The organism is Pseudomonas sp. TWP3-2 (assembly GCF_049897765.1).
GTDB lineage: Bacteria > Pseudomonadota > Gammaproteobacteria > Pseudomonadales > Pseudomonadaceae > Aquipseudomonas.
The window spans coordinates 1-57,281 of record NZ_JAFCWW010000013.1 but is presented as its reverse complement, the minus strand read 5'-3'; the positions used below and the strand labels follow the sequence as shown (position 1 = coordinate 57,281).

Below are 57,281 nucleotides of genomic sequence, written 5' to 3'. Positions count from 1 at the left end.
GATTCCCATCGTTAATCGAGACTCCCCATGACCACCCTTCTGCACATTGAATGCTCGCCGCGCAAACAGCGCTCCGCGTCACTGGAAATCGCCCATAGTTTCATCAGCCGCTTTAAACAAAATAATCCAGACACCCAGCTGGAAACCCTCGACCTGTGGGACTGCCAACTTCCGGAGTTAGATGACGAGGTGTTGAACGCCAAGTACGCGGGGATCAACGGCACGCCCCTGACTGCGGCGCAACAATCGGCCTGGGACGCTTTTGCAGCACTCGCCGCCCCTCTGCACCGCGCAGATTTCATAGTGCTGTCGGTGCCGCTGTGGAATTTCAGCATTCCTTACAAGCTCAAGCATTTCATCGATCTGGTATCCCAGAATGGCATTCTGTTCAGCTTCGATCCAGAGCACGGCTTGCAAGGTCTGCTCAAGGGCAAAACAGCTGTGGTCGCTTATGCGCGTGGAATGGATTTCTCGGCGCAATCGATTACTCCGGCCGTACGTTTCGACTTTCAAAAGCCTTACGTCGAAGCATGGCTGGCGTTCATCGGGGTGAGCGATGTGCACGCGCTGATTGTTGAGAAAACCCTGCTTGGCGCGGACGTCGATCTATCTTCGCGGGATACAGCCAATCAACAAGCCAAGGCGTTGGCGGATGCACTGAGTGCCTGACCGGGGTTGCCTGATGACCGGTCTTACGCTCTAAACTGGCATTCCCTACATCAGGCCAGCCCGATAAACATGCGAACGATAAAAAATACAATGTTGCTCGGCACACTCCTGTCGCTGAGTTTTGCGGCTCATGCAGAGGAGAAACTTTCCCACCTCGACGCCGTTCAGCAAAAAGGCGAACTTCGCGTCTGCACCACCGGCGACTACAAGCCTTACACTTTCAAACGCACCGACGGTGCATACGAAGGCATCGACATCGCCATGGCGCAATCGCTGGCGGACAGTCTCGGGGTGAAGGTCGAATGGGTGCAAACCACCTGGAAAAACCTGATGCCCGATATGCAGGCCGGCAAGTGCGACATCGGCGTCGGCGGGATTTCGGTGACGCTGGAGCGGCAGAAAAAAGCCTTCTTCAGCAACACCCTCGACGTCGACGGCAAGATCCCGCTGGTGCGCTGCGCCGAGCAGGCCAAGTACCAGAGCATCGAGCAGATCAATCAGGCGAATGTGCGTCTGGTCGAGCCGGCCGGAGGCACCAACGAAGCTTTCGTTCACGCCTTCCTGCCCAAGGCGCAACTGGCGCTGCACGACAACGTGACGATCTTCGAGCAACTGCTCGACAACAAGGCCGACGTGATGATCACCGACGCGTCCGAAGCGCTGTACCAGCAGAAGCTCAAGCCGGGATTGTGTGCGGTCAACCCGAGCCAGTTCATGCAATACGGTGAAAAGGCGTATTTGCTGCCGCGCGATGACATCAGCTGGAAACTGTATGTCGATCAGTGGCTACATTTAAGCAAGGTCACCGGCAAATATCAGAAAGTGCTGAGTGAATGGATTGCCGTGCCGGTGGCAGAATAATCTTCAGCCTCATGCATCATCGACAGTGCCGGTTCAGCTTCGAACCGGCGCGACACAAGGAATCTCCATGCAGTTCATCCCTCTGACCGACGCCAGCCCCACGATCCAGGCGCATGTACGCACCCTTCGCAATCAGGAAGATGTGCGCAAATACATGTACACCTCGCACGAAATTTCCGAGCAGGAACATGCGAATTGGCTGTCGTCCCTGAAGGGTAATGCTCGTCAGCAGGTGTTTGTGGTGCTCAAGGACGATCTGGGGGTTGGCGTGGTTGCGCTTAATGCAATCAACGCTCAGCATAAAAGCGCGGACTGGGCGTTTTATCTCGACGTGAATTTGCAGGGGAAAGGGCTGGGCAGTGTTATCGAGTTCTGGATGCTGGATTACGCGTTCGATGTTGTCGGGCTGGAGAAGTTGAATTGTGAAGTGCTGGCGAGCAATTCCGCCGTGGTCAAGATGCACCAGAAGTTCGGCTTTGAGGTTGAGGGTGTGCGACGGCAGAATGTGGTCAAGGATGGCGTTCGGATCGATGTGGTTTTGCTGGGAATAACCAAGTCCGAGTGGCTGGAGAAGCGACCGGCGTTGGTGCGGGCTATCGAGCGGATTAGTGCAGGTTGACGGCCTGCCGTGAGGCAGGCCTCTCATTCAATCCGCCAGCCAGGCACTTCGCCACGCCAACAGATGTTCGCCTTTGAGCATCCAGTTATCGAGCACCACGCTACGCAGCGCAACTCCGGCCTTGGCGCTGGCATCGGGTTCAGCGAGATGTTCGCGAATCGCCGCAATCCAGTCTTGCGCTCTGTTCCTGACCCTCGTCACCGGCAAGTCGCCGCGATAACAGAGGATGTCCGAGCAGATCACGGGGAAGCCGCAGGCGCCGTATTCCAACAACCGTAAATTGCTTTTGCAGGCGTTGAAAAAATTGTCTTTCAGCGGCGCCAGAGCCAGATCGAGGTTCAAGCCGGCCAGTCTTTGTGGGTACTTTTCAATATCCACGCCCCTGTGAAACTCATGGACATAAGGGCGCAGCGCCGGCGGGCACATCCCCATGAACACCCATTCCACCTCCCCTGCCAGTTCACGCACCACTTCGGCAATCACTTGCAGGTCGGCGCTGTGACTCGAACCGCCGGCCCAGCCGACCCGAGGCTTGCTGCCTTGTTGGCGCTGGCCGACCAGACCGCTCCACCAATGGCCGGGCAGGCGGTTTTCCACAACTCTGATGTCGGGGTTGAACCCCTGCAGCGCATCGGCCAGCGGCTGGGTCGAGACTACCAGCCGATCGCACAGCGCCAAGGCCTTCTTCACGCGCTTGGCGATGTCCCTGGGAAGCACATCATGGTGCAAGTTGCCGGCGGGCACGTCGAGGATATAGTCATCCAGCTCGTACACTTTGAAGGCATTGGATAATGTCTTGGTGTTCTGCATGAACTCCAGGTGCGGCGTTGTGTGTTGCCCCTGGAAAATGATCGTGTCCGGCGCCATGCGCTGCAGTTCTGTCGGTTGCAGCCCCTCTTCGCGCACCGCCCCGCCGATCAATTGCGCGGCTTTCAGCGCAGCGAAGGGCTGACGCACTCGATAATGTCCACTGCCGAAAGAGTCGAGCGGGTGGCACAGCACGTGCGGCAACTCACGACTGGCGAACGGGTGCCAGTCCGTGTCGGTGCGATATTTCGAGGAGAAGCCGCCACCCTCCAGCGTCAGGTTGCGGTTGTAGGCCGGATCGTTGGCGATCTGCGCGAGCCAACGCTGGTACATCACCGACTGTTCGCGCTGGAAGCGCTGGCGCTTGGCTTGCTCCTTGTTTTTGTCGACCTTGCTCTGGCTCACGTTGGCTTCGTGAACGACCACTGCATACGGCGTCCAGACAATCAATCGGCCAGCCTGGCCGACTTTCAGGCACAGATCCACGTCGTTAAAGGAAACGACCAGATCGACCTCGTCCATTCCACCCACTTCACGGTACAGCTCGGTGCTGATCATCAGGCAGGCGGCGGTGACCGCGCTGTAGTTCTGATCAAGGTGCAAGCGATGCAGGTAGCCGTTGGACTGCGTCGAGTCGCCGATAAACGGGTGGTCGGCAACGCCACGCAGACCGAGGACCACGCCTGCATGCTGAATAGTCCCGTCGACGAATAACAATTTGGCACCGACGATCCCCACTTCCGGTCGCTGGGCGTGATGGAGCATTGCACCAAGCCAGTCGCCATCAATGATCGCGGTGTCATTGTTGAGCAGCACCAGATATTCGCCACGGGCATGGCTGGCGGCGAAATTGTTGATTGCCGAGTAGTTGAACGGGTGCGGGTAACGCAGGATGCGCACTTTGGCGTCATCCAGCTGCTCCATGCCGCTGAACCAGTCTCGGGCTTCGGCGGTTTCACTGTTGTTGTCAACGATGAGCAGTTCGTAATGGGTATAGCGGGTCTTCTCAATGATACTTTCGATGCAGCGCAGCAGCATCGGCAGGCAGTCCTTGGTGGGAATAAGGATGGACACCAAAGGCTGCTCGGCGTGTTGGTAGATCACACGGTTAGCCATTGGCAAAGGTCCGGCCTGCAGCTCATGAGCCACGCCCAGGCGCAGCAAGTGCGCCTCGAGAATGGCCGCCGAATTGGCGATCACCTGGGGTTCTGCGAGCCACTGGGAGAAGCTGATTGTCTGGTGCACCAACACATCGGCGAAGTGCCCGACCGTGCCGAGCCCATGGGTTTCGATCAGCCGAAAAAGCAGATCATGCGGCGCCAGTTCGCTGAAGGCGGGATCGAAGCCATCAACAGCCAGCGCCGCCTCGCGACTGAAAGCCAATGCTCGGCCGACATACGGATAACTGCGCAACATGTCCAGATTCAGATCCGGCTTGAATACCGGCCCCTGGCAACCGGAAGCGGTCAGCGCGTCTTCATCACTGTAGCAAGCGCTGACACCGGGATTGAGGGCGATGCCTTCGGCGAGTAAAAGCAGCGCGTGGGGATCAAGTTCGTCGCCGCCCCGCAGCAGGTAGATCCAGTCAACGTCGATTTCCTGCAGCAGCTGATTGAGCTGGCTCGGCCAGGATTCAGCCAGCGGTAGCCAGGCAAGATTGTCCGCAGGCGTCACGTCTACCGGTTCGGCATTCGAGAGCACCACAATCGCCGCGGCCTTATACAGCTGGCGGTCGATGCTGTTCAAACTGGAACGCAACAATTCAATGTCACCGGTGGTATCGGTCAACACGATCAACACGTCCGGTTGCCGCGGCCAGCTCGCCAGTCGAGCGGGTAACCCCTCCAACTCGACCGCAGCCAATTGCCGTGTCGCTAGCCAGCGTTGATAAAGGTCGAGGCTCCGCTGCGCTCGGCCAACATTCGCCAGTACGCCAAAAAATCGATCGAAGACGTGTGCCAGCGTGCCGTCAAGCTGGCCGCGTTCAGTTTCAAAATCTTTGCCCGTCAGTTGCATCCGTTCCAGGGGCGCAAACACTTCAGTGCGCGCAATGAACTGGCTGCCGACAAAAAACTCCGCCTCGTTGATTTCTTGCGGATCAATACCAGCACGCTCGGCGAGGGTGACAAGCAACGTGCGGTCGATTTCACTAAGGGATCTGGTGACCGGCCGCAAGTATTGTTGAGTACCAACCATTGGTGCATGCACCGGCTCGGCAAGACGTTCAACCGCTCGGCGCAAGCGTACGGGGTTCAGCAGGTCATCGAGCAGCTCAAGGCCCCCTTCTTGCGCCCCGCCCAAGTTCAACGAACGCGTAGTGTGCAGCTTGACCAGCGTGCGGATGTTATCGGCGCGCAAAAACGGCAGCATGCGCAGGAACGGCAAAACGTCCCCCCCAAGATCGGGTACCCGGTATAGCGAATAACTCAATCCGCTGGCCGCCAGTCGAGCACTTACCGCATCGTCACCTCCCGCCACGAAAGTCACGTAGAGATGCAAGCGCTCGGGCAGTTTGATCAAACGAACCAGAATGTCTTGCAGCACTTCGGGATAGTACGCATGGATAACCACGCCGACCGGCGGCTCGCCGTCTTCGAGAAGTGGCTGCTGCGCAACCAGCACTTCGCACTCCTGGTCAGGCAAGAGTCCAGAAACCAGGTGAGCACCTTGAGCCGACGGTGGAGTTGTCATATTCAAACCAATTTAAATAGGAGGCAAAGATAGAACTCGCTGGATGCGACTGCAAATTCGTCGGCGTGCCCAATGAGCACCGCAGGTTTGATGTCGGCAGTGGCGGAGTTTACTTAAAAAATACTGCGTTCCAAATGACTTCGGCGAGGACGAGGCACGCTGCAGCGTCTCCTGCTTGCGGTCGCAGGTCTGGCTTTCCTGATAAACTCCCCCACCTCCCAGCCACACCGATTTCGTGCCCCCAATGCTCCCAATCACCGCCACACCCGCCCCGCTCTCCCGCCGCTTTAGCGTGGCGCCGATGATGGATTGGGCGTAACCCCTCGTCTGCACCCCGGCTAGCCTGGCCATGCCCTCAAAGACACAATGCTCTGTAGCAGTTTGGCGTACGTTTTGCCCCATTTTTGCCCCATCCCCATCGCTCCCCGCTAGAGTTCAGAACGAATAGAAACAGACACCCGCGCGTCGACGATACTCTCCCTCTCCGCAAGAAATCTGAACATCGGCCCGCCCCATCAGAACAGTCCTCTCAAAGATGAGGGCTTCCAACTCCTGATCGCCCCCCCGCCCGATCCGCGCTGACGATTGCAATCAACCAAAATGCTCCCGCGCAGTTTAGAAATGAACTCGACATCCTTTTCTCTGTCTTTTTCTCTGTCGCTTCGTAGAGGAAACCTTGACAAATATCAGGCTGTTTCCTATATCAATTTTTTTTGCCATTTTGTCAGCGTGCTCTGAGATTCAGGTTGCTCAGGCTCGGTATGGCTTGGGCTTCGTGTTTTGTCTCCTCCCTCAGCTTAAGGATAAGCGTATGTTCGCGCCGGCTAATGCTGCGCACTTCACGTTACTGATCCCATCTGTTCGTAACGATTTTAAGGTGCTGGCCTTTTACGGCACCGAAGCTATCAGCAGCTTGTATTCGATACAGATTGAACTGGTCAGCGAATCCCCTGATTTCGATCTGGAAAGCCTGCTCAGTCAGCCGGCCTTCCTTCAGGTATTCATGGGCGTATCGAAGATGTGTTCGTGGGTGAAGCCGGTAAACGCCTGACCCGTTACCAGCTGACCTTGGTGCCCGCTCTGCACTATTTGCAGTTCAGCCATAACCAGCGGATTTTCCAGCACCTGACGGTGCCGCAGATCGTGGCACAGGTACTCAATGGACATGGCATCCAGGCCGATGCGTATACCTTTCATGTCAGCACCAGTGCAGAGCGCGAATACTGCACTCAATACGGCGAAAACGACTTCGAGTTCATCCAGAGGTTATGCAGTGAGGATGGGATTTCATGGCACCATCAACACAGCCAGGACGGCCATCAGCTAGTATTCACGGACGATCAGACCTATTTCCCCAAGCTGGGGGGCACACCGTACCAGCAAGGTTCAGGCCTGGCAGCTGATCACCCAGTGGTCAGTCAGTTCTCCATGCGCTTTAGCACTCGGACCAGCACAGCCACGCGTCGGGATTATGATTTAAAACGCCCAAGCCTGTTGCTGGAAAGCCAATTCACTGCCGAGTTTACTCCTGCGCTCGAAGACTACCGTTACCCGGCGCTGCACGAAAATGAAAAGCTCGGCAAACAGCTTGCCCGGCAGGCTTTGGAGCGGCACCGAAGCGACTACCAGTTGGCTGAGGGGAAAAGCGATCAGCCAACCCTGCGCAGCGGTCACTTCTTCGACGTGACCGAACACCCGCGTCAGCAGTGCAACGCGTTGTGGTTGTTGCTCAGAGTCAATCACGTTGGAAAACAACCCCAGGCGCTTGAAGAAGCGATCACCAGCGACGTGAGTCCTGAAGACGGCTTTACCCAAGGTTACCGCAACAGCTTCAGCGCGATTCCCTGGGACGTGTTTTTCCGTCCACCGCTGCTCAAGCGAAAATCGATGCTGGTCAGCCAGACAGCACGTGTCACCGGGCCTGCTGGCGAAGAAATATTTTGCGATGAGTATGGGCGCGTAAAGGTCGAGTTCCATTGGGATCGCGCCGAACTTGGAAGCGACAAGAGCAGCTGCTGGCTACGGGTTTTATCCAGCTGGGCCGGGGATAGTTTCGGTGCGGTGACCATCCCGCGTATAGGCATGGAAGTGGTGGTGACCTACTTGGAAGGTAATCCCGACAATCCATTGATTACGGGTTGCGTGCCTAACAAAGTCACGCCGGTGCCGTACCCCCTGCCCGCGAACAAAACCAAAACGGTTCTGCGCAGCCACAGTTCACCCGCCAGTGGCGGGTACAACGAGCTGTCGATTGAAGATCACAGCGGCCAGGAGTTGATCTACCTGCGTGCTCAGCGTGACATGGAGCAAAAGGTCGAACATGACAGTCGGCTGGAAGTGGGTAACGAACGCCGGGAAACCATCAAGGGCAACAGCATCGCTGTACTGGAAGCTGAAGAGCAGCGTACCGTCACTGCTGACCGTAAAGTCGATCTCAAAGCCAATGACTATTTGCAAGTCGCTAGCAGCAGCCATACCCGTGTAGGACAAACAGTGGTGATTGAGGCTGGTCAACAAGTCCACCTCAAGGCCGGCGCCCATCTGATCCTAGACGCAGGGGCCAGCATCACCCTGAAAGGCGGCGGTCAGCACATTGTGATAGGCCCTGGCGGTATTTTCAGCAGTACTGAGATTCAAATTGGTGGTGCGCCTGCTGCGGGAACCGCTGCTGCTCCTGTGTTGCCGGGGATGCTTGAAGGGTTGATGGCGCCAACAGCATTGCCGCTTCCCAGCCTGCCGTTTTACCAACAGCAGGCGGTGGCAGGTGCTCTCCTACCTATTCCTGGTTGTCACCTCGACGCATCAGGTCATTGCCCAATCCACCATCCAGGTAAGACGGCATGATCAAGTCCATCTCCTCGCCCTTTCAGACGCCTGAAGCACTGGGCGTCCTGTGTGTGATTCTGGATGCCAGTTTTGATCCGGATTTACCAGCTTATGTCGATCAGCTCACCGGCTATGGCGTCGAACGTTGTATACCGCTCTTCGACGATACTCCTTATGCCGGCCTGCAAGCTGCCGGGCCTTTCGCGTTACTGTGCCCGACACCTGGCGCTTCCATGGAGCACGCCAGCAGGCTGTTGGAGCGGGCCGATGCCGGATGTGTTGTCTATCTGCAGGATGAGCAATCCTTCGAGAGGGCCGTTGAACATTGGCGCAGCCTGCTGACCATCAGCACTGATGACACGCCGGTCCAACTGATGCGTTTTTTCGACCCGCGCTGGCTGGAGCCGCTACTGAACAGCCTTGATGAAAAGGAGCTGTTGCAGTTCATGGGACCGCTCACCGACATGGTGTGGCGCAATGAGCTGGGCTGGCGCCATTTGGCTCACCCCCGACCTGACCCGGACGCGGAGATTCAGGAGCCTGGCTGGTTACACCTAAGCGTCGAGCGCCAGGCTCAGATGGATGATCACCGTTTGAAAGTGCTGGCAGGACGATTCGCCCTGGATTATCAGACGGTACTGTCGATGCCTGAGCCGGTGGCGTTCGTTTATCGGCAACTACTCGGGGCCCGGCAAACAGGGTATCTGCGGCTGGCCGAGCAAGAGCGTTGGTTGCGTTTGGCGCTACGTCAGGGCGATAGCTTCTGGAGCAATTCCCCAAATACCGAATTATTGGCCCGTGATGACTTGGGCCTTGGCGACAAGCTAATCGAGCTTGAGCGTCTCTGAATCACAAGGACGATGATCCGATGAACAAAACCTACCCGGTAACAAACGGCGATACGTTGGGAGACATTGCCCAGCAAAACGGCACTACAACGGCCGAGATACAAGCGCTTAACCCGATCATTACTGATCCCGACTACATCAAGCCTGGATGGGAGCTGAAGCTGCCCGATACCGCGCCCAAGCCAGCACTGCCACCACCGATGCATGCAGATAACACTAGCTCCACCGCACTTAAGGGGCAAGCCGAGTGCGATGAGGAACTGGTCGATGTGGCGCATATTACCGGTGAGCCCCATTTCTATGTTCTGACTGACAAACAGTCCAAAGCACTGAAGCAGGAAATCAGCGCTGTCCAGAAACTGATGGATGAGCTGCATCAGAATCTCGCGAAAGCGCTGCCTGCCATCCAGTGCAAGAAAATTCAAGAACCCAATGCCAGCTGCGCCTGCTCACGCTGCGTAAAAGATGCTTGGGCAGTCAAAGCCGAAGGCGCCGGGTTGCTGATGCGCAGCACTGAACCCCAGCAAAAAAAAGCCGCACCACTGACCAGCGATAAAGATCTTCAGGGAAAAATGGCCACTTTGCAGAAGGCGCGTGACTGGTATCAGAAATACCGTCCCAGTTCTCTTGGTGCTACGCAATTTGAAGCCAACTGGAAGAATTTGCAAAAAAGTAAAATACGGGAATTAGATCAGGAAATCGGCAAGCTTCGTGCCCAACTTACCGCACAAAAAAAACCCGAATCCGAAGACAGCTCTACCAGCGCCAACAGCGCCGCCCCGGATCTCAAACATGGCAAGGGACGCAGCACTGAACGTCAGCGTGGCAGTCAGACCAAGTCCGGCGTCACCGTGGTGGAAATCATCCTGTTCAGCGACCCGACTCAGCGTCATTACGTCTCGATTCCGTGGCGAAGTACCACCGCATGGAATGTCCGAGTCCCTACCCGCGTCATGGCCGGAAAACCCTTCAACAAGCAACTCGCCGCTGACCTGATCAAGGACATAAAAAACGCGGTCGGTGGAGGACGTAAAGCAGGCCCCTTGGGCATCCTGGAACTCAAGATCAGTACCTGGACCAGTAAACAGGACAATCTGCTCAACGCGTTGCACAAGGAAGTGTCTTGGGCATCTAATGAAAGTGACGCATCGCCCTATGCCATATCTGCCGAAGCTCATGCACTGCGCTTTGCCGCAAGTGCCAGTGCCGGAGTGAATAGCTGGAACCCCAAAGAGGGCAATATCGACGTAGGCGTCAAGGGGAGCGCGGCGTTCTCGATGGCTGAAGCTTCAGCGTCCCTGAATACGTATTTTCCTAGTCAGGGCGGATACGTCGCGAACATGGCCTATCTCAATGCTCTGAAAAAGGAAGTTCTACACCCTATGGGCGTGTTTCGCCTAAGTGGAAAATTGGAATTGTCGTGTTTTGTTGGAGCCAAGTTACAGGGCGAGGCTGGTGTTAAAACGCAATACAAGCCAACGGAAACCCCCGCAGGAGCCACAGCGTTACTCGGTACTCCGACCATGGAACTCGGTCGCAGTGGCAACATCGGTGTCAAGTGCGACGCTTTTGCAGGCGCGCAAACCGGTGGCGCCCTAAGCGGTGCCTTCGAGTGGGTTGAACCGGAAAAACAAGGTACCGGAAAAGCCGTCACCGGTCAGACAAACGCCAATAGCAACTGGGCGAAGTTGGCAGAGATCAAGGCTGAAGGGAATGTCGCCTTGGGGATCGGTGCAGGTGGTGAGTTTGGCTTCAGCATTGCGAAAGATCGGTTGGCATTTAACTGCAAAGGCTCGCTGGTATTCGGTCCTGGTGCCGGTGGTGGGTTTGGTACGGTGGTGGACCTTGAGCAGGTGGGAAAGCTGACGTTGCTGTTTTGTAATGCCTTGGCGGATGTAGATTACAGGCACCTATTGGGGGTGACGAAGGAAGCTTTTAGCTATATGGCATCAGGGCTGTACCAGGTGGCGACCTCGCCGGTGAAAAAGACCATTGAGGGGTTTGAGTTAGGGCGCGAAGAAATGCTTGCTTGGTGGGAAGATCGACAAGCCACGAAGATAGAAGCTGAAGCACTAGCCGATTATCTCATTCATCATAAGACAGATAAGATCATGCGGATTCGGGACCAAGACGTTCCACTGAGCGTGTTGCCGCCTGAAACCATTGGTCCCATGGTCTACCTGCTAACAGAAGGAGTTATCGCCAGAGGGATTGGTAGCTTCAACGAAAAGCAGGAAAAGGCCTTGGTCATTCTTCTGTCGGAAGTTCGTCGCTGGCGGCAATTTATTGAAGTGCTGGAGCATTGTTCACTCGACGCGACAAAGGTCAATGCCATGGAGAGTTTGGAGCGAATTAACGCCTTGCTTAACGGCCATGAACAAGACCAATTCAATGGTTTTATTGATAGCTTGGCGATTAACCAGACGTCCGATACTACAGTCCGATTGGCCTGGAACCCCAGCAATGCTTGGCGTAAGGAGAGTGTGCTGGTGGCCGCACAGCGCAGTGGCCGGTTTGATGGTTTGGCATGATTTTGAACGACAACAAGGGCACTTGAAAGCGCCTTTGTTGTCTGCTGGAGTGCTTTAAAGTGGCTGATTGGATTGGATTGCGCAACGGAAACTTGTACCGGGTAAATGCCGGCTTCTTGTAGGCTCATTAGGGAATCGTCGAACAGTACTGGCCGTGAGCAAAGGATCTTCGCCTGCATTGGTGCCTCGACGGATTCGTTCCGTTCCGGTAGCCGGGCCCTGAGGGTTTTCCAATGGCGAGTGGCGGTAATAGTCTTTATCGTACCAGTCGTTTACCCAGTCGGTAGCGTTGCCTGACATGTTATAGAGTCCTAGCGGATTAGGAACGAAACTGTCTACAGCAAATGTGCGTCCCTTTCCCTGGAGAGGAAAATTGCGTCCGTAATTCAAACTGCCGTTATCTGTAGGGAAGAATACATGCAGTCCGCGACTGCGGGCGGCATACTCCCACTGGGCTTCTGTAGGCAAATCCACAGGGTAACCACTCAGTTTACCTACCCAGCCGCAATAATCCTTGGCTTCTTGCCAGCTTTGAGTAGCAGCTGGTAAGTCAGGTTGATAGCGGAACTGCAAATTCTCTCGCTTACGTAGCTCCGCATCAAACAACGGTTTGCCCTGAGCAATAAAGAACACATCGAAATCGCCCAGGGTTGTTTGGAATTTCGACAGGGAGTAACTGCTCAGTCTAACGGGATGAACGAAGTCGTCATCACCGTCCATGCTGATATGACCCATTTGCTCCGGGTCCACACCGCATGGCCAGTCGCACAATTTTGTAGGGTCATCGTCGTACGGCCAACCAAAATCCCCCATCTGAAACTCGCCACCCTCGACAAACACCATGTTATCCAGTGACTGCACTACGGTATTCAGTAGCTTGCCGCGAACCTCGGTGGAGAGTTTTGGGTATTGCTGCTCAATGGTCGTAGCGATCTTCGCGACTTTATCAGGCGAGAGTTTCTGGCTTTTCGGGAGAGAGGATGATTGAGCTTGGCAGCCTGTCAGCAGCAGCAAAGTACAAATAGGTAATAAAATCAGTCTGACCAATTTAATGTCCTTATAAATAGCTATCAATGTCATCGAGACTATCATTTTTCGATACTCGGCGTGAGCTCAAGGAATGAGCAGCGGGTATCATGCTCCCGGCAGTTTTTAAAGTGGTTGTCGAGTCAACCTTCCAACTATGACACTCCTTTTCTCGACCTGTTGCTCTCTGGATTTAACAGCACGGTGACGATAGGCTCCCAATACGTGTTCGACCTGGCTACGCTCCGGATTTTTCTCTTTGGCTCGTTCGTACATATAAATGCGTGTCTTCCGGTGAGCCCACGTCTTAACGTGGACCGGCTAACTCACTAGATGCCTCATGAAAAACTCAAGTTCAATGCCCGATAACCGTGCTGCACCCGACTACCAAAGATGCCTACCCGCCGAGCTCCACAGCCAAGCGGATGCCTTTGTCCCAATCACTTACGTAGTAACGCCCCAGGCCCAGGTATTCGGCCATTGCACGGGCATAGCTTGCGCAACACCTTCCTGGCATCAAACATGGCCAGCGGATCCACCTCATAGCCCCACGCTGGACGCGCCACAGACAACACCGCCCCCAAGTGCGAAAGGCCATTGCCGACCGTCTGCGCCTGAACGCCGCCGCCCTCTTTACTCATCCGCCAATGTGCGAAATCCACCAGCTTCTGACTGGTCAGCGCCGAGTCTTCGAGATCACCCAACCAGATATCCTTGATCGCGTTGAGTGTTGCGTTCTTCGTCTTACCCAACGGCCGAATCTTTTCGTACTCGTCCAGGTACTACTCGATCATCTTTCTGATCGTCACACCCTTGCGATTCGCTCGTTCGATTGCACCAGGCTCAGACAGCTCAGTCTCACGCCGCTCGATCCAAGCCTGAGCGACCTGCTTGCGGCCGAAGGTTGGGCTTTCCTGATAAACTCTTTTCCCGTCTCGATTGATCCGTAGCTGCGCCGCGCAAGCCGTCGACTTGTCCTAGCGCTCACGTGATGTGATCGTGCCCGTTTTCCAGTTGGTACATGGCCGGGGTCGGTTGGTACATTGTACCAACCGACCCCGAAAATCACGGAATAATGGGTAAAAACCGCCGTATCAAAGATCAGTACCAATGAATTTCGAAAAACCTGAAGCGCCCGTAAACACTAGCCCATCCCGCTCCGAGCCGTCTCGCCGTTTTAGTGTCGCCCCCATGATGGATTGGACTGACCGCCATTGCCGGTTTTTCCTGCGCATCTTGTCGAAAAACGCCCTGCTCTATACCGAGATGGTCACCACTGGTGCGCTGCTTAATGGCGATCACGAACGCTTCCTGCGTCATAGCGATGCCGAGCATCCATTGGCGTTGCAGTTGGGCGGCAGTGTTCCGCTGGACTTGGCCGCGTGCGCACGCATGGCCCAGGAGCATGGCTACGACGAGGTCAATCTCAATGTCGGCTGCCCCAGTGACCGGGTGCAGAACAACATGATTGGCGCCTGCCTGATGGCTCATCCGCGATTAGTGGCTGATTGCGTCAAGGCGATGCGTGATGCGGTGTCGATTCCGGTGACGGTGAAGCATCGGATCGGTATTAATGGGCGCGACAGTTACGAAGAACTGTGTGATTTCGTCGGTACGGTGCGCGACGCCGGGTGCACGAGTTTTACCGTGCATGCGCGGATTGCGATTCTCGAGGGGTTGTCGCCGAAGGAGAACCGCGACATTCCACCTCTGCGTTACGACGTGGCGGCGCGGTTGAAGGCGGATTTTCCGGAACTTGAGATCATCCTTAACGGCGGGATCAAGACGATGGAGGCCTGCCACGAGCATTTGCAGACTTTCGACGGGGTAATGCTGGGCCGTGAGGCGTATCACAATCCCTATGTGATGGCCGAAGTGGATCAGCAGTTGTTTGGCAGTACGGCGCCGGTGATTACTCGGGCCGAGGCGCTGGCGCAGTTACGGCCTTATATCGCGGCGCACATTGCTGCCGGCGGTTCGATGCATCACATCACGCGCCACGTACTTGGCTTGGGCACCGGTTTTCCGGGGGCGCGCAAGTTTCGCCAGTTGTTGTCGGTGGATATTCACAAGGCCAAGGATCCGCTGGCGTTGCTGGATCAGGCTGCCGAGTTATTGGAAGGCCGCTGATTGATCCCTTGAGCTTGTGGGCAACGAATGAACGTTGCCTGCGGCTGAAAATTCTTTTGATCTGCTGACAGGATGTCGTTCGAGTATGCCCGCGTTCAATTTCACTGGTTTCAAGCGCTTCACTTTCCTCGTTTTGTTCAGCGTCACCTCCAACACTTATGCGCACTGCGACGGTTTCTGCATGGGGCAAACCGAAACACCCTGGGAAGTCACGCAGTTCTCCGGGCTTTCCATTGCCGTGCTGCTGCTCACGCCCTTCTCGGCTACCAATAACACCACCGAAAACTTTAAACGTGTTTACTCCGCCGAGGAGCTCGAAGACGCGCGGCTTTATCTGGCAAGTGACGGCACGCTGCAAGCGGCGTATTTCACGTCAGCCCTGCAGCGTTTTCGTCAGGAGTCGCCAGAAGCACAGCTGAGTGATCTGGCCATCGCCGCACTGATCAGCAGTCAGTGATCACCCCGCCGTTGCCGCCGTCCAGTTCACCCAGCCAAACCCCCACGTCGCCAGAATCAGCAAGCCAAACCCGATCCGGTACCAGGCGAACGCGGCGTAACTGTGGTTGGCAATGAATTTGAGCAAGCCACGCACGGCAATCATCGCGAAAACGAACGCGGTGACAAATCCCAGCGCAAACACCGGCAGATCGCTTTGCTGGAACAAGTCACGATACTTGTAACCAGAGTAAACCGCCGCACCGACCATGGTCGGCATTGCCAGAAAGAACGAGAATTCGGTAGCAGCCTTGCGCGACAGGCCAAACAGTAAACCGCCGATGATGGTTGAGCCGGAGCGCGAAGTGCCCGGGATCATCGCCAGGCACTGTACCAAGCCAATCTTCAGCGCATCTGACCAGCGCATGTCGTCGACATGCTCGACGCTCACGACATGCCTGCGCCGCTCGGCCCACAACATCACGATGCCGCCGATCACCAATGCCACGGCAACGGTGATCGGGTTAAACAGGTAGTGATGGATGGTGTCAGCAAACAGCACGCCCAAGACCACGGCTGGCATAAAGGCTATGAGCAAGTTGAGGGTGAAGCGTTGAGCATTACGCTCGGTGGGCAGGCCTTTGACGATTTCGAAGATCTTCGGCCGAAACTCCCAGACCACAGCAAGAATGGCGCCCAATTGAATAATGATATTGAACGCCATGGCGCGCTCGCCGCCGAACTCCAGCAGATCAGCGACAATGATCTGGTGGCCGGTACTTGAGATTGGCAAGAATTCGGTCAGACCTTCCACCGCACCTAAAATCAACACCTGGAAAAAGGTCCAGAAATCCATTAATCCTCCGTCAGAGTGCTCTTGGCGAGCGCCTCGTTTAACCGCACTCAGGAATTGAGTATCTGAAGTAAAACAATCGGATATCGAGATCCATTGCCTGCACAGGCGACGCAGAGTATGTCTTATCAAAACGCACACTCAAGCCATGTTAATAAACGTCCGCCTACGAACTAATCAGGAAAAATTTAAGCAGTTAGTAGATAAAAGTCCGTCGAGCCAATAAAGTGTGATGCATCTCACATTACTTAGAGATGGCCAGACAGTGGCAAAAGGACATGAATAAAGCGGTCGCCATCGATTCAAAATAGTGGCACAATTTCACATTGCCACCATCTAAGCCCTCTACTCCAGCTAGTTCACAGTCTCGAGAAAAGCAACTAAAAGCTTGAAAAGCTTAATTATTGTTAGAAAACTCGCGGGCTACGTCTAAAATCCGTCCAAATGTTACCAATTGTCAGTCACAGATGAGAACCGGTGCTTTAACATCCCGATGTCAGCACTTAATTCGAGTCAATGCATGATGCTCTCAGGGAACTTGGCGACTAGAAGTCCGCGCCCGACAAATAACGAACCCGGTGTACTCACTCTGGGCCGTACCCTCGTTGTGGCTGAGCATTTTAGAGCGCTACTGGCAAAGCACGTGCAGACCGATTTGGCGCTTGAGGTCAGTTCGTACACTAGTTCATATCAGCAGAATGAATACTCCACCTCTTATCGGGCGATCTTTATTGTCATCGACAGCTCTCAAGCACTCGAAGACAATCTCGCGCTGGTGGAAAGCCTGCGTAGTGACAACTTGAAATCCATCATTTGCGCGGTCATCACTGGTCGCGGCGCGTTTAACAAGATCAGGTACTACCTGGCTGGTGCGGACTTTTGTATCAAGCTCAATACCTTGTCCGACGATGACACTGAGTTGCTTGGAGAGTTCTTCAGCAGTGAAGAATGGCAACGCGACATCAGCCTGACGCTCGACCCCACGCGCATATGCCTGCTTAACGCCAACCAGAAACTCGATATCTCGTTTGCCGAAATGAAGATCCTCGAAGCGTTTGCGCACACCAGTAACCACATTCTCAGCCATGATGAAATCGCCAGTATCATGGGGCTCAATACCAATTTCTACGACCCGAGGGCACTGGAGAAATCCATCAGTCGCTTGCGTGGAAAAATCAAGGACATGTATGGTACAAACGCGATTCAGAGCATCCGCGGCCATGGCTATCGCCTGCTGCGGGGCCTGATATCGACTGCCTGATCAAGGGCAGCCACCCTTTTGCATACGTACGAAGGATCGTCTGATGCAACCATATAGCTCTCGTAGTACTTCACATCCGTTGATTTCTCAGCAATTGAATGAGCGCAACAACATAACAATAAACTTAACAACATAGCAGCAGAACGAGTGGAATTTATCGAGGGCCATTTTCCGGCCCAGACCCTGCCTGTGGATTACTTCCAAGGAAGTCATTGCTCGCCTGCCGATTTATCTTTTTCGCCAATTTTGGTGCGTACTTTAGGAGAGAGACATGGAAACTAGTACAACCCTCCCAAGAAAATATTTTGTCGTTGTGACCAATAGCACAACGTCGCAACGCGAACTTGAGAGCATCCTGTCCAGCGAACGCTTCAATTCGTTTGGCACCTCTCAGGCACAAATGTTTATTGAAGGTGCTACTTCGCCCTCTTCCGCTCCCATGCTGATGGAGTTCACTTACCCAAGCGGCACAAGGAAAAATGTCGCACGCAGTATTGAACACGATACCCAGCGAATATTGGCAACCCTCGAGGCAGAATGGTTGGCCGCACAAACTGCAAATCCATTCCAGAGCGTTCGCGCAACAACAGCAGAAGCCGGCGGCGCCACTCAAACTGATCAGTGCGACAACTCCTGCACTGAAGCCTGGCATCTCGATAACGATCAAGGCGTACTGGTCAAAGAAGATATCGAGATCAGCCTGACTGGATTGGAAGCCGCACTGGTCAAGAAGATGCTTCACCATGAAGAGCGTGTTGTCAGTCGCGACGAACTGATCCTCAGCATTGGCCGAGAGCCTGAGCAATATCGCGGACTGGAGATGTGCCTGAGTCGCCTACAAGACAAGTTCAAAGGCGCCAGCAACGGTGAACGATTGTTTCGTGCCGTGAGAAACCGCGGCTATTGCCTGATCCAGGAAGTAGTAGCGTAATAAGCCCTGGCTCCATCTGCAAAACAAACAGACATACAGTGCAACTACAAAAATAAAAAAGCACTCTGTCTGGTTTCATCCTCCTCCTTGATTACACCTCGCTATCCCCGCCCCTCCTACAGTAGCAAATAAACTATTAAATACACCCTCTGTTGCTCGACGTTTTCTAACGCTCGATTATCAGACAAAATTCGATAGTTGCACTTTGCCACCTGTTAGAACTCGTCAGACAGCATCCCTGGCAATAACTTAGTCTATTGACTGACGACAGTTCGGCATATCGACGTTGTTACTCAAGCGCAAACAAAAACAATAAGCCTAATTAACAACTCAGACTTCAACTGTCGAAACCTGAATGGAAGTCTTTTGGGGATATCGCATGGATCTCACATTACGTATCAATCGAAACACTGACCTCAAGGGACTTACCTTTTGGGGGCAATGGGCGCTGGCACAGACCTTTATTGTTGCACTCCTGTTCATCTTGGCTGAGCAGCACACTGGAACCGTCGCGTTCTATTACCGAATGTGCGCAACGCTGGCGGTATTGGCTTCGGTTCCGGCGTACACCTTCACCGGCGTATACCGCAAACGCGACAACTACCTGACGGGGCTGGGGCGTCTGCTCATGGGCTGGTCGATGACCATGGCCGCATTGGCCTTCATCGCGTTCGTGTGCAAGGCCGATGAGCTGTTTTCGCGGCAGGTGATCCTGAGCTGGGCGGTTTACGGCTTCCTCGGCCAGGCGCTGCTGTACGCACCGCTGCATGCCTTTTCGAAGTTCTACCAGCGCTCTCGCACAAGTGCCCAGAAAACCCTGATCGTCGGTACCGGCGAACTGGCACTGGGGCTCGCGAAAAAGTTGAGCCTGATCGAAGACCTGCCTCTGGTCGGTCTGGTCAGCAACGGCGCCCTGCCGGTTCTGGATTCCGATGCTCCACGCGTTGTCGGCGCTCAGGAAGACTTGCTCGAGCTGATCAAAACCCACGACATCCGTCGTTTGTACATCACCCTCGCCCTGTCTGAAGCCGCCAACATCGAAGCCATGTACGTCGATCTGCTCGGGGCCAACGTGGACGTGGTCTGGGTGCCAGACTTGAACAGCCTGACGCTGCTTAACCACTCGGTGAAAGTCGTGGACGGTCTGCCGGCGATTTACTTGAACGAAAGCCCGCTGACCAGTCGCCCGACCGCAGCATTGAGCAAAAGTCTGGTTGAGAAAAGCGTCGCCCTGCTGGCGGTGATCATGTTGAGCCCGGTGCTGCTGGCAATTGCTCTGGCCGTCAAACTCAACTCGCCAGGCCCGGTGTTCTTCAAGCAGGATCGCCATGGCTGGAACGGCAAGGTGATCAAGGTCTGGAAATTCCGCTCGATGCGCATGCACGATGACCTTGAGGTCAAACAGGCCAGCCGCAACGACTCGCGCATCACCGCGGTAGGTCGCTTCATACGCCGCACATCGCTGGACGAACTCCCGCAACTGTTCAACGTGCTGCAAGGGCACATGGCACTGGTCGGCCCGCGTCCACATGCCGTGGCGCACAACAACTACTACTCGGGGAAAATCCTCGCCTACATGGCCCGCCACCGAATCAAACCGGGCATCACAGGTCTGGCACAGGTCAACGGTTGCCGAGGCGAGACCGACACCATCGACAAGATGCAAAAGCGTGTTGAAATCGATCTGAAGTACATCAATAACTGGTCGCTGTGGCTGGACCTGAAAATCCTGGTGAAGACACCGTTCACCCTGCTGTCGAAGGACATCTATTGATGGTTTGACCAAGCACAAGGCAACAGCGCAAGGGGACGAAAGTCCCCTTTTTTGTGGGCGGGATTTGGTTGAGGGTGGCTTTTGGACAGAGTGTCAGGCCAAGATTGATGTCGGCTGATCCGACGCCATCGCTGGCAAGCCAGCTCCCACAGTTTTGATATCCACCCGAAAACCGCACTTCGCTTCTCACCACTCAACACAATGAGCGTTAGCTCGAGTACCGCTCTTGATCTCGAGCGCCCGTCGGCAGGCTGAGTGGAGGGATTGATCCGGGGGTGGGAGCGTAGCGACCGTTTGGCGCAGCCAAACACATCGAGAGGAGGTGCAGCGCAGCAAACCGGAGGCGATGCCCCCGGATCGATTCCGGAGCGAAGGAACCCGAGCCTAAGCGAGGGCCGAACGTCAGGGTAAAGCCTTTTGGGTTACCTTTTCGGCGTTTGGAAAAGGTGACCCGCCGTCAGGGCGGAACCCCAAGAAGCCGTTACCGCAGCAACGGATATGTACTAAGTCAATATCAATGCCCGGCAGTTACTCAGTGATCTTGCCAAAGTTGCGATAAAACATATCGTCCTCACGACTATCAGTCATCGCATGCAACTGGTAGCCGCGGTTAAGCCGCGCACCACCGTCACGAGTCAAAGGCGCCCAAACCAGGTTCGCCCGGCGCATCGTCGACATGCTCATCAATTCGTCGAACGGAATCGACAGATAAATACCTTTATCGAAGCTACCTTCACCATATTCCGCACTGCTCGCTGAAGTTATGGTCGCCCAGGCACCAAAGCGCACACCGTTGGAAAACTCGCGCGAGATATCCAGCGTGCCACCCCAGTCACCCGCCAGATAACGCCCGACGCTCACAGCCGCAAGCGTGTCGTACGGCAAGTCGGTGTAGCCGGTGATATGCCCGGTCACCACCGAGTAATCCCGCAGACCAAAACCCTGATCGAATTCGCGCTGACGCACGTAGTTCAGATCTGCACCCACCGACCAACGCGCGCCGGTCGGACGGAACAACACCTCGCCCCCGACGCCAGCGAACATCGATTCCAGATAACCGCCGTACACCATCCCGTACAAGTCCTTATCCAACTGCTCGGCGTGACTGACCTGAAACAGCGGCATGGTCACTTCGGAAGTGGTCAGGTACTTGCGCACATCGGTGCGCACACGCGGCAGGCCGCTCGGCGCGTCGTACACGAACTTGTCGAAGTTATTGATGATGTTGGCACTGAGCAGACCGCTCCACCAGGTGTTGCGGTTGAAGCGGTACTCGGCATCCGCGTCGGCACTGAATTGATAGAGCAAGCCATCCGGTCCGCCGACGTTTTGCTTGAAGCCCAACCCGACGCCGTAGCTGAATGGCTGCGCGGTCTGGGTGTAGAGGGTTTTCTCGTTGTGCGGCATCGCCGGGTTGACCTCGGTGGTGCGGTGCAGCGACTGCAGCGGTTCCTCGTTGTTGATCACCTCGCGAAAGGTCTGGCGCGGCACACTGGTTTCTTCCAGAGGCAGGTCGTAGCGCTTGTTGACCAAGGTGAACCAGTCGATATCGTCGTTGACGCTGTTATCGAGAATCCGGCTCGCGCGGCCCACTGCTTTCGCCGAATGGAAGTAGCGCTGCTGCTCGCCATACACGAACAACTCCGAGCCGCGCTGGCTGATGCGCTCGACCTTGTAACCGGCATTTTGCTGCAGACGCTGCGACACCTCGGCCCAATTCACCTGATCCATCGGCGTGGTTGGGGCCTTCGCCGGCAGCGGTTCGGCCGGTGGATCGAAGGTCTTGGCCGGGGCTTTACGGGTGGCGAAATTGGTGTGGAACGTCACGCCGAACATCGCCGTGTTGCCGCGCTCCCACGCCGCGCTGACGTCGATCGAATCGCTGACTTTGAACATCGCGCCAAAGTTGATCGGCGAGTCCTGCTCGATCACGTTGTCCTTCGGTTCGTGTTTGTAATCGTTGCCTTCGAATTCGAGCTTGAGGCTGAGGCGATCCCAGGGCGTCTGATAACTCACACCGCCAAAGAAAGAAGGCTTGCCGCGAAAGTACGAGCCGGAGTTGACGTCACCGGTGCCTTCGAGGGCGGGTCGGGTATCGAAGCGATCACTGACATAGCCCAACGGGTTGTCCATGTCGCCGCGATTGCCCAGGTAACCCCAGGCAATGCCCGCGCTGAAATCGAAGTTGTCGTAGCGTTTATTGGCGACGAAATACTCACTGGAGAACAAACCTGTACCGCCGATATCGCGGAAGCCCAGTGCCACGTCGGGCAGCCAATGGCTTTCCTGCCACAGCCGGACCTTGGCATCGACCGCCTTATCCTTATAGCTTTGGCTGCCGCTCAGCGACTCCGGGCCGTAAGGCCGGTTGGTGATCGCGGTGTAGCGAAACGAGCCTTCGAGCCAGTCCAGCGGCTGCAATGAAACGCTGTAGCGGCTGTAGGGATCGGTGCGGTTGGCGTTCACGCTCAACTCGCCGGCGGGTGCCATGCGCGCCGTCGGCGTCTGCAACAGGCCAGCGCCGCCGAAGTCATTCTGAGTAATTCGCGGCTCGGCATGCGCCAGACCACACGGCAATAACAACACAGCTGCAAAACGTAACTTCAACGAACCACCTCGGCCAGCTGCGTGGCAATAAATTCGGCCAACTGCTGATTCAATTCAGGGAGAGGCGGATCAAGATCATCATTTTTCAGCGGCACCAGAATCTTGCTGCCGGCTACCGGAATCTGCCCGCTCTCGCGATTCCAGTGGGCAATGCCGACCCGCCGCACGACGCCGTTGGGCTGGATCAGCCACAGGTAGTCGGCATCTGCGTCTTCGGTCAGCGTCGTGCAGCCTTGCAGGTATTCACGGGCCTCCTGCGTCGGCTGATACGGCAAGTGGCACGGCTCGGCGACCGCGCCGAACACTTCAACTTCATCGACTCGTTTCGGGTAGATCAGGCGATCGCCATCGTCGAGGCGAATGTTGCGCGCGAAGCCGACTTCGATTGCGACCGGATCCAGATCAGCCACCTGACGCCCGGTGACCGGCATCTGCCTGACCTCCTGCGCCACGCGCTCAGCCAGCGCTACCCGGCTCGGCCGGTCGAACAGCGCGGACATGCGCGCCAACACCTCAAGATCGAACAGCACGCCGACCTTGAGTCTGCTCTGCTGCTCAAGCAACGACTGGCGCAGCAACACGCCGGCCAACCAATACGCTTCGGCATTCGGCACGGCCACGCTGATCACATCGGTCAAGCGCCCGCCTGCCGGCAACTCGACCGGACCCGGATTGGCCACATCGCCGCTGACGGTGACCGCCGCATTACTCACGCCAGTGATCAACAGCAGGCAGGCCGATAACGCGCTGAAGCGCTTCATCGAGCGGGCCTGCGATCTGGCGTCAATTGCACAATCCTGACGCGCAGTTGCGCGGTCAGTTGCTGCTCGCTTTGCACGATGAATCCGTCCACCGGATCGACCCAATAACGATTGGTCGCACTCAAGCCGATGGCCGGGGCATCAATCTGCTCATCGACACGTAGCACGCGGTATTCCTTGTTGAGGATTTCCAGGGTTTCCAGAGATTTGCGCGAGAAGCGGCTGTTGAGCTGCACGCCGACTTTTTGGCCCGTGTAGAGATCGATCCAGCGCTGACTGGTGTAGCCATCGGTGACGTGTTGCAGGCCGGTTTTGAACGGCGAATCTGCCGACAGCCGCGTGCCGTCCAGATCGCCCTCAAGCCCGAGGCCGATGCTGCGCACCGCGAGGCCGTCGCGCATCAGCAACACCTGTTTGCCCGAGGCGACCCAGAACTGCAGGTCGTCGCGCTCACGCACCAACGCCAACACCCCGGAGCCGGACGGCGTGGTCAGTTTGATTTGCGCGAATTCAACCTTGGCCACTTCGGCCGCCGACACGTCCAGATCGTCCGGGCCGATCACTGCCGATTTAAGGTTGTTCAGCGACGCGCTCATCAGTGGATTGCAGCCACACAACAGCAGAGCCGCGATCAGGCAGGCGCCAACTTTTAACGTCTTCACAGTCGGGCCTTATTTGCTGTTGTTGGTGAATTCGCTCCAGTTCTTCGCAGCGGAAGCCCCGGTGCCGACAATCGACGCCGACGGCACCAATTGGCTGATGAAGCGGTTCCAGCGCGTGACGTTGGCCGGCCCGACGTAGACCACGTCCTGCGGGCGTACTTCGAAGTGCGTGGCGAGCACCATGGCGGCCGGCGATTCAGCCTCCAGGTGGTAGATTTTCGCCGGTTCCACGTCGAGGTTTTCCACACCGCGAATCACGTACACGGCGTTACCGTTGGAGCTGGTCTGGCTCAAGCCGCCGACCGAACCAAGCACGTCCGAGAGGTTCATCGTGGCAGTCTTGAAGCTCAATGCGCGCGGCTGATTGACCTCGCCCATCACATAAATGCGTTTGTTGTCGTTGTACGGCAGATACAGCTGATCGCCGCCCTTGAGGAAGACGTTTTGCAGCTCGGAATCCTGCTGATTGAGGGTGTCCAGATTCAGCGCAAACGTGCGCCCGTTGCGCGTCAGCAGCAGCCCGGACAAGTCAGCATTGTTGGTATCGATACCGGCCGAACCGAGGGCTTCGACCACACTCAGCGGGTTGGTCGAAATCGCTTGCGGGCCGGCCTTGGTGACCGCGCCGGAGACGACGATTTTCTGACTGGCGAAGCGCAACACGGCGACATCCACTTGCGGCTCGGCGATGAACGCCGACAGTCGTTGTTCGATGTCCGAGCGCAGTTGCTGGATGGTTTTGCCAGCGGCCTGCACTTCTTTGATAAACGGGTAATACAGCGTGCCATCGGAACGCACCAGACGGCCGTTGGCATCGATCTGCTGCTGCGCGCCGGACGGTGCGGTCAGCTCGGGGTGATCCCAGACCGTGATGTACAACACGTCGTTGTTCCCGATGCGGTACTCGGCCGGCGTGGCCAGCAACTCCTGCGGCACCGACTCACGCTTGTGCGTGGCGCGGTTCATCGAGATCAACTTGGGCGTGATCGGAATCAGCTCGACCCGACTGCTTTCACTGGCGCCCTGGCGCGTGATGTCGCGGGTGCTCAGGTATTGGCCGGGGGAAAACATGCAACCTTGTAAAGCGATACTTGCCAACATCAAAAGATAAAAACTACGAGTCATAATGGCACTACGCTATTCAAGGGCGAATCCAAAAACAAAGTCACCCGACTTGCGCCGGGCGACCTTGTACTGCATCTACAGCGTGTTTCTGTTAGTTGTGCGTGCCGGTTGTACCGGTGGTACCCGTCGTACCGGTGGTACCGCCGTTGGCACTGCCACCGCTGTTGGACGCCGCTACTGCACTGGCAACCATTGCAGTACTGGCTGCAGGGGCTTGGGAAGCCGCTACATTACCTGCAACATTGGTCACTGCTGTAAGCGGCGCTTCAGCGGCGGCTGCCCAGTTGCTCAACATCGACAACAGGGCGACTGCCATTACCTTCTTCATATCAACTCCTTTCTAACATCCAGCCTGAACATCGGGCATTCCGTTAGAGATCGTAGAGTTCAAGCGCGCTAAAAATGCGCACAAGATCCGTTGTTCATTCACAGTTTTACCTGACAGCTAAATGTCGAACGGCAGGTTATATCTACGGACTTGCAAAACGCATTGCCAGTGTATTTTCCCGACGATATCTAACAACCTGACTGAAACTAACATTGAGTCAAAATGATGTTACACAGAAGCAAAACGACATCATCCGAGATAACCCTTCGGATGATTCGACTGCCAGCGCCAAGTGTCGGTCATCATTTGCTGCAAGCTGCGCGTGGCTTTCCAGCCTAGCTCTTGCGCAGCTTTCGACGGGTCTGCATAACTTTCAGCAACGTCACCGGAACGGCGCGGCATCATGCGAAACGGCACCGGCTGCCCACAGGCCTCTTCGAAGGCGCGCACCACTTGCAGCACGCTGTAGCCGTCGCCCGTGCCGAGATTCCAGGTGTGCACGCCGCTGCGCGCGGAGATCGACTGCAACGCCTTCAAATGCCCGTCCGCCAGATCAACGACGTGGATGTAATCGCGAATGCCGGTGCCATCGAGCGTGGGGTAATCGTCGCCGAAGATCGACAGCTCTTGCAGGCTGCCGACCGCGACCTGGCTGATATATGGCACCAGATTGTTCGGGATGCCATTCGGGTCTTCGCCCATCTGCCCGCTGTCATGCGCGCCGATCGGGTTGAAGTAGCGCAGCAAAGCGATGCTCCAGCGCGGCTCGGCCAGGCTCAAGTCGCGCAGGACGTTTTCGACAATCAGCTTGGACTGCCCGTACGGATTGGTCGGATTGCCGGTCGGGAAATCCTCGCGAATCGGCATCTGCTCCGGCGCGCCGTAGACCGTGGCCGACGAGCTGAACACCAGCCGATACACGCCGGCCGCGGCCATCGCCTGGCACAGGGTGATGCTGCCGCTGACGTTGGTTTCGTAATATTCGAGCGGCTTGCGCACGCTCTCGCCTACCGCCTTGAGACCGGCGAAATGCAACACAGCGTCGATCGCATGCTCGTGGAAGATCCGGTCGAGCAAGGCTCTGTCGCAGACATCGCCGCGAATCATCAGCGCACTTTTGCCGCAAATCGCTTCGACCGCATGCAGGGCCGCATCGCTGCTGTTGCAAAGATTATCCAGAACAACAACTTCATAGCCCGCTTCAAGTAGCGCGAGTGTGGTGTGCGAGCCGATATAGCCGGCGCCACCGGTTACCAGAATCTTCATAGCGCGGTCCATAGAGGAGAAACTGCCAAGTAGCGTGTCAAGCCTCATCCATGTAATGTGTGTCGTACTTCACACAACAAGGCGACAACAACCGAAAACAAAAACAGTTCAATCACTGGCCATAAATATTTTTTCAGGCCAAACTGTATTGCCTGGTACTTATTAGCACTCCACCGCACTCATCACTATCAACCGATACCGACTAAAAATAACTAACAGCGCTCAAATCGACATCTAATAACATTAGTGCCCTCCACACTAACTGCCAATTGCCAACAACTACCCGACTCGGGTATTAAAGTACACCTTCAATAATCATTGAAACTTGCAATCATTCGTTATTGCACGCACGTCAACTGTGCGCCATGAATGTCCAGGATGCTTTTATGATTCGTAAATGTCTGTTCCCCGCTGCCGGCTATGGCACGCGTTTCTTGCCGGCGACCAAAGCCATGCCCAAGGAAATGCTGCCTATCGTCAACAAGCCGTTGATCGAGTACGCCGTTGAAGAAGCACGCGACGCCGGTCTGCAACACATGGCGCTGGTGACCGGGCGCGGCAAGCGTGCGCTGGAAGACCATTTCGATATCAGCTACGAACTCGAGCATCAGATCCGTGGTACCGAGAAGGAAAAATTCCTCGCCGGTACTCGCGAGCTGATCGACACCTGCACCTTCTCCTACACCCGTCAGGTGGAAATGAAAGGCCTCGGTCACGCAATTCTCAGCGGCCGCCCGCTGATCGGTGACGAACCGTTCGCCGTGGTGCTGGCCGATGACCTGTGCCTGAACCTCGAAGGCGACGGCGTACTCGCGCAAATGATCGAGCTGTACAAAGAGCATCGCTGCTCGATCGTGGCGATTCAGGAAGTCCCGCGCGACCAGACTCACAAGTACGGCGTGATCGCCGGCGAGCAGATCGGCGAAGGCTTGTACCGGGTCAGCCACATGGTGGAAAAACCCAGCCCTGAAGACGCGCCGTCGAACCTGGCGATCATCGGCCGCTACATCCTGACCCCGGATATCTTCGACCTGATCGCCGATACCCAACCGGGCAAGGGTGGCGAGATCCAGATCACCGACGCGCTGATGAAACAGGCTCGGGAAGGTCGCGTGCTGGCCTACAAGTTCAAGGGTCTGCGCTTCGATTGCGGCGACGCTGAGGGTTATTTGCAGGCGAGCAATTTCTGTTACGAAAACGTGTATCTCAAGACCCGCTAAGCGCCCTGCACCCACTCCTCATTCAGGCAGACAACCATGAACATTGCACAACACGCAGCAGACAGCGGACTGGAAGTGGGCAACCTCGGGATGATGAGTTGGTTGTCACGGCATCGGTCGATGCCCAGCGCCAACCAGCCGTGGCTGGGTGCGTCGCTGATGGTGGAACGCATCGGCATGTTCCCCTCGTCCGGGGATATTCGCCATCCGCTGCCCGATCCCTATCCCCTGCTCGCTCACCTAAAAAAGCTCTATGGCGAGCAGGCGCTGGAAGTCGACGATCGCGACGGCCTGAAGATGATTTTCAGCGACTGGCGCTTCCGCGTACGCATCTGCTGCAACGACCCGGCAATCATCATCAACGTGGAAACCCGCTGTGATCTGCAGCTGATGCCACGTAAAACAGCGGAGCTGTTGAACCACCTGGACGTATTCGAAAAGGCCTGAACAAAACCCATGTAGGAGCTGCCGAAGGCTGCGATCTTTTGATCTTGTTTTTTAAGATCAACATCAAAAGATCGCAGCCTTCGGCAGCTCCTACAGGGTTATGTGTTGGTTATCGCGGAGCGGCGTCGCAGGTATCCGCCTCGCTGCCACCCGAGATCATCCGATAGAAGTAATCGGCAATCACCTTGCCACCGGTTTCCGGCAGCGGATGAATCTTGTCCGGCCCGATCATCGCGGCGGCGTAACGTTTCACGTCGGCGCCAAAAGCACATTGCAGATTGGCGAACCCGAGGTGCTCGGCGCGCGCCCACGGTTGCAGAACCTGCGCGTACGCCGACATCGGATAGGCACTCGAGCGCGTGGTGTCCTGACGCATGATCAGGTTGATGCTCGCTGCCGGTTGAATCTCGCGGATCATCCGCACCAGCCCCTGAACGTTCTTCAGATAGGCCTCAGGCTTCACGCCAAAACCCTGATCGTTACCCCCGAGCATGATCAGATAAATGTCCGCCGGGATCTTCGATACCACGGCTTTCCACTGCGCCTGCCAGCGGCCGTCGTCGTGATAGAAATCCCTGGACGCCGCACCCGACGCCGCGAGTTTCGACACGCGCACGCCGTCCTGCTCATTGCTCATCCACAGGCCGAACAGCGTCGGTGCGCCGTGCACCACTTCCAAGCGCAACCGCCAATCTGCCGCTGACGAAGTACCAGGCAACGGCACCTCCTGAACACCCACCCCTGCGAGTTTCAATGGCTGCCAGTTATTCGAAGGCGTCCAGCGATAGCGCAGCTCACTCGATTCGCCGTTGCCGAGATAGAGCAATTTAGCTTGAGTGACGGCGGTGTTGATCGCCGCTGTCGGCTTGGCATCAACTTCCAGCCATGCACCCGGCCGCCCCGTCACGGTACGGCTGTCGGGACTGGCCTGGCCAAGCGCGGATACTTTCCAGTCTCCGCTAAAGTACTTTTCACTGGTACGCGTGTACTTGAAATGCGTGCCGCCAAGTGCCGCGCCGTGGTTGAAACCGACATAGCCGGGACCGGCAAAACCGGTCTCCTTCACCAACCGCTGAACGAATTTATTCAGATAAAAATCCTGCCCGGCGCTGTAGCTGTCGCCAATCACCGAGATCGCCAGAACCTTGCCTGCCTTGCCTTCACGCCACTGAGCAAAACGCTCGCGCGCATCGCCGACTTCGACCACAGATGCAGCGGTGGGGCTCGCATCATCAACCGCGTACATGAGGCACATCCTTGACCGGAACAATCCGTGAGTCTTTAACTGGTTTTTTCGCCGCCGCACGCTCACCGAGAAACAGCACAGAGGTGAAGTTGAAGCGACTGAAAATCATCGACAACACTACCGGCCCAAGCAAGCCACAGGCTACGCCGCCGAACACGAGCAAGCTTTCATCCTTCACGCCCAGACGTCCAAGGATGAAGCGCGAAGTGGCGGCGAACAGCACATGAAACAGGAAGATCGCATAGGAATAGCCGCCAAGCCAGGTCAGCGCCCTGGAACGCATGTCACTCGACAACAGCGCGATGCAGGACACACAACCGACGGTCAAACCGATCAGGCTACGACGATCGACAATCAATTCGCGATCCAGCGCTGCCACGTACAGCAGCGTCAGCGAAATCATTACGAACACCACTGGCCCGATCAGCCTGAAGCGTTGCTTCAAAGCATCGACGTTTTCCTGGCCGATCATCCCCGCTACAAAAAATGGCAACAGATAAATCGCGCCGTTGATGCCAAACGCATCGACCGGAAACGCTGGCAGCAGAAACACCGCCGCAGCAAACGCGAAGAGCAAAAACAGACGCGTCGGCGTGCGCAGTAACCCACGCCACTCCAGCAGCCCGACGAACATGAAAATGATGAACACCGCCTGCAAGAACCAGAAGTGGTTGATCGGCACATAGAACGACAACAGCGCGTCGATCACGCCGACGTCCTTGTTCACGCCCGGCCCTACCGCCTGCAATACCGAAAACGGTACGCCCACGCAAAACAGCGGCACGATCAACCGCCGCACCTTGCCGGTGAAGAACGCGGAAAGGTCATTGCCGCGAATCTTGTAGATCGAATAGATGTAGCCGGAGATAAAGGTGAACAGCGGCATGCGCACGTACACCATCGAATCGGCGAGCACCCGGAACGGCGAGCCGATATCGATCTTCAAGCCGCCGCCCAACGGACCGATGACGTGATACAGCACCAGCAGCAAACACGCCAGGCCGCGCAGGGTTTCGATCTCCAGCGACTTTTTCTTGCTCGACATAATGACCTGCCTCAATTCAGAACTCTTGATTCAACCTGCACCGGTTTGTGCGCCCGCAGCATCAATCCCAACCCGACGAACAACACCGGCACCACCATCGAGAAGTGTCGGGCGAAGGAGCCGAAGTCTGGCTCGAACAAGCCTTGCACCAGCAAAAATGCCAATGGAATCGCGATCAGCTCCTTGGGTTTGGTCTGGATCGGCGCGCCTTTGTAGTCGGTCGAGGTGATGACTTTGAACAGCAACAGCGCGGTCATGATCATCAACGCGACGAAGATCGCCTGACCCGGCCCGGACAACATGATCAGCTCCACCGGGAACGACAGCCGGAAGAAGATGATCATCGAGTCCAGCGCTTGAGAGACGAAATCGCTGCCGCTCAACCACGAGACAATCAACGACTTCGACCCCTCCTCGCCCGCTGTACGCAGTTCATTGTTACTGGCGCGAATCGACGACACCGGGAACCCCAGCGCCAACTGAATCGCCGTGGCGACCGCCAGATAGAACAGGAACAACATCAGGAAAAAGGTCACGCGCGAGACGTACTTCTTCATCACGCACACGCCGACCCACGACAACGAAAACAGAATCCAGTACGGCCGGATCAGTACGCCGTAGATCACTGCCGAGAGGAAAAATCCAACGCGATACTTGCGCGTCAGCGAGCTGAGCAGAATGCTCAAAATCGCCACCGAGACGATGATTTCCTTGGTCAGGTTTTCCAGGAAAAACGAGCGCACGATGCCCCACAGACACAGCGTGCCGAAAATCGTCAGCGGCATACGCCGAAACACCACCACCGGAATCGCCGTGAGGAAAAAATTGCAGAACATCCCGTAGGCCCAGGCATTGGTCAGGTTGATCCCGGTGGGCCGCAGCAGGAACGCCGAACACTCGTAGGACGAGCGATCCGGCGAGAACGGGTTCCAGAAATTGCAGTTGTCAGCCCGCGCGTAAGACGACCACAACGTCATGGCATCCGGGCCAGGAGCGCGCGGAACCAGCAGCGGCATCGCAACTGACAGAAACAACCCGGTGAACAGGATCAGGAACGAAATCGAGGAGTCGAATTTTCTACCGCGAAACTCGATGCACGGCAGCTTCAACCCCATGCCGGCACCTGCTTGGCGCGGGTGACGCGAGTCAACACGGCAATCACGCCGAGCTGCACGATGATCGCGAACACGTTGCCCCACGCCGCGCCATAAATCGAATAGTGCTTGATCAGCACGTAACTGACTGGCAGCGACACCAGCAAGCAAATCGCTGCGCTGGCCAGTGACACGCGGCTGTTGCGCGAGGCAATCAACCCCCCCCAAACGATGTCGCCAATTGCGCGCAAGGCGAAGGAAAAGATCAGCACACCGAGAATCGCATTGTCCGGTCGCGCCACGCTCGTGGCGACGTAATCGAGCACGATGTTGAAGAACAGATAAATCGCCACCGCCACTGCCGCCGACACCAGCAACGAGCGCATTACCCACTTGTTTACGAACAATTCCCTGACCGTGAACGGCTGCTGCTCGGCTTGATGGCGCTTGGCGAGCACCGGGATCGCCACCACCGCCACCACGGCGTAAGACAGCGCCTGCAAGGTGTTCGCCGCCGACCACGCGTAAACGTATTTACCCAGGCTGGCGTAAGGCTCGATGTCGATGATCAGAAAGCGCTCGGCGTATTGGCTCAAGGCGATCAGCCCGGTGCCGAGATAAAACGGCAGTCCGGCTTTCCATACAGTCGCCGTGTTGAGCGAACCCTGCGTCCGCCCGTGATGAAACCTCACCACAATCCAGTAACCGGCAACGATCACCAGAATGTTCGCGATCACCCACAGCCACAACACGCTGGCGATCCCGGACACCCAACCCAGCATCATGCCGCCAACCGCCAGCAGCGCCCACAGGCCGGTCTTGATGAAAAACAGTAGCGCACCTGCCGTAGCTTTCTGCGCGGAAAACACGAAGGAATTGATTTCAAATGACAGGTGTTCGGTGAGCAGCACCAGCGTCACGCAGGCGATCAGCGCCGTGGTCGCCTGCACCTCCTGGAACAGTGAATAAATCAGCACCGTCACGATCGACAACGCCAGCCCGACCGCCAGATACAGCAGCAAAACCTTGTCGACCACCCGCCGCGAACTGCCGCCGACGCTGATCAGCCGATTGATCTCGGAACTGAAGCCGACACTGTAAAACTTCGACGCGATCAACGAAGCCGCCATCACCACGCCGTAAAAGCCCAGCGCTTCGTAGCCCAGATAATGGGTGATGGCGAGTACCAGCAAAAACTTCGCACCTAATGCTCCGCCGCGAAGCAATAGCCGAAATATCATCGAACGACGCCTTTGATGATGTCGTCCATGATCACTGTTTTTGCCTCGATCTCGCGGCAGGTGTCGGTCAGGCGTTTGCCGAAACTCGACAAGGCATTGGGCGCGTAAACCGTGTTGATGATGGTGTCGACATCGATGTCGCCGCCGTTGATCACCCAGTCCTCGACGCCCATGTCCTGATAGGCGCCAAAGCCTTTGCGCTCGTAGCTGATGTGGAACGCCGGAACCCCGGACAACAACGATTCGATAGCACCGTGCAGGCGCACGGAAATCACCAGATCCGGCTGATACTTGGCCAGCGTCGCCTTCAACGGCAGCAAGTCTTCGGTAATCCCCAGTTCGCGATAGAACGCACCGTCATCGTTGCCGCGCACCGCACTTTGCACCGCGCACACCACTTTGCTTTTGTTCTTCAAACGCTGCAGCAGCAACTTCAGATTGGCCACGTAGGCAACTTTCTTCTCCTTGCTCCACGCCGGTGGTTTGCGCAGGACTACGCAAACCGTGGCTGGCGAAGATGCGCAGCGGGTGAACTTGGGCTGCGAGAGAATCTTGCTGGCCAGCGACTGCACGGCCAGATCCGGCGCGCGGTAGACATTCTCGTAAGCATCGAAAATCGCCGAGGAACGGTTATCCCGCACAAACACCGCATCGGCACTCGCGTAATGCTCGACAATCTTGCTGCTCTCACCGTGGAACGGACCGATGCTCTGCGGCAAGTACACCGACGGCACTTTGCTGAGGATCGCAGTTTCCAGTTGCTTGGCGTGGCCGAGTTTCAACTTGATGTGTTCGAAGGCGCTCTTGGAGCGCATGTAGCCGCCACCGACGCCGACGATCAAATCAGTCTTCTTCAACAGATCCGCCAGACCGGCGTAAGACTGATTGAGGAACACCGCTTGCTTGACCCGGCCCAAACCCTTGGCCGCCATCACCGGCGCGTCAAAGCGCTTGTACGGCAAGTAATTGAAAGACTCGGGATCGGACGCCACCACGCTGATCGAAGTGTCATCGCCAAAGTTGCGCTGCACCAGCGCAATGGCCAGATCGACGAGCAGACCGTCACCGGAGTTGGACGCACTGTAGCCATGCAAGATCGTTACGTTCATAAGCTGATTTCTACTTAATAAGATGGAGCGGAATACACGTCGTAGGTCTGGCGAATCATCAACGCGGCGCTGAAACGCTCGCGCACGATCCGCCGACCTTCGATGCCCAGGGCGTTCAACGCAGGCTTCTGGATTTTCATCAAACGCTCAGCGAGTGCCTGGTGATCACCGGCCGGAAACACGTAGCCGGACACACCATGACTGACCAGTTCCGGCAACGAAGTGCAGTCACTGGCGATCACCGGCAAGCCCAGGGCCATGCCTTCCAGCGGCACCATGGCAAAGCCTTCCCAGCGACTCGGAACGATCAACGCGTCGGCTTTCTGATACAGCGCTTGAACTTCGGCGGGCGTCACCCAGGACAGATATTCAACCCCTGCCATCGGCGGGCAATCGACTGAATCCTCGTTGACCGCACTGCCCACCACCGTCAGTTTCAGGTCGCTGCGCTGAACCTTGGCGTAAGCCTTGAGCAATACGTCGAAACCCTTCTGATAGTCGAAACGGCCGACATACAGCAGATGAATCGGCTCCGCTCCTTCGGTTTTGCGCGCTTCATCCTTGTGATGAATGCCGTTGTAGATCAGCTTCATGCGCTTGCGCTCGATGCCGAACGCGGCGGCTTTGTCCAACTCGTACTGGCTGACGCAAATGATCGTGTCGGTGACTTTCTGCAAAACGCGCTCGATCAGCGAATAGATCTTTTGCTTGGTCGGCGAGCTTTCCATCAGGAACGAAAAGGCATGTGGGCAATAGATGATTTTCGGCGAACGCCAAGGCTTCAAGAGTACGCAGACGCAACGGCCGATGACTCCGGAAAAGGTGCTGTGCAAATGCACGACATCGGGTTTTTCCTTGAGAACCACTCGGGCCAGTTGCCAGGCAAAGCCCAACAGCGAGCGCACATTGCGCCCGCTTCTTTCGAAGGTGCGGATCTGTCTGGCATCGATGCCGTGCAGTTCTTTCTTCTGATCGAGTGGCACCAGATACACCAGTTGATAGTTCGCATCCTGGTCTTCGGGCGAAGTTGAAATCGTGCGGATAACGGTGGCGACGCCACCTTTTATCGTTTCAGCCACATGCAGTATTTTTTTCACAGTCCACCCACTTCCATGCCTAGTAAGGACAATCGCTGAAACTCAGGATTTGTCGGACGCGTATTCGTAGTTGTAATAGCCGTAGCCGCCGTTGCCGTAGTAACTGGCGGCGCGCTTCTCGACGCCGTTGAACACCGCGCCTTTCAACTCGATGCCGTTCTGCGCGAAACGGCGAATGGTCAACTCGATCTCTTTGGCCGGGTTCACGCCGAAGCGCGTGACAATCAGGCTGATCCCCGCTTCACGGCCGACAATGGCCGCGTCGGTGACTGCGAGCAGCGGTGGCGTATCGATGATCACCACGTCATACATCTCGCTGAGTTGCGCCAGCAGGTCGCGGAAGTTGGCGTGCATCAACAACTCGGAAGGATTCGGCGGCACTTGCCCACGGCTGATGAAGTGCAGGTTTTCGACTTCGACCTGGTTCAGCGCCTGCTCGATGGTGCAGCGCTTGACCAGCAAATCGGACAATCCGTTGGTGATCGGCGTATTGAGCGTTTTATGCAGATGACCTTTGCGCATGTCGGCATCGATCAGCACCACGCGCTGACCGCTTTGCGCCATCACCGCTGCCAGGTTCGAAGACACGAAGGTTTTGCCGACCTGCGGACTTGGGCCGGAAATCATGATGCGGTTGTTGGTCGAATCCAGCCCGGCGAAATGCAGGCAGGTGCGCAGACTGCGGATCGACTCGATCGACAGATCGGTCGGATTACGCTCGGCCAGCAGATACGCCGGCGCCTGCGTAGCGTCTTTGCCACGGACCTTTTTCACGTCCTGTTCCTGCTGCAGCGCGCTGTAGGGAATCGAGGCGTACACCGGCAGCCCGAGTTTCTCGATGGCTTCCGGCCCCTCCAGTCCGCGACTCAGGGATTTGCGCACCAGCACCACGGCCACGCCGACGAAACCGCCGAGGAAGGTGGCGATCAGTACGATCAGCGGTTTGCGCGGTTTGACCGGGCTGGTCAGGTCGACATCCGCAGTATCAATCAGCCGCACGTTGCCCACCGCACCGGCTCGGACGATGTCCAGTTCCTGGGATTTGTTCAGCAGTTGCGTGTAGATCTGCGACGCCACTTCCACATCGCGGGTCAGGTTCAGCAGTTCCTGCTGAGTGGCCGGCAGGTCGCCGACTTTGCTTTCCAGCGACTTCTGCTGCTGGGTCAATTCACCGATCTGCGTGAGCAACGCGCGATAGGCCGGATGCTGTTTGGTGAACTTGCGATCGAGTTCGGCCTGCTGCATTTTCAGTTCGGAAATGCGTGTATCCAGGCTGACTGCCTGACCCAGCACCGACTGGGTTTCGAGGGAAATATTCACCGTTTTGCCACGGGTCTGATACGCATTGAGCGCATCGCTGGCCTTGGCCAGATCGCGCTTGACCTGCGGTAGCTGGCTTTGCAGGAAGGCCAGACTTTGCGCTGCTTCAGCGGATGTGCGTTGCACGTTTTGCTGCACGTACAACGAGGCGATCTTGTTGAGGATCTTCACGGCCTCGGCGGCGTCGCTGCTGGCCAGCGCGAGGCGAATGATCCCCGACTCTTTGCCTTGCTCGGAAATATCCAGCGCGTCCTGATAGGCCTGCACGGTAACGATGCGCGGGTTGCGCACCACTTCGAAACGCGTGCCGGGATTCGCTTGTAGATTGGCGATCAAGCCTTCTACGCCGTCCTGCGCAAAAGCAGTTCCGGCAGCGCCCTCGGCCAGCAGATTGTCGTTGTCATCAAACAGCTGAAAGTGATTTTGCTCGCCAGCGACCAGCGTGAGCTTCTTGCCCAACAGTTCTTTCGGCAGATTCAGCCGCGCGATGTCCAGGCGCTCGCCGCCCCAGGCGTAGCTGTTCATGCCAAAACGCGGCGGTGCCACGCTGTTCTCGCCAGTGCCGCGATAGCGCCGCGCGAGAAACCCGCCGACGACCGGGAAAGTATTCGGTGTGACGTCGATATCCAGGCGCAGATCGTCGACAGTTTTACCGATCACGGCGCGGGACTTGATGATGCCGATCTCGGTCACCGACGGCGATTGGCCGCCGAGCATGCTGTTGAGGTCGGAGAAACCGAGCATGTCGTTCTTTTTCGGCTCGACCTGCACCAGCGCGTTCGCCAGATACACCGGCGTCGACAACACCGCATAGGCCACACCGGTCATCATGAATGCACCGGTGCACGCGGCGATCAGCCATTTCTGATCGATCAGGCTGCCAAAGATGCCCATTAGATCGATATTGTCTGGTTCGCTGTCGCGGGTGGCGACTACTGACGGTAACTGCATAAGTCTGTTCTTACCATTGACTGTTCTGAAGAATATTGATCAGTGCCCGAGGCGCTGCGCCCATGCGCCAACAGCATCTTCAATCAATGCATGGGCATGAATAAAAGCCGCGTTGCCTTGACGATACGGATCCTGAATTTCTCGCTCGCTCTGCCACTTGCCGAGAAGAAAGACTTTGCCCCTGGCGTGAGCGGCAATCTTCAGTACTTGGTTTACATGCTGTTTTTCCATCACCAGAATCAGGTCTGATTCATTGACGATGTCCGAGGTAAGTTGCCGCGCGATAAAGCCTTCGGCACTACACCCGCGCTCTTCCAGCACCTGCCGCGCCGTAGCCTCCATCGATTCGCCGGCCCGCGCGGCAAGGCCCGCGGAGGCCACGCTGATGGTCGAAGTGGCCAGCGCGTTACGCAGCAACAACTCTGCTGTCGGACTTCGGCAAATATTGCCCACGCAGACGACAAGGATCTTTTTGAACAAGGTTTACTTTCCCGTATGATGTCAATCGGCCAACATGTCGCGTGGATTTGAATTAATCCACGACAACTTCCTGCATTCGGAAATAGATTCGCCTTGTTATTGCCAGTGTATTAAGTACCACGCCTCTAAAAGTCACCCAACCGGAATTAACGGACTAAAAATAACTGTGATTTTCGCGCGAGTGTTTTCTGACAAAAAATAACATTCGTGCACTTCCCGCTCTCGTTACTATCCAAGTCCGGGAAAGTGGCGAACTTTTGATCTGTATCATTCTCAGCGGGGAGCGACATGAAAATTGCACATTGCAAACAGCTCGGCGTCGCGGCGCTGTTGATGTCGGGTGCAAGTGGACAGGTGCTGGCTGCTGATCTGTTCCCGACACTGCCCGACGACAAGACCATCGGCATTCAGGTCAAGATCCAGAGCTTCTCCCCGGCGGATGCCGAGCACATCAAAGCGGAAGGCTTGGGTTTCGTACGTTTTGGCGTGTGGACCAACAGTCTGGGCGCGGCGGCTTATCAGAAACAGGTCAGCGACGCCTTCGCCACGGCCAAAGCCGCCGGCCTGCCAGTATTGCTGACGGTGCGCTCGACCAAGGCGCTCCCGACGGGGAACAACGGTGAACTGGCGACAGCCGGTGCAGACTTCGCCAAATCGGTGATGGAACTGGAACAGGCTTATCGCACCCAGTTGGTGGCGATCGAAATATGGAACGAGCCGGATCTGGGAAAGTACTGGCCGACCGGTAATTTTGACACGACGTTCGTGCCGTTCATGAGTGCGGTGTGCAAGTCGTTGCAGGCGCAACCGCAAGCAACGCCGCTGGTGGGCTTCGGTTTCGCCCGGGCGCCGACCGCAGGCTCGGCATCGACCGTGGCACTCAGCCGAATCGTCCGCGAGTACCCCAAGTGCCTCAGCGCGATTTCCTATCACCCGTATGGCATGTCGGGCGCGCAGATCAGTAGCGCACAGGCGTTCATTCAGCAGAACTTCCATCTGCCGGGGGTCATCAGTGAATGGGGCGTGTCGGCACTCGCCTCGAACGGCGGGACTGCCGGGCAGGCCAGTAAAATCAGGACCTTCATCACCGATGTAAAAAAACTCGGGATTCCGCTGACCTCGATCTACGAATGGAAGAACACTGCGACCGGCGATAACGATCGCGAGAAGAACTTCGGCCTGTTGACCTCCGACGGCCAGTCAAAACCGGCAAAAATGGCGGTGAGGTCGCAACTCAACCCTTAGCCGGTTAACGGTCAGATGCTTTGAACCTGTAGTCTGATTTGGCATCGTATCTAGCGATACCGCGCCCGCCTTTCAAACAGCCGTCTTCAGGTTGTTGCCACCGGGGCGACCGATCCACGTACATGCCCTTGAGTGGCCGTCAGCGCTCGGGTAATGTCACCAGACCCATAGGATAGAGCACGCTCATGACTTCCAAGCTGGAACAACTCAAACAATTCACCACCGTGGTTGCCGACACCGGCGACTTCGAAGCGATCGCCCGAGTCAAACCGGTCGACGCAACTACCAACCCTTCCCTGCTGCTCAAAGCTGCGGCCATTCCGGCCTACGCCGAGCTGCTGAACGCTTGCGTTGCTGACTGCAAGGGCGACGTTGGCCTGGCCAGCGACCGCTTTGGCGTCGCGGTCGGTCAGGAAATTCTCAAAGTGATTCCGGGCCGCATCTCCACTGAAGTGGATGCGCGCCTGTCCTTCGATAAAGACGCGGTGCTCAAGCGTGCGCACCGTCTGATCGAGCTGTACGACAAGGCTGGCATTGGCCGCGACCGCGTGCTGATCAAGATCGCCTCGAGCTGGGAAGGCATCCGCGCTGCCGAAGAGCTGGAGAAGGAAGGCATCCAGACCAACCTGACCCTGCTGTTCTCCTTCGCTCAGGCCGCTGCCTGTGCCGACGCGGGTGTGTTCCTGATTTCGCCGTTCGTGGGCCGCATCTACGACTGGTACAAGAAAGCCAACGGCAACGACTACACCGGCGCCGATGATCCGGGCGTGCAGTCGGTCACGCGCATCTACAACTACTACAAGGCCAATGACTACAAAACCGTGGTCATGGGTGCGAGCTTCCGTAACCTCAATCAGATCGAGCAACTGGCCGGTTGCGATCGCCTGACCATCAGCCCGGATCTGATCGATAAACTGGCTGCCGACACTGGCAAACTGGAGCGCAAACTGGCACCGGGTCACGCCGGTGAAGCGCGTCTGAGCCTCAACGAGGCGCAGTTCCGCTGGTTGTCCAACGAAGACGCGATGGCCACCGAGAAACTCGCCGAGGGCATTCGTCAGTTCGCCCGCGATCAGGAAAAACTCGAGGCATTGCTGCAAGCCAAGCTGTGATCTGAGTCGCTGAAATGCAAAAAGGGCGAACCCTCACAGGTTCGCCCTTTTTTGTATGTTGCGGCTTTGGTCAGTGCCTTTCGAGGGCATTCACCAGATCATGGAACGCTTCACGATTGGAATCATTGAGGCCCATGAGGATCTTGTGCGCTTCGAGCACCTTGATCCGCACCACTTCTTCCGACTGATCCTGATCCGGCAGGTCATCCAGGCATTCCGGGCATGGCACGGGATGATTGACGATGTTGAACACCTGCTCGAAACCCATCGATTGCAGCAGACGGGTGATGTCTTCGTGGGTGGTGACCACGGTCGGCAGCAATCCGACCTTCTGCCGGGACAGGATCGACAATTTGGCCAGCAGGCCAAGGGTCGTGCTGTCGATGCTGCGGGTTTCGGTCAAATCGATCACGATCGCGTTGAAATTCAGCGCGGTGAAGATTTTCTCAATAGTCGCATCCAACGCCGAACACAGGGTCAGGCGAACTTCACCGACGAACTTCAGGACGAAGGTGCCGTCCTGCTCGGCGAACTGGATTCTACCGGTACTCATTGAAGATTCCTGCTCAACACCAACAGGGCGATATCATCCGGCATCTCCCCTAGCGTGGCCAATCCAAAAACCTGCCGCAGACCATCCAGGCTGCCGCCCGCCAACTTCACCCTTTGCGGTAAAGCGGCTTCTTTCTCTTTGAGTGTGGGCTCTGGCAAAAGATCCAGAATGCCATCCGACATCAGCGTCAGGCTGAACGTCGGTGGCAGCTCGAGCACGTGGTCTTCGTAGGTGGCTTCATTGAAAAGCCCCACCGGCAGACCGCGCCCTTCGAGGTAGCGAACACTGTCAGGCGTGTACAACACAGGCAAAGGCAGATGACCACCAATGCTATAGGTCAACAAACCGGTCTCCTCGTCGATGACTCCACCGACCATTGTGACGTGTTTGCCCAGCTTACAACTGATCAGGCCCCGGTTGATATGACCGAGCACTTCCGAAGGCTTGAATTCCGGCAAGGTGCCGCTGCGCTTGGACTCGAACAGCAAGCGCGTGGTCATGAACTTCAGCAGCACCGTGACGAATGCCGAAGAGGCGCCATGGCCGGAGACATCCGCCAGGTAAAACGCCACCCGGCGCTCATCGACGCGGAAATAGTCGACAAAATCACCCGACAGATACAGCGACGGAATGATCTGATGCGCGAACTTGAACTCGTCGATGCTCCACGGACTTTCCGGCAGCATGTTCATCTGCACCTGGCGACCGGCATTCTGGTCTTCCTGGAGCAGATTAAGGCTGGCTTCAAGCTCGCGGTTGGCCTTTTCCAGCTTCTCGCGGTAGCGCTGGTTTTCCAGCAGCAGGCGCGCACGATCCAGGGCCCGGCGCACAGAGTGCTCGAGCACAGCCAGATCTTCGAGAGGCTTGATCAGGTAATCCGCCGCGCCGAGGCGCAGGGCCTCGACCGCGTCGTTCATCACGCCGGCACCCGAGACCACGATCACCGGCGTCTGTGGTGAGCGCTCGGTGACCTGACGAATAAGCTCGAGACCGCCCATCTGCGGCATGCGCAGATCGCAGATGACCAAGTCGGGCGTGTCTTGCTCGAATACCTGAAGACCTTGCTGGCCGTTGCTGGCCTGCAGGACGCTGAAACCACTGTCTTCCAAATAGGCCGCGAGACTCGCGCGCACTACCTCGTCATCATCGATTATCAGCAGCGTGGCACTGGTTTTTGGCATGTGGGCAAACGGCGCCAGAATTAGGTTGGCGTAGCAGGCGGGGCAAGGCCCGGCGCAGACTACTGGATTCGCTTTCTAGCCTCCCTGCTGCACCGCTTTCGAGCACTGGCCCGGTACGCGGTTGCACCAGAGGTGCCCTTCTAAGGCGCAGACGGTACTCCCATCCTTCGAGCGTTTCAAGCATGCGCCGATGGTCGCCTGACGACTTTGTTTGTCAAAGCACCGGGAGTTATAAGAATGGCTTTGCAGGTAACCCGATGAAAGGTCGATCAGACAAAAAAAGGCGACCTCACGGTCGCCTTCTTTATGAGTCGGTCGAGATCAGAAATCGTCTTCGACCTGACCATCCTTGACCTTGAATTCGCGGTTCTGCAGATAAGCATTACGAATGAACGTGTACTTGTCGCCGCTGATCAGCTTCTCGCTCGAGAGCAGGCTGGCGCGGGTGTCGACGATGTTCAGGCCGAAGATCGAGTTGCGCACTGGCACGTCGTGGATGTAGCGGTACGGACCGGTGTAGCCATCGACGTACTTCGATGGCGCGTCACGCAGAGTGCTTGGGCCCATCAATGGCAGCATCACATACGGGCCACTGCCGACGCCCCAGTAACCGAGGGTCTGACCGAAATCTTCGTCGCTGCGCTGCAAGCCCATCTTGGTGCCGACATCGAAGAAACCGAGCAGCCCGAAGGTGGTATTGAAGATCAGACGTGCAGTATCGGTACCGGCAGCCGCAGGCTTGGCCTGCAGGATGTTGTTCGCCAGGTTGGTGACGTCACCGACGTTGCGGAACATGTTGTGGATGCCATCTTCGACGAATTGCGGCGTTACAAATTCGTATCCCTGCGCCAGAGGCTTCAGCGCATAGGTGTCAACGAAGTCGTTGAACTGGAAGATCGGACGGTTAACGCTTTCCCAAGGGTCTTCTTCCGTGGCGGCCTGAGCGGCGAACGGAACCAGCATCACGCCGGCATATATACATAGCTGAGCGAGAGGGTTGCTCAAGCGCATAGAAAAACTCCTTGGATTTGTACTGGCGCTGGCCCCGGGGCCACGGCGGTAAGGCCGCTAGTATAAGACGGAAACACGATTTTAGGCAGTTCCTGAATGAAGCTCCCTGTCAGGGTTTTCCTACGCTTGCATTCATACGCCTGTCATCCAACTGTCACCGCCGTCGCCTAACCTATTGTTTATTTCAGGGACGTCTCCATGCCACACGCCGAAGCATTGCCTGTTGTTGCGCCAAGTCTGACTGCCGTGTTGTTCGGACTCAGCGGCTGCCTGGTGGACTTCGGTGCGCGCGCGCGCCTTAACGCGAACTTTACGACTGAACACGCAGATGCGACTCCGGGAGCGTTCGACAGCCTGCGCAGTTTGCAGCGTCAGCAAATCCCCTGCGCCTGGCTCGATGAGCTGCCCCCTGCCCTCGCCCAGCCCCTGTCAGCCGCGCTGCCCGAGTGGATCAAATCATCGCAACATCCGGCAACACTCAATCCATGGCCCGCACCTAACGCCTGCTGGCAGGCGCTGATGGCTTTGGGCGTCGGACAGCTTGACGGCTGCGTGCTGGTCAGCGGCGAACCGCGTCTACTGCAATCAGGATTGAATGCCGGTTTGTGGACGATCGGCCTGGCCTCTTGCGGTTCGCTGTGCGGCCTGGCGCCGAGCGAATGGCAAGCCCTGAGCCAAAAGGATCGCGAACATTTGCGCGGCAAAGCGACCATGCAACTGTTCAACCTCGGCGTGCATTCGGTGATCGATCATCTGGGCGAACTCGATACCTGTCTGGCCGACATCAGCCTGCGCCGCTTCAAAGGCGAAAAGCCCTGACCGGGATCATGCAGTTTGCGCGAGAGTGGATTAGTCTTAGGGAGAGCCATAGACCTTTGGCGCACGGCTGCGGTCTATGCCTGTGCCTATCGATAAAAGGAAAACACGATGCCCGCTCAAGAACTGCAGAAACAGCTCGATACCCTGCGCGAGCAACTGGAGCAGAATCCGCCGCTGACTGAAGCCGAACGGGACGATCTGCATGCGTTGATGGCGCAGATCGAGCTGGAACTGGATCTCGAAACCAAAACCAAGGATTCCAGTATTGCCGATGGCGTAAACCTCGCCGTCGAGCGTTTTGAAGTTGAACACCCGGCCATTGCCGGCACGCTGCGCAACATCATCAATACCCTGGGCAGCATGGGTATCTGAGCTGCGAATGCAAAAAAGCCCTGCCAGTGATGGCAGGGCTTTTTCATGTGTGGCGATCTTTTGATCCTACTGGCGGACCAACCGATGATTCGGCAACTGCACGCTCTCAGTGCTGCGGTACGGATTGATATCCAGCCCGCCACGCCGTACATAGCGCGCAAACACGGTCAATTTTTCCGGTTTCAACAAGCGTTGCAGGTCGAGGAAAATCCGCTCCACGCACTGCTCATGGAAATCCGAGTGCTGGCGGAAGCTGACGATGTATTCCAGCAGGCTCGCGTGATCCAGCGCCGCGCCACGGTATTGCACCACCACGCTGCCCCAGTCCGGCTGACTGGTGACCGGGCAGTTGGATTTGAGCAAGTGCGTATGCACGCTCTCCTCCACGATCCGCGAATCATCGCAACGCAGCAGCTCAGGACGCGGATGCTCATAGTTGCTGACGCTGATGTCCAGATCATCGATGCACACGCCCGGCAACGCCACGACGCCCTCGGCTTCGACATCTTTCAGGCTGCGAACCCGTACGCCCACCGGTTTGCCGGCAGCGGCGGACAAGTCCTTGACCAGCGTCGCTTCGAGACTCGCCACATCAGCGAACGGCGTCTGATTCAGCGAGTTCAGGTACAACTTGAACGACTTGGATTCGATGATGTTCGGCGAATCCGCCGGAATGCTGAATTCACCGATCGCCACCACCGGTTTGCCGGATGGCAGCAGCCATGACAGCTCGAAGCAGTTCCAGAAATCCACGCCTTTGTACGGCAGGGTTTCGGCGGTCAGGCCCAGCTCGGCCCATTTCGCGGTGCGCGGAATCGGGAACAGCAAGGACGGCGTGTACGTGGCGATGTATTCGCTGGATTTGCCCAGCGGCGAGTGTTCGGCTGCGGGATGCATGGCGGAAACCTGACTGAATAATCAGCGGATTCTATCAGCCTTTGCCCGCTCCTTTGAGTGCTTACTGACTGACAGTCAATTTGCCGACCATCCCTGCCTGATAATGACCGGGAATATTGCAGGCAAACTCCAGGCTCGTGGCTTTGCCGAAAGTCCAGGTGAGTTCTGCGGTCTTGCCCGGCTCGACCAGCACGCTATTCGGGTCGTCATGCTTCATTGCATGCCCCATCGCGCCATGATCCATACCGGCCATATCGTGGGACATTTCCTTGATGCCGGTAGGCGTAAGCATGCCGCTTTGCTGCATCTGCAACATTTCCTGCTGGTGCCTGGCATGCATCGCCGCGTCGCCAAGGTTGAATTCGTGCAGCAGCTGTCCCTTGTTCACCAACACAAAGCGAACGGTCTCACCGGCCTTGATCTGAATCACCTGAGGATCGAAGCTCATGTCGCCCATCACCACTTCGATGCTGCGAGTAGCCTTGGCGGCAGGCGCCGGTTGCCCGAACGCGTAGGTGTGCGCCGGTGCTGCCCAGAGCGGCGCGCTCAGCGCCAGCAAACACGTTGCAACAATCAGACGGTTACGCAAAAACATAGTCGTACTCCAACAAATCAAGGATCAGCTTGTGGGAAACTCTAGCCCGTGTGCGCTGCCATCAACCTGACAGGCAGATTACAACTTTGTCAGCTTGGGCTGTAGCGCCGGCGCAAACGGTATAAAAGCCACTGTTCCTTTCACCCGAGCCATTGCATGAAACTGCTGATCGTCGAAGACCAAGCGAAAACCGGGCAGTACCTGTGTCAGGGCCTGACCGAGGCCGGCTACAACAGCGAATGGGTGGCCGATGGCAACACCGGTCAACAACGCGCATTGAGCGGCGAATACGCATTGTTGATCCTTGACGTGATGTTGCCCGGCCGCGATGGCTGGCAGATCCTGCAAGCGGTGCGCAGCGCTGGTCTCGACACACCGGTACTGTTTCTGACAGCCAAAGACGCGGTGGAGGACAGGGTTCACGGCCTCGAACTCGGTGCCGACGATTATCTGGTCAAACCGTTCGCCTTCTCCGAACTGCTGGCGCGAGTGCGCAGCCTGTTACGCCGTGGCAGCAGTACGACCCAGGAAACCAGCCTGCAACTGGCGGACTTGCGCCTGGACCTGATCCGCCGCCGGGTCGAACGCAGCGGTCAACGCATCGATCTGACCGCCAAGGAATTCGCCCTGCTGGAGATGCTCCTGCGCCGTCAGGGTGAAGTGCTGCCTAAATCGCTGATCGCCTCGCAGGTGTGGGACATGAATTTCGATAGCGACACCAACGTCATCGAAGTCGCGATCCGCCGCCTGCGCCTGAAGATCGACGACGACTTCCCGAACAAACTGATCCACACCGTGCGCGGCATGGGTTATGTGCTCGAAGAGCGTGCCGAGTGATGCGCCGCCTCTCGCTGAGTGGGCGTCTCGCGCTGCTGTTTGCCGCGTGTACGGCCGTGGTGTCGCTGGCCGCCGGGATTTTATTCAACCGGGCCAGTGAGGCGCATTTCGTCGAACTCGACCAGCAATTGCTCGACAGCAGGTTGGTCGGTTTGCGCCGCGCGCTGCAGGATGTGCAACCCGGCGAGAGTGAAGCGCGCCTAGCGGATGAACTGAGCCGACAGGCCGACCTGTCGCTGCGGATCACCGGGAGTGACGGTCAGCGCTGGTATGACAGCTCGATCCACGTGCCCAAAGACTTGCCGCAAAACAATGGGCTGGCGACCGTCAGCGACAACGGCACCGACTACCGCGTGCTGAACGCCCCGCTCTATCCGCAGAAAACCGACTCGCCGCAACTGACCTTGCTGCTCGACATCACCCATCACCAACACTTCCTGCAACGCATGCAGCACCTGATCTGGCTGACCGTCGGCCTGTCGGCGCTGGCCACCGCAGTGCTCGGCGCATGGGCGGCGCGCAGCGGCTTACGACCATTGCGCCAGATGAGCGCGGTGGCGCGTGGGATTTCCGCGCAATCGCTAAATGCCCGACTGCCAGAAGCGCAGATGCCACCAGAGCTTGAGGAATTGGCCCACAGCTTCAACGCCATGCTCGGACGTCTGGATGATTCCTTTCAGCGGCTCTCGGCGTTCTCGGCCGACATCGCCCATGAGCTGCGCACTCCCCTGTCGAACCTGCTGACCCAGACTCAGGTCACGCTGACCCGCGAGCGCCCCATCGAGGACTACCGCGAGGCGCTGCACAGCAACCTCGAAGAACTGCAATGGATGGCGCAACTGGTCAACGACATGTTGTATCTGGCCAAGGCTGATCACGGGCTGTTGATGCCCAAACGTGAAGCGCTGGAACTGGCGGATGAAGCGGATGCGCTGCTGGAGTTTTTTGCGCCGCTGGCGGAGGACGCGCGGGTCAGGCTGATTCGCGAGGGCCACGCGCGCATTGACGGCGACCGCTCGATGTTGCGCCGGGCGCTGTCGAATCTGCTGGATAACGCATTGCGCTTCACGCCGGTCGACGGTGAAGTGCGTTTGCAGATTGCCGAACAGGCGAGGACTTTGCGGGTGATCGTCGAGAACAGTGGCGAGGGGATTTCTGCGCAGAGGCTGCCGAAGTTGTTCGACCGGTTTTATCGGGCTGATCCGGCGCGGCAGGAAGGGAGTCATGAGCATGCGGGGTTGGGACTGGCGATCACTCAATCAATCGTGCGGGCGCATGGCGGGCAGATTCATTGCGAATCGGCTGAGGGTTGGACGCGGTTTGTGATTGAGTTGCCCAAGGGAGATTGAGGCCAGATGTACCGACCCCATCGCGGGCAAGCCCGCTCCCACAGGTTTCGAGTCGTTTCAAATATATGTGTACGACTCAAAACCCTGTGGGAGCGGGCTTGCCCGCGATAGCAATTTCAAAGCTTACGAATATCTCAGGGCGTGCGCCGGCTCGATCTTGGCCGCGCGCCATGCCGGATACAACGTCGCCAGGAAGCTCAGTACAAAGCCTGCCGAGCAGATCAGGAGCACGTCCCCGCCCTGCAATTCGGACGGCAGATTGCTGACGAAATACACATCGGAACTGAAGATGTGCTGCCCGGAAACCCGTTCGACCCAGCCCACAAGCTCGCTGACATTCAGTGCCGCGATCACGCCCAGCACGCCACCAATCAGCGTGCCGACAATCCCGATCACCGTACCCTGCACCATGAAGATCGCCATGATCTGCCGTGGCGTGGCGCCAATGGTGCGCAGGATCGCGATGTCCGCACCCTTGTCGTTCACCACCATGATCAGGGTCGCGATGATGTTGAACGCCGCCACCGCGACGATCATCAGCAACAGCAGGCCGATCATGGTTTTTTCCATTTTCATCGCGCTGAACAGACTGCCCTGGGTGTGGGTCCAGTCGTCAGCCTTGAACTCCGCCCCCAAGCCTGCGGCGATATCGGAGGAGACTTTCGGCGCGGCGTACAGGTCTTTCACCGCCAGACGCACGCTCTGCACCTGATTCGGTTCCCAGTGCTGCATGGTCGCGGCATCGGCCACATGGATCAGGCCCATGGAGCCGTCCAGCTCGGCGCCGACCTTGAACACGCCAACCACGTTCAGACGCTGCATGCGCGGGGTAATGCCGCCTGGTGCAGTGCTGACTTCCGGCACGATCAGGGTGATCTTGTCGCCGACGTTCAGGCGGAAACGGCGTGCGGTGATTTCACCCAGCACCACGCCGAATTCACCTGGCTTGAGCGCATCGAGACGCCCCTGCACGATGTGCTGGGCGACAATCGACACCTTGCCTTCCTGAGCCGGATCGACGCCGCTGATCTGGATCGGCTGCATCAGACCCTTATAGGAAAGCATGCCTTCCATTTCGGTGAACGGCACCGCGGCGGTGACTTCGGGGTTTTTCATCGCGGCGGCGGCGACTGGCTGCCAGTCGTTGATCGGCTTGACGCCGACGATGGTCGCGTGGGGCACCATGCCGAGAATGCGCGAGCTCATTTCGCGCTGGAAGCCGTTCATGACCGACAACACCACGATCATCGCCAACACGCCGAGGGCGAGGCCGATCATCGAGGTCATCGAAATGAACGATACAAAGCGATTGCGACGCTTGGCGCGGGTATAGCGCGCGCCGATGAAGATCGATAACGGTCTGAACATTCGCTGGGGCACCGTATAAAAACAAAAAGACCCGGCGTCTTTTCAGACGTCGGGTTTCGGCCGGTCAGATGGCAGTCAAGCGACCTTCCTGCAGATGCAGGACGCGATCCATCTGGCGAGCCAGGTTCATGTCGTGAGTCACCACCAGAAACGCTGTGCGCATCGAGGTGCTGAGTTCGAGCATCAAGTCCTGAATGCCTTGGGCAGTGTGAGAGTCGAGGTTGCCGGTCGGCTCGTCGAGCATCACCAGTCCCGGCTTGTTCACCAGAGCGCGGGCGATCGCCACACGTTGGCGTTCGCCACCGGACAGTTCGGACGGTTTGTGCTCAAGGCGATGGCCCAGCCCTACCCGCTCCAGCAACGCCGTGGCGCGCTGACGTGCTTCCGGGATCGGTGTCTTGCCGATCAGCAGCGGCATGCAGACGTTTTCCAGCGCGGTGAATTCCGGCAGCAAGTGGTGGAACTGGTAGACGAAGCCCAGCGAACGATTACGCAGCAGACCGCGCTTCTTCTCGCTCAGGGCTGAAAGCTCTTCGCCATCTAGCCAGACACTGCCCTTGGTCGGCGTGTCGAGGCCACCCAGCAGGTTGAGCAAAGTACTTTTGCCCGAACCCGAGGTGCCGACAATCGCCACACGCTCGCCCGGGTGCAACTCCAGTTGCAGACCGGCCAACACTTCTACCGATTCCGGGCCTTCCTCGTAGGATTTGCCCAGGTTGCGGCAGCTCAAGATTGCTTGTTCACTCATGCCCGACTCACTCATAACGTAGCGCCTCCGCCGGCTGGGTGCGCGCGGCACGCCAGGCGGGATACAGGGTGGCGAGGAAACTCAGGACCAACGCGGCGGAGCAGACCATGACCACGTCCTGGCTCTGCACCTGCGACGGCAGGTAATCGATGAAGTACACGTCGGCGTTCAGGAACTTGTGGCCGATCAAGCCTTCAAGGGCCGAGATCGCGGCGCTGACGTTGAGCGCGGCGAAGATCCCGACCACGGCGCCGATGGCCGTACCGACCACACCAATGACGGTGCCCTGAACCATGAACGTGCGCATGATCGTGCCCGGCGTGGCGCCGAGGGTGCGCAGGATCGCGATGTCACCCTTCTTGTCATTGACCACCATCACCAGCGTGGAAATGATGTTGAACGCAGCGACTGCGACGATCAGCAACAACAGCAGGCCGATCATGGCTTTTTCCATACGGATCGCCTGATACAGATTGCCGTGGGTACGAGTCCAGTCGCGGGCGTAGTAACGGTCTTCGCCGAGCTGCTGGGCGATATTCCACGCAACGCGCGGAGCCTCGAACAGATCGTCGAACTTCAGGCGCAGGCCCTGCACCTGATCAGGTTTCCAGCGGCGCATCTTCGCCAGATCCTGCAGGTTGGTCACGCCCAGATAACCGTCGAGCTCGCCGGCGCCGACATGGAAAATGCCGACTACGGTGAAGCGCTTCATGCGGGGGAACATCCCGGCCGGGGTCACGCTGACTTCCGGTGCGACGAAAGTAACCTTGTCGCCGATGCCGACGCCAAGCTTGGTCGCGGCCTTGTCACCGATGACGATGCCGAAGCTGCCCGGTGTCAGGTCGTCGAGTTTGCCCTGCTGCATGAAGTTGTCGATGATCGAAACCTTGCGCTCGAGCGCCGGATCGATGGCATTGAGCAACACCTTGGACACCTGACCGTTGTTGGTCAGCAGGCCCTGCATCTGGATAAACGGCGCAACCGCCGTCACCTGCGGGTTCTGTTTGACCTTGTCGGCCAGGCTTTGCCAGTCGTTGATGGCTTCGCCGGTTTCGAGGGTCGCGTGGGGCACCATGCCCAGCACGCGGGTGCGCATCTCATGATCGAAGCCATTCATCACCGATAACACCACGATCATCACGACCACGCCAAGGGCGAGCCCGATCATCGAAGTCAGGGAAATGAATGACACAAAATGATTGCGACGCTTTGCACGGGTATAACGCGTGCCGATAAATACGAAGAGAGGTCTGAACATGTCGGGGCTTGTTCGGAGGGAAAAGGAACGTCCTTGTGGCGGGGGTCGGTAACCAGCTTTACACTCAGACCACCGCCGCTACCATGGGTTCGCCATGTCGACATTAGATGAAGAAGATCGCCGCGAATACTACCGTATCGAGGACACGATCGCACTGGAAATTCGGCCCCTGTCCGCTCCCGAAGCCGCAGGCGAGGAAGTGTTGCAGGATGCTTCTCCCCTTTTCAATCTGCTCAGCGAACTGCACCTGAGCGAATTCGAGTCGCAGCACCTGTTGCGCCAGATCAGTGAGCGCGACCGGGCGATTGCTGCGTTCCTGAAATCCCAGAACAAGCGTATCGACTTGCTCAGCCAGGTGGTTGCGCTGACCGTGCTCGGCCAGATCGGCGAGCCGCAACCGGTGATCATTTCCGAGGGTGGCATCGACTTTCAGTATCCGACACCCATCGCTGCCGGCGCGCACCTGTCGGTCAAACTGGTATTGATGCCGCAGGCCCTCGGCCTGTTGTTGCGCGCGCGTGTCACGCATTGCGACCGCAAAGGTGAAGGCTATGACGTCGGCACCGAGTTCGAACACTTGACCGATGCCCAGCGCCAGTTGCTCGCCCGCTATATCTTGCAGAAGCAGGCTCAGGAACGACGTCTGGCCCGCGAACAGAACGAATCAGGCATTTAAATTAAGGAAGAATCGTGACCCTTATCTACGGCCACCGCGGCGCCAAGGGCGAAGCACCGGAAAACACCCTGACCAGTTTTCAGGAATGTCTCAAACACGGCGTGCGCCGCTGCGAACTGGACTTGCATCTGTCCAAGGACGGCGAGTTGATGGTCATCCACGACCCGACGCTCAAGCGCACCACCGAGCGTCGCGGCAAAGTCGTCGAGCACATGGCTGCCGATCTGGTGACCTACGACGCACGCAAGGGTGGGCCGGGCTGGATCAAACCGTGCCCGATTCCGACACTGGAAGAACTGTTCGAGAAATGTGCTTTCGAGCATTGGCAGCTCGAAGTCAAAAGCGCTTCACGCACGCGCGCCGCGACCACGGTGCTGGCGATCCGCGAAATGGCAGTCAGACACGGCCTGCTCGACAAGGTGACGATCACCTCGAGCTCACGCGAAGTATTGAAGGCTGCGCTGGATCTGGTGCCGGACGTATCGCGCGGGCTGGTGGCCGAGTACGCCTGGCTCGACCCGTTGAAGGTCGCACAAAGCTACGGCTGCGAGATGCTCGCGTTGAACTGGACACTGTGTACGCCCGAGCGTCTGCAAAAAGCCCAGCGTCAGGGTTTGCATGTGTCGGTGTGGACAGTCAACGAGCCTGCGCTGATGCGCAGACTCGCCGACTTCGGCGTTGACAGCCTGATTACAGACTTTCCCGGTTTGGCCACTGCCACGCTCGAGAATTGCTGAAATCGGTCTCCCCGGCCGGCTCAGGCCACCGGCCGGAGCCCGTCAAAAAAGCCGGTTGAGGCCGTCGTACGCCGCTACCCGATAGGCTTCGGCCATGGTCGGGTAGTTGAACGTCGTGTTGACGAAGTACTTCAGGGTATTCAGTTCGCCCGGCTGACTCATGATCGCCTGACCGATGTGCACGATCTCCGACGCCTGATAACCGAAGCAGTGAACGCCCAGCACTTCCAGGGTTTCACGGTGGAACAGGATCTTCAGCATGCCTTGCGGCTCGCCGGCAATCTGCGCGCGCGCCATGCTCTTGAAGAACGCCTTGCCGACTTCGTACGGCACTTTGGCCTGAGTCAGCTCTTGCTCGTTCTTGCCGATCGAGCTGATCTCCGGAATCGTGTAGATGCCGGTCGGAACGTCATTCACAAAGCGCCAGCTACCGTTATCGACGATGCTGCCGGCAGCCGAACGACCCTGGTCGTGGGCGGCACTGGCCAGGCTCGGCCAGCCGATCACGTCGCCTGCGCCGTAGATGTTCGGTACGCAGGTGCGGTAGTTCTCATCGACTTCGATCTGGCCACGACTGTTGACCTTGACGCCAATGTTTTCCAGGCCCAACTGGTCGGTGTTGCCGGTACGACCGTTGCACCAGAGCAAGGCGTCGGCCTTGATCTTCTTGCCCGACTTCAAGTGCAGGATCACGCCGTTGTCGACGCCTTCGACACGGTCGTAGTCTTCGTTGTGGCGCACGGTGATGTTGTTGTTGCTGAAGTGGTAGCTCAACGCCTGGGAGATTTCCGAGTCGAGGAAGCTCAGCAACTGGCCACGGTTATCCACCAGTTCAACCAATACACCCAGACCGCTGAAGATCGAGGCGTATTCGCAACCGATCACGCCGGCGCCGTAAACGATCAGTTTGCGCGGGGTGTGGCCGAGGCTGAGGATGGTGTCGCTATCGTAGATACGCGGGTGGTGAAAATCGATGTCCGCCGGGCGATAAGGACGCGAGCCGGTGGCGATGATGATGTGTTTGGCCACCAGTTTTTCGACCACGCCATTGGCGCAGACCACTTCGATGGTTTGCTCGTCGGCGAAGCTGCCGGTGCCGAAGAACACGTCGACGCGGTTACGCGCGTAGTAGCCGGTGCGCGAAGCGACTTGCTTGGAGATGACTTTCTCGGCGCTTTTCAACACGTCCGGAAAAGAGAACCAGCGTGGCTCGCCAATCGCCCGGAACATCGGGTTGGTGTTGAACTGCATGATCTGCCGCACCGAGTGACGCAGGGCCTTGGACGGGATGGTGCCCAGGTGGGTGCAGTTACCGCCGACCTGGCGACGGCTGTCGACCATCGCCACCTTGCGCCCCGCTTTGGCGGCGTTCATTGCCGCGCCTTCTCCCGCCGGGCCGGAACCCAATACCACCACGTCGTAGTTGTAGACAGCCATGCGTACTCCTCAGAACAGGCCGCGATGCCAGCAGCACCGGCGGCTAAATCACGCCGAACGACGGCGTGAAGGAACAATTGGGGGTCAGTGCAGAACCCGGACACAGTCTATAGAAGCGTCAACGCCGCGCACATTAACCCTTGGTCGCGTCGTAGGCTACTTTTGCCTGCGCTACAACGCCAGTTTTCGTGAGCATTCATTCGGTTTTCGCGCCACTGAGGCGCTCGAAAGCCGGCGTTGTGCGGGTGACGAAACCTGTATCGGCACGAATGACAAAGAATGCACCAATCTGATGTTTTTCGGCATAGTCCCAAGCCCTTTCAGGCCCGAGAATCAGCAACAGCGTCGATAGTCCATCGGCCATCAGCGCTGAAGGATGAATCACCGTGACTGACGCCAGGTTGTGTAGGACAGGTGCACCGCTGCGCGCATCGAAGGTGTGGGAATAGCGCTGGCCTCTCTGCTGAAAATAGTTGCGATAGTCGCCGGAAGTCGACACGCCGTAGCCATCGATATTAATGATGCGCTCGGCGACTTGCTGATCGTCGCGCGGTTCTTCCAGTGCAATGCGCCACGCTGAGCCGTCGGGTTTTCTGCCGGAGGCCTTGAGTTCGCCGGTGACCTCGGCGAGGTAATCATGGATGCCCAGCGCTTCCAGCCGCGCCGCAATCGCGTCCACCGCGTAACCGGCGGCGACACTGTTGAAGTCGACCTCGACCGCTGCGTCTTTGCACAACTGATCGCCATCAATATGCAGATGCTGGTAACCGACCCGCTGCCGCACCCCGGCAAGCGCCGCAGGGCTCGGGACTTTTTCCTCGCGACCTTGTGGGCCAAAGCCCCAGAGATTCATCAGCGGTTCTACCGTCAGGTCGTAGGAGCCTTGGCTTTGTTGCGATAACTGCTCGCCTACGCGGACCAATTCGAGAACCGGCGCGGGCATGCTCTGACAGCGATCTGACGGTAAGGCGTTGAAGCGCGAGATATCCGAATCGGCGCGGTAGGTGGACATCTGCTGATCGACCTCAGCGAGGATCTTCTCCACCTCGCTGCGCACCTGTGCAGGCGCGGGCAGATCGGCATGGCGCACGTATTGGATCGAATAAGTGCTGCCCATGGTCGGCCCGCCGAAGCTCTCCATGGTCTCGCCATTGCCGCAGCCAGCCAAAAACGCCCCAAGCATCACGACTGCGCCAAACCGTCCAATGAACAAATCTTCATCTCCCCGCAAAAGCCCGCCAGCCATTATGGGCCACGCGTGAAACGCTTTCTTACAAGATTTAAAAGTGAGTAACCAGACATGTCCTCCACGACCGGCAAAGGCAAGGCGATCTTTCGTGTTGTCAGCGGCAACTTTCTCGAAATGTTCGACTTCATGGTCTACGGCTTCTACGCCACGGCCATCGCCAAAACCTTCTTCCCCACCGACAGCGCCTTCGCCTCGCTGATGCTGTCCCTCGCCACGTTCGGCGCGGGGTTTCTGATGCGTCCGCTGGGCGCGATTTTCCTCGGTGCGTACATCGACCGCCATGGTCGGCGTAAAGGCCTGATCATCACCCTCGCGATGATGGCTGCCGGTACGGTGCTGATTGCCTGTGTGCCGGGTTACGCCACGTTGGGCGTGGCCGCGCCGCTGATCGTACTGCTCGGTCGATTGCTGCAAGGCTTCTCGGCCGGCGTGGAACTGGGCGGTGTCTCGGTGTATCTGGCCGAGATTGCCACTCCGGGCCGCAAGGGTTTCTTTGTCAGTTGGCAGTCTGCCAGCCAACAAGCAGCGGTGGTTTTCGCCGGTTTGCTGGGCGTTGGCCTCAATCACTGGCTGAGTCCGGAACAAATGGGTGACTGGGGCTGGCGTGTGCCGTTCCTTATTGGCTGCATGATCGTGCCAGTGATTTTCTTTATTCGTCGCTCGCTGGAGGAAACGCCTGAGTTCGAGGCCAGAAAGCATCGCCCTACTCTGCGCGAAATCGTCCGTTCGATCGCTCAGAACTTTGGCATTGTCCTCGCCGGCATGGCGCTGGTGGTGATGACCACGGTTTCGTTCTACCTGATCACCGCCTACACGCCGACCTTCGGTAAAGCCGAGCTGCACCTGTCGGATCTGGATGCATTGCTGGTGACGGTGTGCATCGGCCTGTCGAACTTCTTCTGGTTGCCGGTAATGGGCGCGCTGTCCGACAAGATCGGCCGCAAACCCCTACTGCTGGCGGCGACGATTCTGGCGATTCTCACGGCTTACCCGGCGCTGTCGTGGCTGGTGGCGAATCCGAGTTTCAGCCATCTGCTGATCGTCGAGCTGTGGCTGTCGTTCCTGTACGGCTCGTACAACGGCGCTATGGTGGTGGCGCTGACCGAGATCATGCCGGTGGAAGTGCGTACAACCGGGTTCTCTCTGGCCTATAGCCTGGCGACGGCGACGTTTGGCGGCTTCACCCCGGCGGCGTGTACTTATCTGATTCATGTGCTGGATAACAAGGCTGCGCCGGGGATCTGGCTGAGTGGCGCGGCGGTGTTGGGGTTGATCGCGACACTGGTGCTGTTCCGGGGCAACAAGCACGAACTGCGAACCGCGCAAGCCGCTGTTGTCAGCGGCGCCTGACAGTACGCCATCGCTGGCAAGCCAGCTCCCACAGGGAATTTGTGAACGACGCAGATCCAATGTGGGAGATTCTATGGTTGAGGGGAAGCCCTCAACCGACTTTCGGCTGGTATTCGTCCTCCCCCTTCAGCAGTGCAAATACCACTCGGGCAAGCTTGCGGGCCAGGATCACCAGGGCCTGTGTCGTACTGAGCCCGCGACCTCTTTGCTTTTCATAAAATCCTTT

The 57,281-nt window shown here is 57.4% G+C and carries 48 protein-coding genes and 3 pseudogenes; 22 read left to right on the top strand and 29 right to left on the bottom strand.

Translation table 11 applies throughout. The features are described from left to right. Positions 1–27 precede the first annotated feature (27 nt). From ACP7EE_RS19050 to pseH, 3 genes are all read left to right on the top strand, one after another. Positions 28–669 (top strand): FMN-dependent NADH-azoreductase, encoded by a 642-nt coding sequence (locus ACP7EE_RS19050; RefSeq protein WP_426235876.1) that lies wholly within the window; start codon positions 28–30, stop codon positions 667–669. A gap of 69 nt (positions 670–738) precedes the next feature. Then, complete coding sequence (locus tag ACP7EE_RS19045; protein WP_426235874.1) at positions 739–1,530, top strand: transporter substrate-binding domain-containing protein; 792 nt, start codon at positions 739–741, stop codon at positions 1,528–1,530. 67 nt (positions 1,531–1,597) lie between these two features. Further along, a complete protein-coding gene (gene pseH, locus ACP7EE_RS19040) occupies positions 1,598–2,149 on the top strand; it encodes a UDP-4-amino-4,6-dideoxy-N-acetyl-beta-L-altrosamine N-acetyltransferase (RefSeq protein ID WP_426235872.1) in 552 nt (183 codons plus the stop codon). A gap of 27 nt (positions 2,150–2,176) precedes the next feature. Here pseH and ACP7EE_RS19035 read toward each other — a convergent pair whose 3' ends face one another. Beyond that, positions 2,177–5,647: a glycosyltransferase gene (locus ACP7EE_RS19035; RefSeq protein ID WP_426235870.1), complete on the bottom strand. Its 3,471-nt coding sequence runs from the start codon at positions 5,645–5,647 to the stop codon at positions 2,177–2,179. Between the two features lie 811 nt (positions 5,648–6,458). Between ACP7EE_RS19035 and ACP7EE_RS19030 the strand changes: the two are divergent. The 3 genes and pseudogenes from ACP7EE_RS19030 (at position 6,459) to ACP7EE_RS19020 (ending at position 11,852) form a co-directional block, all read left to right on the top strand. Then, a pseudogene (locus tag ACP7EE_RS19030) lies at positions 6,459–8,491 on the top strand (type VI secretion system tip protein VgrG). Then, complete coding sequence (locus ACP7EE_RS19025; protein ID WP_426235868.1) at positions 8,488–9,321, top strand: DUF4123 domain-containing protein; 834 nt, start codon at positions 8,488–8,490, stop codon at positions 9,319–9,321. The pseudogene ACP7EE_RS19030 and the gene ACP7EE_RS19025 overlap by 4 nt, the downstream one beginning before the upstream one ends. Before the next feature lie 20 nt (positions 9,322–9,341). Then, entirely contained in the window at positions 9,342–11,852 is a 2,511-nt protein-coding gene (locus tag ACP7EE_RS19020) for a LysM peptidoglycan-binding domain-containing protein (RefSeq protein WP_426235866.1), read from the top strand. Between the two features lie 54 nt (positions 11,853–11,906). On the opposite strand, the gene ACP7EE_RS19015 is transcribed toward ACP7EE_RS19020, so the two are convergent. Together ACP7EE_RS19015 and ACP7EE_RS19010 are read right to left on the bottom strand one after the other, a co-directional pair. Then, positions 11,907–12,932 (bottom strand): formylglycine-generating enzyme family protein, encoded by a 1,026-nt coding sequence (locus tag ACP7EE_RS19015; protein WP_426235864.1) that lies wholly within the window; start codon positions 12,930–12,932, stop codon positions 11,907–11,909. Between the two features lie 437 nt (positions 12,933–13,369). After that, positions 13,370–13,876, bottom strand: a pseudogene (locus ACP7EE_RS19010) (site-specific integrase); the annotation flags it as partial. Between the two features lie 112 nt (positions 13,877–13,988). Between ACP7EE_RS19010 and dusA the strand changes: the two are divergent. Together dusA and ACP7EE_RS19000 are read left to right on the top strand one after the other, a co-directional pair. Continuing rightward, entirely contained in the window at positions 13,989–15,008 is a 1,020-nt protein-coding gene (gene dusA / locus ACP7EE_RS19005) for a tRNA dihydrouridine(20/20a) synthase DusA (protein WP_426235862.1), read from the top strand. 85 nt (positions 15,009–15,093) lie between these two features. Next, positions 15,094–15,465, top strand: coding sequence for a DUF2388 domain-containing protein (locus tag ACP7EE_RS19000; RefSeq protein WP_426235860.1), 372 nt, complete (start codon positions 15,094–15,096; stop codon positions 15,463–15,465). Here ACP7EE_RS19000 and ACP7EE_RS18995 read toward each other — a convergent pair whose 3' ends face one another. Next, entirely contained in the window at positions 15,466–16,299 is an 834-nt protein-coding gene (locus ACP7EE_RS18995; protein WP_426235858.1) for an undecaprenyl-diphosphate phosphatase, read from the bottom strand. 517 nt (positions 16,300–16,816) lie between these two features. Here ACP7EE_RS18995 and ACP7EE_RS18990 point away from each other — a divergent pair. The 3 genes from ACP7EE_RS18990 (at position 16,817) to ACP7EE_RS18980 (ending at position 20,262) form a co-directional block, all read left to right on the top strand. Then, entirely contained in the window at positions 16,817–17,557 is a 741-nt protein-coding gene (locus ACP7EE_RS18990) for a winged helix-turn-helix domain-containing protein (RefSeq protein ID WP_426204036.1), read from the top strand. A gap of 271 nt (positions 17,558–17,828) precedes the next feature. After that, a complete protein-coding gene (locus ACP7EE_RS18985; RefSeq protein WP_426204039.1) occupies positions 17,829–18,488 on the top strand; it encodes a helix-turn-helix domain-containing protein in 660 nt (219 codons plus the stop codon). 379 nt (positions 18,489–18,867) lie between these two features. Then, complete coding sequence (locus ACP7EE_RS18980; RefSeq protein ID WP_426204041.1) at positions 18,868–20,262, top strand: undecaprenyl-phosphate glucose phosphotransferase; 1,395 nt, start codon at positions 18,868–18,870, stop codon at positions 20,260–20,262. 528 nt (positions 20,263–20,790) lie between these two features. Here ACP7EE_RS18980 and ACP7EE_RS18975 read toward each other — a convergent pair. The 6 genes from ACP7EE_RS18975 to galE all read right to left on the bottom strand — a co-directional run bounded on the left by ACP7EE_RS18975 (position 20,791) and on the right by galE (position 27,011). Then, complete coding sequence (locus ACP7EE_RS18975; protein WP_426204043.1) at positions 20,791–22,869, bottom strand: YjbH domain-containing protein; 2,079 nt, start codon at positions 22,867–22,869, stop codon at positions 20,791–20,793. Then, on the bottom strand, positions 22,866–23,630 hold the full coding sequence (locus ACP7EE_RS18970; protein ID WP_426235854.1) for a capsule biosynthesis GfcC family protein: 765 nt from the start codon (positions 23,628–23,630) through the stop codon (positions 22,866–22,868). The genes ACP7EE_RS18975 and ACP7EE_RS18970 overlap by 4 nt, the downstream gene beginning before the upstream one ends. Continuing rightward, complete coding sequence (locus tag ACP7EE_RS18965) at positions 23,627–24,292, bottom strand: YjbF family lipoprotein (RefSeq protein WP_426235852.1); 666 nt, start codon at positions 24,290–24,292, stop codon at positions 23,627–23,629. Before ACP7EE_RS18965 ends, ACP7EE_RS18970 begins: the two co-directional genes overlap by 4 nt. Before the next feature lie 9 nt (positions 24,293–24,301). Beyond that, positions 24,302–25,363: a polysaccharide biosynthesis/export family protein gene (locus ACP7EE_RS18960; RefSeq protein ID WP_426235850.1), complete on the bottom strand. Its 1,062-nt coding sequence runs from the start codon at positions 25,361–25,363 to the stop codon at positions 24,302–24,304. A gap of 145 nt (positions 25,364–25,508) precedes the next feature. After that, the gene (locus tag ACP7EE_RS18955) at positions 25,509–25,745 is read right to left on the bottom strand and encodes a hypothetical protein (RefSeq protein ID WP_420650682.1); all 237 of its coding nucleotides are present in this window, start codon (positions 25,743–25,745) and stop codon (positions 25,509–25,511) included. 249 nt (positions 25,746–25,994) lie between these two features. After that, positions 25,995–27,011, bottom strand: coding sequence for a UDP-glucose 4-epimerase GalE (gene galE / locus ACP7EE_RS18950; protein ID WP_426235848.1), 1,017 nt, complete (start codon positions 27,009–27,011; stop codon positions 25,995–25,997). Between the two features lie 386 nt (positions 27,012–27,397). On the opposite strand from galE, the gene galU reads away from it, so the two are divergent. Beyond that, entirely contained in the window at positions 27,398–28,231 is an 834-nt protein-coding gene (galU, locus tag ACP7EE_RS18945; RefSeq protein ID WP_426204052.1) for a UTP--glucose-1-phosphate uridylyltransferase GalU, read from the top strand. A 36-nt stretch (positions 28,232–28,267) separates the two neighbouring features. Further along, positions 28,268–28,678, top strand: coding sequence for a mannose-1-phosphate guanylyltransferase (locus tag ACP7EE_RS18940; RefSeq protein ID WP_426235846.1), 411 nt, complete (start codon positions 28,268–28,270; stop codon positions 28,676–28,678). 109 nt (positions 28,679–28,787) lie between these two features. On the opposite strand, the gene ACP7EE_RS18935 is transcribed toward ACP7EE_RS18940, so the two are convergent. Genes ACP7EE_RS18935 through ACP7EE_RS18900 form a run of 8 tightly spaced genes read right to left on the bottom strand, consistent with a single transcriptional unit; the run spans position 28,788 to position 38,261 of the window. After that, complete coding sequence (locus tag ACP7EE_RS18935) at positions 28,788–29,924, bottom strand: SGNH/GDSL hydrolase family protein (RefSeq protein ID WP_426235844.1); 1,137 nt, start codon at positions 29,922–29,924, stop codon at positions 28,788–28,790. Then, positions 29,911–30,969, bottom strand: coding sequence for an acyltransferase family protein (locus ACP7EE_RS18930; protein ID WP_426235842.1), 1,059 nt, complete (start codon positions 30,967–30,969; stop codon positions 29,911–29,913). The genes ACP7EE_RS18935 and ACP7EE_RS18930 overlap by 14 nt, the downstream gene beginning before the upstream one ends. Positions 30,970–30,980: 11 nt before the next feature. Next, positions 30,981–32,084 carry a hypothetical protein gene (locus tag ACP7EE_RS18925; RefSeq protein WP_426235840.1) on the bottom strand — a complete coding sequence of 368 codons (1,104 nt, stop codon included), beginning with the start codon at positions 32,082–32,084 and terminating at the stop codon, positions 30,981–30,983. Then, on the bottom strand, positions 32,075–33,304 hold the full coding sequence (locus ACP7EE_RS18920) for a phosphoribosylaminoimidazole carboxylase (RefSeq protein WP_426235838.1): 1,230 nt from the start codon (positions 33,302–33,304) through the stop codon (positions 32,075–32,077). Before ACP7EE_RS18920 ends, ACP7EE_RS18925 begins: the two co-directional genes overlap by 10 nt. Next, positions 33,301–34,413, bottom strand: coding sequence for a polysaccharide pyruvyl transferase family protein (locus tag ACP7EE_RS18915; protein ID WP_420650674.1), 1,113 nt, complete (start codon positions 34,411–34,413; stop codon positions 33,301–33,303). The genes ACP7EE_RS18920 and ACP7EE_RS18915 overlap by 4 nt, the downstream gene beginning before the upstream one ends. Positions 34,414–34,427: 14 nt before the next feature. Then, positions 34,428–35,510, bottom strand: coding sequence for a glycosyltransferase (locus tag ACP7EE_RS18910; protein WP_426235835.1), 1,083 nt, complete (start codon positions 35,508–35,510; stop codon positions 34,428–34,430). Positions 35,511–35,552: 42 nt separating this feature from the next. Next, positions 35,553–37,781 carry a polysaccharide biosynthesis tyrosine autokinase gene (locus ACP7EE_RS18905; protein ID WP_426204067.1) on the bottom strand — a complete coding sequence of 743 codons (2,229 nt, stop codon included), beginning with the start codon at positions 37,779–37,781 and terminating at the stop codon, positions 35,553–35,555. Between the two features lie 39 nt (positions 37,782–37,820). Further along, positions 37,821–38,261: a low molecular weight protein-tyrosine-phosphatase gene (locus ACP7EE_RS18900; protein WP_426235833.1), complete on the bottom strand. Its 441-nt coding sequence runs from the start codon at positions 38,259–38,261 to the stop codon at positions 37,821–37,823. A 288-nt stretch (positions 38,262–38,549) separates the two neighbouring features. Here ACP7EE_RS18900 and ACP7EE_RS18895 point away from each other — a divergent pair, with 288 nt between their 5' ends. Continuing rightward, positions 38,550–39,506 (top strand): glycosyl hydrolase family 5, encoded by a 957-nt coding sequence (locus tag ACP7EE_RS18895; protein ID WP_420650670.1) that lies wholly within the window; start codon positions 38,550–38,552, stop codon positions 39,504–39,506. Between the two features lie 185 nt (positions 39,507–39,691). Beyond that, on the top strand, positions 39,692–40,618 hold the full coding sequence (gene tal, locus ACP7EE_RS18890) for a transaldolase (RefSeq protein ID WP_420650669.1): 927 nt from the start codon (positions 39,692–39,694) through the stop codon (positions 40,616–40,618). Positions 40,619–40,688: 70 nt separating this feature from the next. Here the strand turns inward: tal and rssC are convergent, their stop codons facing one another. The 3 genes from rssC to ACP7EE_RS18875 form a co-directional block, all read right to left on the bottom strand. Next, positions 40,689–41,171, bottom strand: a complete 483-nt coding sequence (rssC, locus tag ACP7EE_RS18885) for an anti-sigma factor antagonist RssC (protein ID WP_003226553.1) — start codon at positions 41,169–41,171, stop codon at positions 40,689–40,691. Then, the gene (rssB, locus tag ACP7EE_RS18880; RefSeq protein ID WP_420650668.1) at positions 41,168–42,352 is read right to left on the bottom strand and encodes a two-component system response regulator RssB; all 1,185 of its coding nucleotides are present in this window, start codon (positions 42,350–42,352) and stop codon (positions 41,168–41,170) included. Before rssB ends, rssC begins: the two co-directional genes overlap by 4 nt. A gap of 321 nt (positions 42,353–42,673) precedes the next feature. Beyond that, positions 42,674–43,315 carry a VacJ family lipoprotein gene (locus ACP7EE_RS18875; RefSeq protein WP_420650695.1) on the bottom strand — a complete coding sequence of 214 codons (642 nt, stop codon included), beginning with the start codon at positions 43,313–43,315 and terminating at the stop codon, positions 42,674–42,676. A 246-nt stretch (positions 43,316–43,561) separates the two neighbouring features. Between ACP7EE_RS18875 and ACP7EE_RS18870 the strand changes: the two genes are divergently transcribed. Together ACP7EE_RS18870 and ACP7EE_RS18865 are read left to right on the top strand one after the other, a co-directional pair. Continuing rightward, positions 43,562–44,182, top strand: a complete 621-nt coding sequence (locus ACP7EE_RS18870; RefSeq protein WP_426235830.1) for an HAD family phosphatase — start codon at positions 43,562–43,564, stop codon at positions 44,180–44,182. Positions 44,183–44,290: 108 nt separating this feature from the next. After that, positions 44,291–44,554: a DUF4404 family protein gene (locus tag ACP7EE_RS18865; RefSeq protein WP_426235828.1), complete on the top strand. Its 264-nt coding sequence runs from the start codon at positions 44,291–44,293 to the stop codon at positions 44,552–44,554. A 66-nt stretch (positions 44,555–44,620) separates the two neighbouring features. Here ACP7EE_RS18865 and queF read toward each other — a convergent pair whose 3' ends face one another. Further along, positions 44,621–45,451: an NADPH-dependent 7-cyano-7-deazaguanine reductase QueF gene (gene queF, locus ACP7EE_RS18860; RefSeq protein WP_426204078.1), complete on the bottom strand. Its 831-nt coding sequence runs from the start codon at positions 45,449–45,451 to the stop codon at positions 44,621–44,623. A 61-nt stretch (positions 45,452–45,512) separates the two neighbouring features. After that, positions 45,513–46,046 carry a cupredoxin domain-containing protein gene (locus tag ACP7EE_RS18855; protein ID WP_426235826.1) on the bottom strand — a complete coding sequence of 178 codons (534 nt, stop codon included), beginning with the start codon at positions 46,044–46,046 and terminating at the stop codon, positions 45,513–45,515. A 156-nt stretch (positions 46,047–46,202) separates the two neighbouring features. Here ACP7EE_RS18855 and ACP7EE_RS18850 point away from each other — a divergent pair, with 156 nt between their 5' ends. Both ACP7EE_RS18850 and ACP7EE_RS18845 read left to right on the top strand, forming a co-directional pair. Continuing rightward, positions 46,203–46,883, top strand: coding sequence for a heavy metal response regulator transcription factor (locus ACP7EE_RS18850; RefSeq protein WP_420650663.1), 681 nt, complete (start codon positions 46,203–46,205; stop codon positions 46,881–46,883). Further along, on the top strand, positions 46,883–48,232 hold the full coding sequence (locus ACP7EE_RS18845) for a heavy metal sensor histidine kinase (RefSeq protein WP_426235824.1): 1,350 nt from the start codon (positions 46,883–46,885) through the stop codon (positions 48,230–48,232). The genes ACP7EE_RS18850 and ACP7EE_RS18845 overlap by 1 nt, the downstream gene beginning before the upstream one ends. A gap of 123 nt (positions 48,233–48,355) precedes the next feature. Here the strand turns inward: ACP7EE_RS18845 and ACP7EE_RS18840 are convergent, their stop codons facing one another. The 3 genes from ACP7EE_RS18840 to ACP7EE_RS18830 form a co-directional block, all read right to left on the bottom strand. Next, entirely contained in the window at positions 48,356–49,600 is a 1,245-nt protein-coding gene (locus ACP7EE_RS18840; protein WP_426204086.1) for a lipoprotein-releasing ABC transporter permease subunit, read from the bottom strand. Positions 49,601–49,664: 64 nt separating this feature from the next. Continuing rightward, complete coding sequence (gene lolD / locus ACP7EE_RS18835; protein ID WP_420650660.1) at positions 49,665–50,363, bottom strand: lipoprotein-releasing ABC transporter ATP-binding protein LolD; 699 nt, start codon at positions 50,361–50,363, stop codon at positions 49,665–49,667. Beyond that, the gene (locus ACP7EE_RS18830) at positions 50,356–51,606 is read right to left on the bottom strand and encodes a lipoprotein-releasing ABC transporter permease subunit (protein ID WP_426204091.1); all 1,251 of its coding nucleotides are present in this window, start codon (positions 51,604–51,606) and stop codon (positions 50,356–50,358) included. Before ACP7EE_RS18830 ends, lolD begins: the two co-directional genes overlap by 8 nt. A 94-nt stretch (positions 51,607–51,700) precedes the next feature. Here ACP7EE_RS18830 and ACP7EE_RS18825 point away from each other — a divergent pair, with 94 nt between their 5' ends. Further along, positions 51,701–52,282 carry a PilZ domain-containing protein gene (locus tag ACP7EE_RS18825; RefSeq protein WP_420650658.1) on the top strand — a complete coding sequence of 194 codons (582 nt, stop codon included), beginning with the start codon at positions 51,701–51,703 and terminating at the stop codon, positions 52,280–52,282. 14 nt (positions 52,283–52,296) lie between these two features. Next, positions 52,297–53,019: a glycerophosphodiester phosphodiesterase gene (locus ACP7EE_RS18820; protein WP_426235820.1), complete on the top strand. Its 723-nt coding sequence runs from the start codon at positions 52,297–52,299 to the stop codon at positions 53,017–53,019. Positions 53,020–53,061: 42 nt separating this feature from the next. On the opposite strand, the gene sthA is transcribed toward ACP7EE_RS18820, so the two are convergent. Both sthA and ACP7EE_RS18810 read right to left on the bottom strand, forming a co-directional pair. Further along, positions 53,062–54,456, bottom strand: a complete 1,395-nt coding sequence (sthA, locus tag ACP7EE_RS18815) for a Si-specific NAD(P)(+) transhydrogenase (protein ID WP_103305077.1) — start codon at positions 54,454–54,456, stop codon at positions 53,062–53,064. Between the two features lie 196 nt (positions 54,457–54,652). Beyond that, entirely contained in the window at positions 54,653–55,702 is a 1,050-nt protein-coding gene (locus ACP7EE_RS18810) for an FAD:protein FMN transferase (RefSeq protein WP_426235818.1), read from the bottom strand. 54 nt (positions 55,703–55,756) lie between these two features. On the opposite strand from ACP7EE_RS18810, the gene ACP7EE_RS18805 reads away from it, so the two are divergent. Then, positions 55,757–57,055, top strand: a complete 1,299-nt coding sequence (locus tag ACP7EE_RS18805) for an MFS transporter (protein WP_426235816.1) — start codon at positions 55,757–55,759, stop codon at positions 57,053–57,055. A 91-nt stretch (positions 57,056–57,146) separates the two neighbouring features. Here ACP7EE_RS18805 and ACP7EE_RS18800 read toward each other — a convergent pair. Further along, positions 57,147–57,281: pseudogene (locus tag ACP7EE_RS18800) on the bottom strand (IS110 family transposase); the annotation flags it as partial.

Excerpts from the sequence above, each read along its gene's own strand:
- ACP7EE_RS18920 (WP_426235838.1), bottom strand. The coding sequence starts at position 33,304 with ATGATATTTCGGCTATTGCTTCGCGGCGGAGCATTAGGTGCGAAGTTT.
- ACP7EE_RS18865 (WP_426235828.1), top strand. The coding sequence starts at position 44,291 with ATGCCCGCTCAAGAACTGCAGAAACAGCTCGATACCCTGCGCGAGCAA.
- queF (WP_426204078.1), bottom strand. The coding sequence starts at position 45,451 with ATGCATCCCGCAGCCGAACACTCGCCGCTGGGCAAATCCAGCGAATAC.
- ACP7EE_RS18850 (WP_420650663.1), top strand. The coding sequence starts at position 46,203 with ATGAAACTGCTGATCGTCGAAGACCAAGCGAAAACCGGGCAGTACCTG.
- ACP7EE_RS18830 (WP_426204091.1), bottom strand. The coding sequence starts at position 51,606 with ATGTTCAGACCTCTCTTCGTATTTATCGGCACGCGTTATACCCGTGCA.
- ACP7EE_RS18895 (WP_420650670.1), top strand. The coding sequence starts at position 38,550 with ATGAAAATTGCACATTGCAAACAGCTCGGCGTCGCGGCGCTGTTGATG.
- galU (WP_426204052.1), top strand. The coding sequence starts at position 27,398 with ATGATTCGTAAATGTCTGTTCCCCGCTGCCGGCTATGGCACGCGTTTC.
- ACP7EE_RS18870 (WP_426235830.1), top strand. The coding sequence starts at position 43,562 with ATGCCACACGCCGAAGCATTGCCTGTTGTTGCGCCAAGTCTGACTGCC.
- ACP7EE_RS18990 (WP_426204036.1), top strand. The coding sequence starts at position 16,817 with ATGATGCTCTCAGGGAACTTGGCGACTAGAAGTCCGCGCCCGACAAAT.
- galE (WP_426235848.1), bottom strand. The coding sequence starts at position 27,011 with ATGAAGATTCTGGTAACCGGTGGCGCCGGCTATATCGGCTCGCACACC.
- ACP7EE_RS18960 (WP_426235850.1), bottom strand. The coding sequence starts at position 25,363 with ATGTTTTCCCCCGGCCAATACCTGAGCACCCGCGACATCACGCGCCAG.
- pseH (WP_426235872.1), top strand. The coding sequence starts at position 1,598 with ATGCAGTTCATCCCTCTGACCGACGCCAGCCCCACGATCCAGGCGCAT.
- dusA (WP_426235862.1), top strand. The coding sequence starts at position 13,989 with ATGAATTTCGAAAAACCTGAAGCGCCCGTAAACACTAGCCCATCCCGC.
- ACP7EE_RS18925 (WP_426235840.1), bottom strand. The coding sequence starts at position 32,084 with ATGGGGTTGAAGCTGCCGTGCATCGAGTTTCGCGGTAGAAAATTCGAC.
- ACP7EE_RS18930 (WP_426235842.1), bottom strand. The coding sequence starts at position 30,969 with ATGTCGAGCAAGAAAAAGTCGCTGGAGATCGAAACCCTGCGCGGCCTG.
- rssC (WP_003226553.1), bottom strand. The coding sequence starts at position 41,171 with ATGAGTACCGGTAGAATCCAGTTCGCCGAGCAGGACGGCACCTTCGTC.
- ACP7EE_RS18935 (WP_426235844.1), bottom strand. The coding sequence starts at position 29,924 with ATGTACGCGGTTGATGATGCGAGCCCCACCGCTGCATCTGTGGTCGAA.
- ACP7EE_RS18840 (WP_426204086.1), bottom strand. The coding sequence starts at position 49,600 with ATGTTCAGACCGTTATCGATCTTCATCGGCGCGCGCTATACCCGCGCC.
- rssB (WP_420650668.1), bottom strand. The coding sequence starts at position 42,352 with ATGCCAAAAACCAGTGCCACGCTGCTGATAATCGATGATGACGAGGTA.
- ACP7EE_RS18825 (WP_420650658.1), top strand. The coding sequence starts at position 51,701 with ATGTCGACATTAGATGAAGAAGATCGCCGCGAATACTACCGTATCGAG.
- ACP7EE_RS18845 (WP_426235824.1), top strand. The coding sequence starts at position 46,883 with ATGCGCCGCCTCTCGCTGAGTGGGCGTCTCGCGCTGCTGTTTGCCGCG.
- lolD (WP_420650660.1), bottom strand. The coding sequence starts at position 50,363 with ATGAGTGAGTCGGGCATGAGTGAACAAGCAATCTTGAGCTGCCGCAAC.
- ACP7EE_RS19015 (WP_426235864.1), bottom strand. The coding sequence starts at position 12,932 with ATGACATTGATAGCTATTTATAAGGACATTAAATTGGTCAGACTGATT.
- ACP7EE_RS18805 (WP_426235816.1), top strand. The coding sequence starts at position 55,757 with ATGTCCTCCACGACCGGCAAAGGCAAGGCGATCTTTCGTGTTGTCAGC.
- ACP7EE_RS18955 (WP_420650682.1), bottom strand. The coding sequence starts at position 25,745 with ATGAAGAAGGTAATGGCAGTCGCCCTGTTGTCGATGTTGAGCAACTGG.
- ACP7EE_RS18855 (WP_426235826.1), bottom strand. The coding sequence starts at position 46,046 with ATGTTTTTGCGTAACCGTCTGATTGTTGCAACGTGTTTGCTGGCGCTG.
- ACP7EE_RS19020 (WP_426235866.1), top strand. The coding sequence starts at position 9,342 with ATGAACAAAACCTACCCGGTAACAAACGGCGATACGTTGGGAGACATT.
- ACP7EE_RS19050 (WP_426235876.1), top strand. The coding sequence starts at position 28 with ATGACCACCCTTCTGCACATTGAATGCTCGCCGCGCAAACAGCGCTCC.
- ACP7EE_RS18980 (WP_426204041.1), top strand. The coding sequence starts at position 18,868 with ATGGATCTCACATTACGTATCAATCGAAACACTGACCTCAAGGGACTT.
- ACP7EE_RS18810 (WP_426235818.1), bottom strand. The coding sequence starts at position 55,702 with ATGGCTGGCGGGCTTTTGCGGGGAGATGAAGATTTGTTCATTGGACGG.
- ACP7EE_RS19025 (WP_426235868.1), top strand. The coding sequence starts at position 8,488 with ATGATCAAGTCCATCTCCTCGCCCTTTCAGACGCCTGAAGCACTGGGC.
- ACP7EE_RS18905 (WP_426204067.1), bottom strand. The coding sequence starts at position 37,781 with ATGCAGTTACCGTCAGTAGTCGCCACCCGCGACAGCGAACCAGACAAT.
- ACP7EE_RS18985 (WP_426204039.1), top strand. The coding sequence starts at position 17,829 with ATGGAAACTAGTACAACCCTCCCAAGAAAATATTTTGTCGTTGTGACC.
- tal (WP_420650669.1), top strand. The coding sequence starts at position 39,692 with ATGACTTCCAAGCTGGAACAACTCAAACAATTCACCACCGTGGTTGCC.
- sthA (WP_103305077.1), bottom strand. The coding sequence starts at position 54,456 with ATGGCTGTCTACAACTACGACGTGGTGGTATTGGGTTCCGGCCCGGCG.
- ACP7EE_RS18995 (WP_426235858.1), bottom strand. The coding sequence starts at position 16,299 with ATGGATTTCTGGACCTTTTTCCAGGTGTTGATTTTAGGTGCGGTGGAA.
- ACP7EE_RS18940 (WP_426235846.1), top strand. The coding sequence starts at position 28,268 with ATGAACATTGCACAACACGCAGCAGACAGCGGACTGGAAGTGGGCAAC.
- ACP7EE_RS18875 (WP_420650695.1), bottom strand. The coding sequence starts at position 43,315 with ATGCTGGTTCCGTTCGCCGCTCAGGCCGCCACGGAAGAAGACCCTTGG.
- ACP7EE_RS19000 (WP_426235860.1), top strand. The coding sequence starts at position 15,094 with ATGCCCGCGTTCAATTTCACTGGTTTCAAGCGCTTCACTTTCCTCGTT.
- ACP7EE_RS19035 (WP_426235870.1), bottom strand. The coding sequence starts at position 5,647 with ATGACAACTCCACCGTCGGCTCAAGGTGCTCACCTGGTTTCTGGACTC.
- ACP7EE_RS19045 (WP_426235874.1), top strand. The coding sequence starts at position 739 with ATGCGAACGATAAAAAATACAATGTTGCTCGGCACACTCCTGTCGCTG.
- ACP7EE_RS18915 (WP_420650674.1), bottom strand. The coding sequence starts at position 34,413 with ATGAACGTAACGATCTTGCATGGCTACAGTGCGTCCAACTCCGGTGAC.
- ACP7EE_RS18970 (WP_426235854.1), bottom strand. The coding sequence starts at position 23,630 with ATGAAGCGCTTCAGCGCGTTATCGGCCTGCCTGCTGTTGATCACTGGC.